This window comes from Amycolatopsis ultiminotia, assembly GCF_039536925.1.
Classification (GTDB): Bacteria; Actinomycetota; Actinomycetes; order Mycobacteriales; family Pseudonocardiaceae; genus Amycolatopsis; species Amycolatopsis ultiminotia.
In genome coordinates, this window is sequence record NZ_BAAAZN010000027.1 from 55725 (window position 1) to 107101 (window position 51377).

50 protein-coding genes (1 of these 50 only partly in view) are annotated in these 51377 nt (G+C 70.0%); 18 read left to right on the top strand and 32 right to left on the bottom strand.

Annotated elements, in window-relative coordinates; translation table 11 throughout:
• The 4 genes in view from ABD793_RS38840 to ABD793_RS38855 are tightly spaced (at most 3 nt apart) and all read right to left on the bottom strand, a layout consistent with a single transcriptional unit that may run on beyond the window.
• Window positions 1–986, bottom strand: partial view of an ABC transporter permease gene (locus tag ABD793_RS38840; protein WP_344868583.1) — the 5' portion only. It extends 13 nt beyond the left edge of the window; only the first 986 of its 999 coding nucleotides appear in the window; the start codon lies at window positions 984–986; the stop codon falls past the left edge of the window.
• Between the two features lie 3 nt (window positions 987–989).
• Window positions 990–1970 carry an ABC transporter permease gene (locus tag ABD793_RS38845; RefSeq protein ID WP_344868584.1) on the bottom strand — a complete coding sequence of 327 codons (981 nt, stop codon included), beginning with the start codon at window positions 1968–1970 and terminating at the stop codon, window positions 990–992.
• Window positions 1967–3046: an ABC transporter ATP-binding protein gene (locus ABD793_RS38850; RefSeq protein WP_344868585.1), complete on the bottom strand. Its 1080-nt coding sequence runs from the start codon at window positions 3044–3046 to the stop codon at window positions 1967–1969. Before ABD793_RS38850 ends, ABD793_RS38845 begins: the two co-directional genes overlap by 4 nt.
• Before the next feature lie 2 nt (window positions 3047–3048).
• The gene (locus tag ABD793_RS38855) at window positions 3049–4713 is read right to left on the bottom strand and encodes an ABC transporter substrate-binding protein (RefSeq protein WP_344868587.1); all 1665 of its coding nucleotides are present in this window, start codon (window positions 4711–4713) and stop codon (window positions 3049–3051) included.
• Window positions 4714–5238: 525 nt separating this feature from the next.
• Here ABD793_RS38855 and ABD793_RS38860 point away from each other — a divergent pair.
• On the top strand, window positions 5239–6705 hold the full coding sequence (locus ABD793_RS38860; RefSeq protein WP_344868588.1) for a hypothetical protein: 1467 nt from the start codon (window positions 5239–5241) through the stop codon (window positions 6703–6705).
• 42 nt (window positions 6706–6747) lie between these two features.
• On the opposite strand, the gene ABD793_RS38865 is transcribed toward ABD793_RS38860, so the two are convergent.
• Window positions 6748–7950: an ROK family transcriptional regulator gene (locus tag ABD793_RS38865; protein ID WP_344868589.1), complete on the bottom strand. Its 1203-nt coding sequence runs from the start codon at window positions 7948–7950 to the stop codon at window positions 6748–6750.
• 120 nt (window positions 7951–8070) lie between these two features.
• On the opposite strand from ABD793_RS38865, the gene ABD793_RS38870 reads away from it, so the two are divergent.
• The gene (locus tag ABD793_RS38870) at window positions 8071–9312 is read left to right on the top strand and encodes an ROK family transcriptional regulator (protein WP_344868590.1); all 1242 of its coding nucleotides are present in this window, start codon (window positions 8071–8073) and stop codon (window positions 9310–9312) included.
• A gap of 494 nt (window positions 9313–9806) precedes the next feature.
• Here ABD793_RS38870 and ABD793_RS38875 read toward each other — a convergent pair whose 3' ends face one another.
• Window positions 9807–10505, bottom strand: a complete 699-nt coding sequence (locus ABD793_RS38875) for a GntR family transcriptional regulator (RefSeq protein WP_344868591.1) — start codon at window positions 10503–10505, stop codon at window positions 9807–9809.
• 128 nt (window positions 10506–10633) lie between these two features.
• Between ABD793_RS38875 and ABD793_RS38880 the strand changes: the two genes are divergently transcribed.
• Genes ABD793_RS38880 through ABD793_RS38900 form a run of 5 tightly spaced genes read left to right on the top strand, consistent with a single transcriptional unit; the run spans window position 10634 to window position 14915 of the window.
• Window positions 10634–11899 carry an MFS transporter gene (locus ABD793_RS38880; RefSeq protein ID WP_344868592.1) on the top strand — a complete coding sequence of 422 codons (1266 nt, stop codon included), beginning with the start codon at window positions 10634–10636 and terminating at the stop codon, window positions 11897–11899.
• Window positions 11896–12690 carry a putative hydro-lyase gene (locus tag ABD793_RS38885; RefSeq protein WP_344868593.1) on the top strand — a complete coding sequence of 265 codons (795 nt, stop codon included), beginning with the start codon at window positions 11896–11898 and terminating at the stop codon, window positions 12688–12690. The genes ABD793_RS38880 and ABD793_RS38885 overlap by 4 nt, the downstream gene beginning before the upstream one ends.
• A gap of 1 nt (window position 12691) precedes the next feature.
• Entirely contained in the window at window positions 12692–13441 is a 750-nt protein-coding gene (locus ABD793_RS38890) for a LamB/YcsF family protein (protein ID WP_344868595.1), read from the top strand.
• Complete coding sequence (locus ABD793_RS38895; protein ID WP_344868644.1) at window positions 13441–14043, top strand: 5-oxoprolinase subunit B family protein; 603 nt, start codon at window positions 13441–13443, stop codon at window positions 14041–14043. Before ABD793_RS38890 ends, ABD793_RS38895 begins: the two co-directional genes overlap by 1 nt.
• Window positions 14040–14915, top strand: a complete 876-nt coding sequence (locus ABD793_RS38900; RefSeq protein ID WP_344868596.1) for a 5-oxoprolinase subunit C family protein — start codon at window positions 14040–14042, stop codon at window positions 14913–14915. Before ABD793_RS38895 ends, ABD793_RS38900 begins: the two co-directional genes overlap by 4 nt.
• Here the strand turns inward: ABD793_RS38900 and ABD793_RS38905 are convergent.
• The 5 genes from ABD793_RS38905 to ABD793_RS38925 form a co-directional block, all read right to left on the bottom strand.
• Window positions 14884–15513 carry an alpha-ketoglutarate-dependent dioxygenase AlkB family protein gene (locus tag ABD793_RS38905; protein WP_344868597.1) on the bottom strand — a complete coding sequence of 210 codons (630 nt, stop codon included), beginning with the start codon at window positions 15511–15513 and terminating at the stop codon, window positions 14884–14886. The two genes, ABD793_RS38900 and ABD793_RS38905, sit on opposite strands and share 32 nt — an antisense overlap.
• A 131-nt stretch (window positions 15514–15644) precedes the next feature.
• On the bottom strand, window positions 15645–16697 hold the full coding sequence (locus tag ABD793_RS38910; RefSeq protein ID WP_344868598.1) for an alcohol dehydrogenase catalytic domain-containing protein: 1053 nt from the start codon (window positions 16695–16697) through the stop codon (window positions 15645–15647).
• A gap of 23 nt (window positions 16698–16720) precedes the next feature.
• Window positions 16721–17047 carry a transcriptional regulator gene (locus ABD793_RS38915; RefSeq protein WP_344868600.1) on the bottom strand — a complete coding sequence of 109 codons (327 nt, stop codon included), beginning with the start codon at window positions 17045–17047 and terminating at the stop codon, window positions 16721–16723.
• Window positions 17048–17300: 253 nt separating this feature from the next.
• Window positions 17301–17984 carry a metal-dependent transcriptional regulator gene (locus tag ABD793_RS38920; protein WP_344868602.1) on the bottom strand — a complete coding sequence of 228 codons (684 nt, stop codon included), beginning with the start codon at window positions 17982–17984 and terminating at the stop codon, window positions 17301–17303.
• Between the two features lie 50 nt (window positions 17985–18034).
• Window positions 18035–18475 carry a GNAT family N-acetyltransferase gene (locus ABD793_RS38925; RefSeq protein ID WP_344868604.1) on the bottom strand — a complete coding sequence of 147 codons (441 nt, stop codon included), beginning with the start codon at window positions 18473–18475 and terminating at the stop codon, window positions 18035–18037.
• Between the two features lie 53 nt (window positions 18476–18528).
• On the opposite strand from ABD793_RS38925, the gene ABD793_RS38930 reads away from it, so the two are divergent.
• Window positions 18529–18879, top strand: coding sequence for a hypothetical protein (locus ABD793_RS38930; protein WP_344868606.1), 351 nt, complete (start codon window positions 18529–18531; stop codon window positions 18877–18879).
• Between the two features lie 951 nt (window positions 18880–19830).
• Here the strand turns inward: ABD793_RS38930 and ABD793_RS38935 are convergent.
• Window positions 19831–21408 carry an amidohydrolase gene (locus ABD793_RS38935; protein ID WP_344868608.1) on the bottom strand — a complete coding sequence of 526 codons (1578 nt, stop codon included), beginning with the start codon at window positions 21406–21408 and terminating at the stop codon, window positions 19831–19833.
• A 47-nt stretch (window positions 21409–21455) separates the two neighbouring features.
• Here ABD793_RS38935 and ABD793_RS38940 point away from each other — a divergent pair, with 47 nt between their 5' ends.
• From ABD793_RS38940 to ABD793_RS38960, 5 genes are all read left to right on the top strand, one after another.
• Window positions 21456–22199, top strand: a complete 744-nt coding sequence (locus ABD793_RS38940; protein ID WP_344868609.1) for an enoyl-CoA hydratase/isomerase family protein — start codon at window positions 21456–21458, stop codon at window positions 22197–22199.
• Window positions 22196–23725 (top strand): ATP-dependent acyl-CoA ligase, encoded by a 1530-nt coding sequence (locus tag ABD793_RS38945; RefSeq protein WP_344868610.1) that lies wholly within the window; start codon window positions 22196–22198, stop codon window positions 23723–23725. The genes ABD793_RS38940 and ABD793_RS38945 overlap by 4 nt, the downstream gene beginning before the upstream one ends.
• The gene (locus ABD793_RS38950; RefSeq protein WP_344868646.1) at window positions 23722–24369 is read left to right on the top strand and encodes a TetR/AcrR family transcriptional regulator; all 648 of its coding nucleotides are present in this window, start codon (window positions 23722–23724) and stop codon (window positions 24367–24369) included. The genes ABD793_RS38945 and ABD793_RS38950 overlap by 4 nt, the downstream gene beginning before the upstream one ends.
• A gap of 46 nt (window positions 24370–24415) precedes the next feature.
• Entirely contained in the window at window positions 24416–24739 is a 324-nt protein-coding gene (locus ABD793_RS38955) for a hypothetical protein (protein ID WP_344868612.1), read from the top strand.
• Between the two features lie 146 nt (window positions 24740–24885).
• Window positions 24886–25575 (top strand): 4'-phosphopantetheinyl transferase family protein, encoded by a 690-nt coding sequence (locus tag ABD793_RS38960; RefSeq protein WP_344868613.1) that lies wholly within the window; start codon window positions 24886–24888, stop codon window positions 25573–25575.
• Window positions 25576–25579: 4 nt separating this feature from the next.
• Here the strand turns inward: ABD793_RS38960 and ABD793_RS38965 are convergent, their stop codons facing one another.
• Both ABD793_RS38965 and mihF read right to left on the bottom strand, forming a co-directional pair.
• Complete coding sequence (locus ABD793_RS38965) at window positions 25580–26746, bottom strand: isochorismate synthase (protein WP_344868614.1); 1167 nt, start codon at window positions 26744–26746, stop codon at window positions 25580–25582.
• 112 nt (window positions 26747–26858) lie between these two features.
• Window positions 26859–27170 carry an integration host factor, actinobacterial type gene (gene mihF / locus ABD793_RS38970; RefSeq protein WP_170069819.1) on the bottom strand — a complete coding sequence of 104 codons (312 nt, stop codon included), beginning with the start codon at window positions 27168–27170 and terminating at the stop codon, window positions 26859–26861.
• A gap of 452 nt (window positions 27171–27622) precedes the next feature.
• Between mihF and ABD793_RS38975 the strand changes: the two genes are divergently transcribed.
• The gene (locus ABD793_RS38975; RefSeq protein ID WP_344868615.1) at window positions 27623–29263 is read left to right on the top strand and encodes a long-chain fatty acid--CoA ligase; all 1641 of its coding nucleotides are present in this window, start codon (window positions 27623–27625) and stop codon (window positions 29261–29263) included.
• Window positions 29264–30049: 786 nt separating this feature from the next.
• Here the strand turns inward: ABD793_RS38975 and glnT are convergent.
• The 11 genes from glnT to ABD793_RS39030 form a co-directional block, all read right to left on the bottom strand.
• Complete coding sequence (gene glnT, locus ABD793_RS38980; RefSeq protein ID WP_344868616.1) at window positions 30050–31378, bottom strand: type III glutamate--ammonia ligase; 1329 nt, start codon at window positions 31376–31378, stop codon at window positions 30050–30052.
• A gap of 31 nt (window positions 31379–31409) precedes the next feature.
• Window positions 31410–32465, bottom strand: coding sequence for a methyltransferase (locus tag ABD793_RS38985; RefSeq protein ID WP_344868617.1), 1056 nt, complete (start codon window positions 32463–32465; stop codon window positions 31410–31412).
• Between the two features lie 522 nt (window positions 32466–32987).
• A complete protein-coding gene (locus tag ABD793_RS38990) occupies window positions 32988–33956 on the bottom strand; it encodes an acyltransferase domain-containing protein (protein WP_344868618.1) in 969 nt (322 codons plus the stop codon).
• A 22-nt stretch (window positions 33957–33978) separates the two neighbouring features.
• Entirely contained in the window at window positions 33979–34440 is a 462-nt protein-coding gene (locus tag ABD793_RS38995; protein WP_344868619.1) for an anthrone oxygenase family protein, read from the bottom strand.
• Window positions 34441–34736: 296 nt separating this feature from the next.
• Entirely contained in the window at window positions 34737–35189 is a 453-nt protein-coding gene (locus ABD793_RS39000; protein ID WP_344868620.1) for an anthrone oxygenase family protein, read from the bottom strand.
• Window positions 35186–36031 (bottom strand): LLM class flavin-dependent oxidoreductase, encoded by an 846-nt coding sequence (locus ABD793_RS39005; RefSeq protein ID WP_344868621.1) that lies wholly within the window; start codon window positions 36029–36031, stop codon window positions 35186–35188. The genes ABD793_RS39000 and ABD793_RS39005 overlap by 4 nt, the downstream gene beginning before the upstream one ends.
• A gap of 17 nt (window positions 36032–36048) precedes the next feature.
• Window positions 36049–36906: an NAD(P)-dependent oxidoreductase gene (locus ABD793_RS39010; RefSeq protein WP_344868622.1), complete on the bottom strand. Its 858-nt coding sequence runs from the start codon at window positions 36904–36906 to the stop codon at window positions 36049–36051.
• The gene (locus ABD793_RS39015; RefSeq protein ID WP_344868623.1) at window positions 36903–37283 is read right to left on the bottom strand and encodes a SchA/CurD-like domain-containing protein; all 381 of its coding nucleotides are present in this window, start codon (window positions 37281–37283) and stop codon (window positions 36903–36905) included. Before ABD793_RS39015 ends, ABD793_RS39010 begins: the two co-directional genes overlap by 4 nt.
• A complete protein-coding gene (locus ABD793_RS39020; protein WP_344868624.1) occupies window positions 37283–38020 on the bottom strand; it encodes an SDR family oxidoreductase in 738 nt (245 codons plus the stop codon). Before ABD793_RS39020 ends, ABD793_RS39015 begins: the two co-directional genes overlap by 1 nt.
• A 6-nt stretch (window positions 38021–38026) precedes the next feature.
• Window positions 38027–39526 carry a peptide MFS transporter gene (locus ABD793_RS39025; protein WP_344868625.1) on the bottom strand — a complete coding sequence of 500 codons (1500 nt, stop codon included), beginning with the start codon at window positions 39524–39526 and terminating at the stop codon, window positions 38027–38029.
• A complete protein-coding gene (locus ABD793_RS39030; RefSeq protein WP_344868626.1) occupies window positions 39523–41133 on the bottom strand; it encodes an FAD-dependent monooxygenase in 1611 nt (536 codons plus the stop codon). The genes ABD793_RS39025 and ABD793_RS39030 overlap by 4 nt, the downstream gene beginning before the upstream one ends.
• Before the next feature lie 199 nt (window positions 41134–41332).
• Between ABD793_RS39030 and ABD793_RS39035 the strand changes: the two genes are divergently transcribed.
• Entirely contained in the window at window positions 41333–42349 is a 1017-nt protein-coding gene (locus ABD793_RS39035) for a methyltransferase (RefSeq protein ID WP_344868627.1), read from the top strand.
• A 61-nt stretch (window positions 42350–42410) separates the two neighbouring features.
• Here the strand turns inward: ABD793_RS39035 and ABD793_RS39040 are convergent, their stop codons facing one another.
• Window positions 42411–43175: an SDR family NAD(P)-dependent oxidoreductase gene (locus tag ABD793_RS39040; RefSeq protein WP_344868629.1), complete on the bottom strand. Its 765-nt coding sequence runs from the start codon at window positions 43173–43175 to the stop codon at window positions 42411–42413.
• Between the two features lie 13 nt (window positions 43176–43188).
• Entirely contained in the window at window positions 43189–44364 is a 1176-nt protein-coding gene (locus tag ABD793_RS39045) for a nucleotide disphospho-sugar-binding domain-containing protein (RefSeq protein WP_344868630.1), read from the bottom strand.
• 131 nt (window positions 44365–44495) lie between these two features.
• Between ABD793_RS39045 and ABD793_RS39050 the strand changes: the two genes are divergently transcribed.
• Window positions 44496–45179, top strand: a complete 684-nt coding sequence (locus ABD793_RS39050) for a TenA family protein (RefSeq protein ID WP_344868631.1) — start codon at window positions 44496–44498, stop codon at window positions 45177–45179.
• Between the two features lie 45 nt (window positions 45180–45224).
• Here the strand turns inward: ABD793_RS39050 and ABD793_RS39055 are convergent, their stop codons facing one another.
• Together ABD793_RS39055 and ABD793_RS39060 are read right to left on the bottom strand one after the other, a co-directional pair.
• Window positions 45225–45440: a ferredoxin gene (locus tag ABD793_RS39055; RefSeq protein ID WP_344868648.1), complete on the bottom strand. Its 216-nt coding sequence runs from the start codon at window positions 45438–45440 to the stop codon at window positions 45225–45227.
• Between the two features lie 5 nt (window positions 45441–45445).
• Window positions 45446–46663, bottom strand: a complete 1218-nt coding sequence (locus ABD793_RS39060; protein ID WP_344868632.1) for a cytochrome P450 — start codon at window positions 46661–46663, stop codon at window positions 45446–45448.
• 175 nt (window positions 46664–46838) lie between these two features.
• Here ABD793_RS39060 and ABD793_RS39065 point away from each other — a divergent pair, with 175 nt between their 5' ends.
• Window positions 46839–47867, top strand: a complete 1029-nt coding sequence (locus ABD793_RS39065; RefSeq protein ID WP_344868633.1) for a methyltransferase — start codon at window positions 46839–46841, stop codon at window positions 47865–47867.
• Between the two features lie 9 nt (window positions 47868–47876).
• Window positions 47877–48782, top strand: a complete 906-nt coding sequence (locus tag ABD793_RS39070) for an LLM class flavin-dependent oxidoreductase (RefSeq protein ID WP_344868635.1) — start codon at window positions 47877–47879, stop codon at window positions 48780–48782.
• A gap of 244 nt (window positions 48783–49026) precedes the next feature.
• Here ABD793_RS39070 and ABD793_RS39075 read toward each other — a convergent pair whose 3' ends face one another.
• The 3 genes from ABD793_RS39075 to ABD793_RS39085 are packed head-to-tail and all read right to left on the bottom strand — an operon-like array spanning window position 49027 to window position 51217.
• On the bottom strand, window positions 49027–49398 hold the full coding sequence (locus ABD793_RS39075; RefSeq protein WP_344868636.1) for a SchA/CurD-like domain-containing protein: 372 nt from the start codon (window positions 49396–49398) through the stop codon (window positions 49027–49029).
• A 32-nt stretch (window positions 49399–49430) separates the two neighbouring features.
• Window positions 49431–49940, bottom strand: coding sequence for a flavin reductase family protein (locus tag ABD793_RS39080; protein WP_344868638.1), 510 nt, complete (start codon window positions 49938–49940; stop codon window positions 49431–49433).
• Window positions 49937–51217: a cation:proton antiporter domain-containing protein gene (locus ABD793_RS39085; protein ID WP_344868640.1), complete on the bottom strand. Its 1281-nt coding sequence runs from the start codon at window positions 51215–51217 to the stop codon at window positions 49937–49939. The genes ABD793_RS39080 and ABD793_RS39085 overlap by 4 nt, the downstream gene beginning before the upstream one ends.
• Between the last annotated feature and the right edge of the window lie 160 nt (window positions 51218–51377).

A 51377-nucleotide genomic window follows, 5' to 3' on the forward strand; every position in this document is an offset into this window, starting at 1 on the left:
CGGCCGAGCACCGGCGTGAACCCGACACGCAGGCGAACGGTCTTGCCCTCGGCGTTGCTCGCCCTGGTCTTGCCTGCCGAGCGCAGCCGTGGGCTGACGAACTCGTCGATGCCGAAGTTCAGCAGGGACAACGCGGTGCCGAGGACCGCGATCGCGAGCCCGGCAGGCACGAACCACCACCACGCGCCCTGTGCCAGCGCCTGCTGGCTCTGCGCCCAGAACAGGATCGTGCCCCAGTTCCACTCGGAGAACGCGGACACCCCGACGAAGGCCAGCGTGATCTCCGACATCACCGCGAACACCACGGTGCCCACGAAACTCGACGCGATCACCGCGGTCAGGTTGGGCAGGATCTCGAAGAAGATGATCCGCCACGTCGGCTCGCCGCTGGCACGTGCGGCCTCCACGTAGTCCCGGCGGCGCAGCGAAAGCGTCTGCGCCCGCAGCACCCTGGCACCCCATGCCCACGAGGTGAACCCGATGACCACCGCCACCAGGTAGTCGCCGCCGCTGGGCAGCGCGGTGCCGATGATGATGATCAGCGGCAGTGCCGGGATCACCAGGAACACATTGGACAGTGCGGACAGGCCCTCGCTCGCGGTGCCACCGAGGTAGCCGGAGGTGACCCCGACCAGCACCGCGAGGATCGTCGCGACGACTCCCGCGGTGATCCCCACCAGCAGCACACTGCGGGTGCCGACCAGCACCTGGCTGAACACGTCCTGGCCGAGGTGCGTGGTGCCGAACCAGTGCCTGCCGGACGGGCCTTCGATCAGGTCGTTGCTGCGCGCGGACGGATCATAGGGCGCGATCCACGGCCCGATCACCGCCAGCACCACGAACAACGCCAGCACGACCAGGCCGGTGAGGGCCTTGCCGCCGGAGAGGAAGCGGAACCGGCGCCGCCGTGCCGCCGGTCCGACGATCGCATCGGCGGGCAGTGGTTCCGGGGCGGCTGCCTTGAGGTCGGCTGCGGGTACGGCCACGGCTCAGCCCTCCTTCCGGGTGCGCGGGTCGAGCAGCAGGTACGCCACGTCCGCGAACAGGTTGGCCACCAGCACCGACAGCGTGATGATCAGGAAGATCCCCTGCATCAGCGGGTAGTCCTGTGAGCCGACCGCCTGGAACAGCTCGTACCCCACGCCGGGATAGGAGAACACGATCTCCACCAGCAGCGTGCCGCCGACGATGAACCCCAGTGCCAGCGCGAATCCGGACACGCTCGGCAGCAGCGCGTTGCGCGCGGCGTAGCTGACCATCACGCGCCGTTCCTTGAGGCCCTTGGCGTGCGCGACGGTGATGTAGTCCTCCGCGGCAACGGTGACCATCATGTTGCGCATGCCGAGGATCCAGCTGCCCATCGAACTGATCAGGATGGTGATCGCGGGCAGCAGGCTGTGCTGGATCGCACTGCCGATGAACGTGCCGTCGAGGCCGGGGACCAGGCCGGGGTCGTAACCGCCGGAGGCGGGGAAGAAGCTGTCCGGTCCGGCCAGCAGGGTGATCGCGATCAGGCCGAGCCAGAAGTAGGGCACCGAGGACAGGAATGTGGTCACCGGCAGCAGACCGTCCACCCAGGACCCGCGCCGCCAGCCTGCCAGCACGCCGAGTGAGGTGCCGATCAGGAAACCGATGATCGTGGTGAGGCCGACCAGGATGATCGTCCACGGCAGGCTGTCGCCGATCACCTCGGACACCGGAGAGGGAAAGAACGTGAACGACAGCCCGAGATCGCCGTGCAGCAGCTGGCCCCAGTAGTGGAAGTACTGGGTCACCAGGCCCTGGTTCTTGTCGAGTCCGAAAAGGACGTACAGCGACTGGATCGCGTCCGCGCTCAGCGTGCCTTGCGCCTTGGTGACCAGGCTCTGCACCGGGTCGCCGGGGATGAGCCGCGGGATGAAGAAGTTGATGGTGACCGCGGCCCACGCGGTGAACACGTAGAACGCAATGCGCTGGAGCAGGTACCTCACGAGGTCACCGCCGCGTCGTAGAGCCAGCACGCGGCCCAGTGCCCCGGCCGGTCGGCCACCTCGAACCGCGGCGGCAGCTCGATGCGGCAGCGCGCCATGGCCACCGGACAGCGCGGATGGAACCGGCAACCGGACGGCGGGGCGATCAGGCTCGGCGGTTCGCCGGACCCCTTTTCCGCCGGAGCCGCGCTTTCCGCGTCCGGCGCGAGCCGGTCCGGATCGGGCGCGGACTCGATGAGCAGCCGGGTGTAGGGATGCGCGGGCTGCTGCGTGACGGTCTCCGAGTCGCCGCCCTCGACCATCCGCCCGGCGTACATCACCAGGGTCTCGTCCGCGAAGTAGCGCGCGGACGCGATGTCGTGCGTGATGTAGAGGATCGCGAGGTGCAGCCGTTCCTTCAGATCGCGCAACAGGTTCAGCACGCCGAGCCGGATGGAGACGTCCAGCATGGACACCGGCTCGTCGGCGAGCAGTGCCTCCGGATCGGCGCCGAGCGCCCGCGCGATCGCCACCCGCTGCCGCTGCCCGCCGGACAGTTCGTGCGGAAATTTGTCGACAAATCCCTCCGGTGGGGTGAGCTGCACCCGGGTGAGCAGTTCGTGCAGCGCCTGTTCCTGGTCCTGCGCGGTGCTCCCGGCACGGCCGTGGATCTTCAGCGCACGCGTGAGGTGATAGCGCACGGTGTGCACCGGGTTCAGCGACGCGAACGGGTCCTGGAAGATCATCTGCACCCGGCGGCAGTAGGCCCGGAAAGCCTTGCCGCCCTTGACCGTGACCGGTTCGCCGTGCAGCCGGATCTCCCCACCGGTGCGCGGGTGGAGCTGGGCCAGCAGGCGCGCGACGGTCGACTTGCCCGAACCGGACTCGCCGACCAGCGCGGTGACCCGGCCGCGGCGGAGCGTGAGGTCCACGTCGTCGACCGCGCGCACGGCACGCCTGCCCCTGGTGAGCATTTCCCTGCCCCGCTTGCGGACCGGGAAGTGCTTGGTCAGGCCCTCGGCCGAGAGCACCACCGCGGGTGGAGTGCAATCGCCTGTCACCGGCTCCCTGGTGGCCACCGCGTTGTCCTCGGTCATGCTCAGGCGGCGGGCTTGAGGTGCAGGACGATGTCGACCGCGTTGCGCAGCGTCGGCTGCACCGGTCCGTACTGGTCGGCCTCGTCCGGCCAGCCGGTCCAGTTGCGCGTGCTGTACTCGCCACCGGAGTTCGCCGCCATCAGCGGGATCATCGGCTGCTGCTCGATCATGATCTGCTGCAGCTTGGCCATCGCGGCGGAGCGGCTCGCGTCGTCCGGTGCGTTGGCATAGGTCTGCAGGGCCTGGGTGGCCTCGGCGTTCCGGTAACGGCCGTAGTTGCCGTTGATGCCACCGGTGCCGGTCGGCTTGTACCGCTCGCCGTCCATCACGTCGCGGTACATGTCGTACGGGCTTGCCCCGTCGTTGGTCCAGTGCAGCACACCCTGGTAGTCGCCGGTGTCCACGGACTTGGTCCAGGCGTCCTGGTTCACCTTGCTCACCGTGGCGGCGATCCCGATCTGCGCCAGGTTGTCCTTGATGATCTCCAGGTCGGTGATGTAGTCCGACCACCCGGACGGCACGCTCACGTTCAGCGTGACCGGCTTTCCGGACGGGTCCACGAGCTGGTTGCCGTTGAACGTGAAGCCCGCACCGGTGAGCAGTGCCTTCGCTCCGGGCACGTCCATCTTGACCGTCTTGCCCTTGTACTGCGGCGCAATCCAGGAATCGCCTGCCGGAGAAGGGATTCCGGTGACCTGATCGTCCTTCGGGTAGAAGTAGCCCGCCTCGCCCTGGTTGAAGATGTCGTCGCGGTTGATCACCTTGTTCACCGCCTGGCGCAGCTTTGCGTTGTCCCACGGCGCCTTCTCGGTGTTGAACCACAGGCCGTGCACCGCGAGCTGCGCCGGGAACCACAGCTTGTAGTGCTCCGGATCGCGGTTGACGTACACCGTCTTGTAGTTCGGGATGAACACGAAGCTCCACTCGGCCGCGCCACTGGTGAGCGCGGAGACCTGAGCGTTGTTGTCGTTGTAGGAGGTGTAGCGGATCTCCTTGACCTTCGGCGCTTCCTGCCAGTAACCACTGCGCCGGCTGATGGTGACCGTCTGCGGCGTGAAGGATTTCAGCGTGTAGGGACCGGTACCGACCGGTTTCTTCACGGTGTCCGTCGCCGGATCCTTGATCTGCGTCCAGAGGTGTTTCGGAACCACGATCGTCTGCAGGATCTTGACCTGGTTGACGTACTGTGAAGCGGCGAAGGACAGCGTGACCTGGTTCCCGCTCGCGCTGATGTCGCCGTAGGGCACGGAATCGATGTTCAGCGCCTTGTTGTCGCGCAGCAGCTGGAAGGTGTAGGCGACGTCCTGTGCGGTCATCGGGGTGCCGTCGGAGAACTTGACCCCGTCTCGCACGGTGACGACGAGCTTGCGGTAGTTGTCCGACCAGTCCCACTTCGTTGCCAGCCAGGGCTTGCCGTCCTCCTGCGGCTTGACCCGGTTGAACATCACCAGCGGCTCGTAGATCATGAACCGGTAGCCGAGCGAGGCGGCCGCGGACGTCTCCAGGAGCGGGTTGTTGTTCTCCGACTGCGGCCCGTTCGGCATCCCGACGTTGAGCACGCCGGCGGCGCTGCCCCCGGCACGCGAGGATCCCCCGCCGCAGGCGGCGAGCCCGGTCATGGCCACCACGGCGACGAGCGCTGCGACGATGGAGCGCCTGACTCGCATGCGTCCTCCTAGATCTCGGTACGACCGCCACCACCGGCCCGGCCGCGCGACAGGAGGAGTCAACCGGGGTGACTCGGGTCACGTCAATAACGTGCCGGTAACATTTTGTGCCTAAGTTTAAGTTCTGAAAGAAAGGGTCCGGACTGCTCGCTCCCTCGCCGGTGCGGATGAATCTACTGGTACTGCAAGGGTTTTCGCCTGCGACAGGACTGTCCGCGGTGCGCGTCCGGCCGGTTGCGGACGCGGTGTAGTGGTTCAGACCTATCGAATAATGTGCAGCCGGCCGGCCGGAGGTCCAGACCTGTGCCGTTACCGGCGAAGAGGAGCGGCCGGACGGCCCAGCCACGGCGGGGCCATTTGACGTAACCACTTCGGCGTTCCTCGCCCAGCCTGTCGTATCGGATGCGAGCGGGCGGGCAGCTTCAACGAGCGGCCGCTGCGTTCGACTTCCGCCGGCCGGCGAGGTCGCGGCACCGGGATTGGCGAATGGCGGAATCGGCACGAGTGCCCCGGCACTGTGGGATCGTGCCTTTCGTGGATGTCGAGCTTGCCCGACCGGCGCTGACCGAGGTGGAACGTGCGCTGGTCGACCACGTGGAGCGCGGTGCCGTGCTCGATCTTGCCGAGGACGAGACGATCGACCGGACCGAGATGCGGTCGTGGGACACGTCCCGGGCGGTACGGGCGGCGGTGGTGCGGGACATCCTGCGGGGTCGGCTGGCCCCCGAACCCGACCCCCACGGGCTGCGCCTGCGCGGAGCGCGCATCACGGGCCGGCTCGATCTGGAAAACCTCACCAGTACCGTCGCGCTGGAACTGCGCGACTGCCTGCTGTCGGACGGGCTGATTGCCCGCGACGCACACCTGCCGACGCTCGACCTGACCGGGAGCGTGCTGGAGCACCCGCATGCGGCCCCGATGGCCGCAACCCGGCTCACCACGACCGCCCTCTTTCTCGACCAGGTCGTCGTCGAAGGGCACAGCGCCAGTGGTGCGGTGGACATATCGGACGCCCGGCTCGGCGCACTGCAATGCTGCGGAGCGAAGCTGTGCAACGACTCCGGACCCGCCGTCGACGCGGAACGCATGCAGGCGGACCAGAGCGTGTTCCTGCGTGACGGGTTCGAAGCAGTCGGAACCGGCAAGCAGGGGACGGTCCGGCTGCACAGCGCCCGCATCGGCGGTCAGCTCAGCTGCCAGGGTGCCAAGCTGCGCAACGACTCCGGACCCGCACTCCATGCGGAACGCTTACAGGTCGGCGAGAACGTGTTCCTGCGTGACGGGTTCGAGGCGATCGGAGCCGGCGCGGTCACCGTCACTCTGTCCGGTGCCAGGATTGACGGACTCCTGGTGTTCCAGCCGGCACGGCTGGAACATCTCACCAACCCATCGGCGCGGTTGAACGTGGACGGCCTCGTCTACTCCGAGGTCCCGGCGGGCCTCACCACTGACGACTGGTTGCGGCTGCTACGCGGGGGAACGCCCTTCTACGCCGCTCAGCCCTACCAGCAATTGGCCGCCGCGCACCGCGCTGCCGGACACGACGACCAAGCCCGGCGGGTCCTGCTGGCCCAACGTCGCGACCAGGTTCTTCGGCGGGCGATCACGAGCCGTGCCGAACGCGCGTGGGTCCGCTTCACCGGGCTGACCCTCGGGTACGGCTACCAACCCTGGCGTGCCCTGATCGGCCTCGTCGCGGCCATCGCCGTCTCGGTCGTCCTCGCCTGCGCACTCGGCGGTCACGGCGGCCTCACCCAAGTCCGGAACCCGCCGGCACCGGGCCCCGCGCCCTGCACTCTTGTCGAACGCATCGGGATCGGCCTGGAAGTCGGCACTCCCCTGATCACCCCCGGCACCCGCACCCACTGCGACACCACCGACGGCGCCACCGGACAAATCCTCACCGCGACCGGATGGGCACTGCGATTCGGCGCCTGGGCGTTCGCCACCCTTTTCATCGCCGGATTTACCAGCGCCGTCCGGAAGACCTGACGTCCGCCCCGCATCGCCCGGCACACGGCGTGGCCGGGCGGCTCAGGCTGCGGTGCGGCCGCCCGAGGCGAGCAGGGCTTCGATCGGCAGGGTGGCCGCGCCGAGGGCTACCGCTTCCGGACCCAGGTGGCCGGGTTCGATGGCGGTGGATTCGGCCAGGTAGGCCAGTGCGTGCCGGGCCGAAGCGGTTCGGACGTGCGCCACGACGGCCCGGCCCAGTACCGCACCCGCCGAGCCCGCCAGCACGACCCGGTCGGGGGCCAGCAGGTTGATCAGGTTCGCGATCCCGATTCCCAGATACTCACCGGTCTCGGCGAGCGCTTCCGCGGCTGCGCCGGAGGTCCTCGCACGGGCGGCGACCTCCGCGAGCTGCGCCTCGGCCTGTCCGCCGTGCACCGGTTCCGAACCGGGCTTGTCCAGGTAACGGCGCACCACCGCCTCCGCGCCGACGTAGGCCTCCAGGCAACCCCGCGAGCCACACCGGCAGTCCGCACCACCGGACTGCACCACCGTGTGTCCCCATTCGGTGGTCGTGATCGCCGGGAACGAAGCACCGCCGGTCACGAACGCGGCGCCCACGCCGACGCCGAGCAACGCGATCACCGCACGTTCCGCGCCCCGGCCGGCGCCCCGCCACATCTCCGCCTGGCCGAGGGTGCGGGCGCGGTTGTCCAGGTGCACCGGCGCGGCGACGGGCAGATGTGCCCGCAGCAGGTCACCGAAACCGATCCCGGCCCAGCCGAGCGTCGGCGCGTGCACGACGCCACCATCACGCACCGCGCCGGGTACTCCGACGCCGACGCCGAGCACCCCGTCCGGTGCGACCCCGCATTCCCCGAGCACCCGCGTCACCTCGGCACGCACCTGCCGGGCCACCTCCACCGGCTCGAGATTCGTACCGCCGAGCGGCAGCTGCACGGTGGCGAGCGTCTCCAGCGCGCAGTCGAAAAGCCCCACGCACACATGCGTTTCGCCGACGTCGACGCCGACCACCCTGGCGAAGTCGGGACGCACGCGCAGCAACGTGCGGGGCCGCCCGCCGTCGGACTCCACGGACCCGGCCTCGGCGACCAGGCCGTCGGCGATCAGCTCGGCGACCACGTTCGTGACCGTCGCGGGACTCAACCCGGATTCCGCCACCAGTTCGAGCCTGCTCGCCGGGCCACGCAGGTAGAGCGAGCACAGCAGGGCCGCCCGGTTGTGCCGCCGCAAGTCGCGGGTCGTCTGCCGCAGCACCCTCGTCACCGGGGCGATTGTGCCAGACGCCCATCCGTTCGAGCCTTAGTTCACTAGTTGATACATGGCGGCAACTTATGGTGATCGGGCATTCTGGTACGGAGAAGTTCCAGGCCGGATGGGTGGCATATGGCGAGCAAGCGCACGACCGTCCGCGATCTGCGGCGGCACAACCGATCTCTGCTGCTGTCGAAACTGTACTTCGACGGCCCGCTGTCGCGGCACGAGCTCAGCCGGCTCACCGGGCTCTCCGCCGCGACGGTCAGCAACGTGACCGGCGAGCTCGCCGAGGAGCGGCTCATCACCGAGGCCGGGCTGGTGGAATCCGACGGCGGACGGCCGCGGGTGCTGCTGCGGGTGGATCCGGGCTACGGGCACGTGGCCGGGGTAGACATCGGCGAAACCGGCGTGCGCGTCGAGCTGTTCGACCTCGCGATGCGCCCGCTGGCCACGGTGGAGCACGAGCTCTCGCCTGCCCGTACCGAACCGGGTGCCGTCGTCGAGGCCGTGGTTTCCGGGCTGAACGAGGTGCTGGCCGGGACCGGCGCGGAAACCGTGCTCGGGGTCGGCGTCGGGGTACCGGGCACCGTCGAGCAGGGCGCACAGGTGCTGGTGCACGCGCCGACCATCGGCTGGGAGTCGGTGCCGCTCACCGCGGAACTGCGGGCGGCGGGGATCCAGCTCCCGCTGTTCGTGGACAACGGGGCGAAAACCCAGGGGCAGGCCGAAATGTGGTTCGGTGCCGGACGCGGGGCGCGGCATGCGGTGATAGTGCTGGTCGGTTCCGGGGTCGGCGCCGCGGTGATCGCCGACGGCGCCACCTACCGCGGTTCCACCAGCAGCGCCGGCGAATGGGGCCACACCACCATCGTCTACGGCGGCGCGCCCTGCCGGTGCGGTTCGCACGGCTGTCTGGAGGCCTACCTCGGCGCGGAAGCAGTACTGGCCCGTTACCGCCGTGCGCGGGGCAAAGCTGTGCCAGGCGATTCGGAACGGGAGCAGTTCGCCGCGTTGCTCGCGGCTGCGGACCGATCGAAGACGGCACAGCACGTGCTGGCGGAGACCGCCGGCTACCTCGGTGCGGGGATCGCGAACCTGATCAACCTGTTCAACCCGGAGCGGATCGTGGTCGGCGGCTGGGCCGGACTGGCGTTGGGCGAACGGTCGCTGCCGCTGATCCGCGACACCGCAGGCGCGCACGCACTGCGCCACCCCTTCGGCCAGACCTCCATCGAGCTGGCCCAGCTCGGCCTGGACGCGGTCGCCACCGGAGCCGGCACACTGCCCGTCGCCGCACTGCTGGACCAGGGCGCGGATCCACGGCTACCGGCAAAGGGCGGCGCACTCCGCTCGGGAGCGGGCGCGGCCTGAGCGACCGACGCCCCCGGTGGACCCGTTGATCCACGCAACGGATGCAGCGCGCACCTGGCGGGTCCCCACCACGGTCCAGCGATGCACCAGAACATGGGGCGGCACAACGATGACCGCGGCACCGAACCAAGCACCGTCCACAACGACGACCGCCCCCAACGGCACGTGCACCGGGTCCGGAACCGTCCACAACGGACACTCCGGACGGGCAGTGACGGCGGGCCGTGATCTCCCCCCGGGGACCACGGCCCGCCGCACTTCACCCCTCTTCACCATCTCCCACACCGCGTGCGGCCGGATCGGGGTCGGGGGCGGCCGTCCTCGATCCGGCTCCACGCCGCTTGCTCCGGCTGGGGGTCCCGGGGCCTGACGGCCTCACGCGGCTGATGCCGACGGTAGCCGCGGCAGCCGCGGCGCGGCAGGTCCCCGGCGGCCAATCAGCCCCAACGACCACGCTCGGCTGCCCGTCCGCGCCGCACCCCCTTGCCTTCGGGTCAGTTTTCCCCGGCGCGTTCCGCATACGCCTCGACCAGCTGCGTTTCCGCGTCGTCGAGGTAGGTCGCGAGCAGATCGGAAGTACGCATCCCGTCGCCTTCGCCCAGCATGTTCAGGATTTCGTGGTTGCGTGGCAGGTATCGCTCGTGGAAACGGCGCGGATCGGCCATCACGTGGAAGACCAGGCGCAGTTCGGCGGTGAGCCCCTTCATCAGTTCCGCCACGCGTTCACTGCCGGTCAGCGCGACCAGTTCGGTATGGAACCGGATGTTCGCGGTGCCCAGTTCCTGCCAGCGCCGCTGCTGCGCGGCCCGGTCGCCGTCCGCCACGGTGCTCGCGATCCGCCGGTAGGCCGCCGGTTTCGCGGTGACCCCGCGGACCGCCGCGCACTCCACGATCCGGCGCACGCGGTAGATGTCGCGGACGTCCTCGACGCTCGGCATGCGCACGAAAACCCCGCGGTTCAGCTCGTGCACGAGCAGCCGCTCGTGACCGAGCAGGCGGAACGCCTCGCGCAGCGTGTTGCGGGAAACGCCGAGCGCCTTGCCGATGTCCTGCTCGGAGAGCCGCCCGCCGGGCCGGAAGAACCCCTCCGCGATCCGGGTGCGGAGCACGCCGGCGACGCGCTCCGCGGTGCTCGTGCGACCCAGCAGGCCGCGGTCGGCTTCCAGCCCCGGTGGGGCTTCTTCGGTGACCACGTCGCCCAGCGTAACCAGAGAATGAAGGACAATCCAATGAGAGACTTGTGGGATCGTTCAACGATACGTACGGTGTTCCGCATGTGACTCGTGCCACCATGAGCTGTCCCCCTTGTGAGGTGCCCCCCATGAACGTCCACGTCACCGACGGCACCACGGACGCGGCCCGCCCGTTCGCCTGGTTCCGTTCGCTCGGCCGCAAGGGCCGGCACGCCTTCTTCGCCGCGTTCGGCGGATACGGTCTCGATTCGTTCGATTACCAGACCCTGCCGTTCGGACTCGCCGCGATCACCGCGTACTTCGGCATCAGTTCCGGCGAAGCCGGTCTGCTCAGCACCACGACGCTGGTGGTGTCCGCGATCGGCGGAGTGGGTGCGGGTGTGCTGGCCGACCGCATCGGCCGGGTCCGCACGCTGCAGCTGACCATCGCGATGTACACCGTGTTCACGGTGCTCTGCGGGTTCGCCCCCAATTTCGAATCACTGCTGGTGTTCCGCGGTCTGCAGGGTCTCGGGTTCGGCGGCGAATGGGCGGTCGGCGCCGCGCTGGTCGCGGAATACTGCACGGCCCGGTACCGCGGGCGCACGGTTGCGTTCGTGCAGAGCGCGTGGGCGGTAGGCTGGGGCCTGCTGGTGATCGTCTACACGGTGTTGTTCAGCGTGCTCGACGAGGCGGTCGCCTGGCGGGTGCTGTTCTGGGTCGGCGTGCTGCCCGCGCTGCTCGTGCTGTGGGTGCGGCGCAGGGTGGAGGACGCGCCGGAGGTCACCGCGCGCCGTGCCGCGGCCAAGAGCCGCGGGTCGCTCGCCGGACTCTTCCGGCACGGGCTGCTGCGCACCACCGTCTTCGCCGCGCTGCTCGCGACCGGCGTCCAGGGCGGCTACTACACGCTGTTCACCTGGATGCCGAACTACCTCAAGGACAGCCGCGGACTGTCCGTCGTCAACACCGGCGGATATTTCGCGCTGCTGATCCCCGGCGCGTTCGTCGGCTACGTCTGCGGCGGTTATCTCACCGACCTGCTCGGGCGCAAGAAGACCTTCCTGCTGTTCTCCGTGCTGTCGGCGATCCTGATCGTGCTGTTCGTGCAGCTACCCTACGGCGCGAACGGGTTGATGCTGCTGATCAGTTTCCCGCTCGGCTTCTCCACTTCGGCAATCTTCAGCGGCTTCGGCGCGTACCTCGCCGAGCTGTACCCGACCGAGGTGCGCGCCACCGGACAGGGCTTCACCTACAACTTCGGCCGTGCAGTCGGCGCCGCTTTCCCCGCTGTGGTCGGGTTCCTCGGCGCGGGCGGCGCGATCGTGCTCGGTGCCGTCGGCTACGCGATCGCCGCGCTGGCGTTGCTCGGCTTGCCAGAGACCCGCGGCAGGGACTTGGCGGCGGTGCCGTCATGACGACGTTCCAGGACCCGTCCACGCTCACCCCGGCGCAGGCCCGCGCGCTGTTCCGGGCCGGCACCGAGCGGCCGACCACCGGCTGGGCGGACGGCTACACCCAGACCAACCTGATCGCCGTTCCGCAGGACTGGGCCGAGGACGTGCACGAGTTCTGCCGACGCAACCCGCAGCCCTGCCCGGTGCTCGACGTGAGCGCACCGGGCGATCCGGCCACGCAGCTCGCACCCGATGCGGACCTGCGCACCGACCTGCCGCGTTACCGCGTATGGCACAACGGTGCGCTGACCGGTGAAGTCACCGACGCCACCGGCTTGTGGCGCAGCGACATGGTGGCGTTCTCGATCGGCTGCAGCTTCACTTTCGAAACCGGGCTGCGGGCCGCCGGCATCCCGCTGCGGCACGCGGAGCAGGGCCGCAACGTTTCCATGTACGTGACGAACGTCCAGTGCGAACCGGCAGGCAGACTGTACGGGCCGATGGTGGTTTCGATGCGGTACCTCCCGGCCGAACGGGTGGCCGAGGCGGTGCGCATCAGCGGTGCGATGCCTGCGGTGCACGGCGCGCCGGTGCACGTGGGCGATCCGGCCGAACTGGGCATCACCGACCTGGACCGGCCGGACTTCGGCGAACCGGTGGCCGCCGAGCCGGGCGACGTACCGGTGTTCTGGGCCTGCGGCGTCACCCCGCAGGCCGCGTTGATGGCGTCGCAGCCGCCGTTCGCCATCACACATGCCCCCGGGTACATGTTCTTGACCGACAAGCAAGACCGCGATTACCGGACGGACTGACATGGATCTCAACAGCGACCTCGGCGAAGGCTTCGGCGCCTGGAAGATGGGCGACGACGACGCGATGCTCGACATCGTGACCAGCGCCAACATCGCCTGCGGCTTCCACGCGGGCGAGGCGCGGGTGATGCGCCGGGTGTGCGACCGCGCAGCCGAGCGCGGGGTCACGATCGGCGCGCACGTCGGTTACCGCGACCTCGCCGGTTTCGGCCGGCGTGCGCTCGACATCGCACCGGAAGACCTCGCCGACGAAGTGCTGTACCAAATCGGCGCACTAGACGGTTTCGCGCGCGCCGCTGGCAGTCACGTGCGCTACGTGAAGGCGCACGGTGCGCTGTACAACACCGCAGCGGTCGATCAGGAGCAGGCTGCCGCACTGGTCGAGGGCGTACGGCGGCATCACGAGCAGTTGGCACTGCTGTGCCCACCGGATTCGGAGATGCTGCACGCGGCGATGGCGGCAGGCGTCCCGGCGTACGCCGAGGCGTTCGCGGACCGCGCGTACACGCCAGAAGGCCGTTTGGTGTCCCGAAAGAAGCCGGGCGCGGTGCTGCATGACGCGTCGGAGGTCGCCACGCGCGCCCTCACCATGGCGACCACTGGTGACGTCAGCGACGCGGAGGGCGGCCGGCTCACACTTCGCGCGGATTCCCTGTGTGTGCACGGAGATACGCCTGGCGCAGTCGAGTTGGCAGAGCGGATCCGTGCCGCACTCACCGAAGCGGGCGTGCCGTTGAGGTCGTTCGTGTGATCACGGTCTTGCGTTACGGCGGTTCAGCGGTGCTCGTCGAGGTCGACGACGTGCTGGGTTTCCAGGCCGCCTGCGAAGCCGATCCGCCCGATGGCGTGGTGGAGCTGGTCCCCGCGGCGCGGACACTGCTGGTGCAGTTCGATCCGGCACGCACCGACGCGGCCGCGATCAGCCGTTCGCTGGCCGAAATGTCCCTGGTGGACAGAAAGGTCACCGAGGCCGGTTCGGTCGTGCTGCCGGTGCGCTACGACGGTGAAGACCTGACCGACGTCGCGAAGGCCACCGGTTGTTCGGTCGAGGAAGTCGTGCGACGGCATTCCTCTGGCAGCTACGTCGCAGCGTTCTGCGGCTTCGCACCGGGGTTCGCGTACCTGACCGGCCTCGACCCCGTACTGCACCTGCCGCGCCGCAGCACACCTCGCACGCGGGTGCCTGCCGGTGCAGTGGCCATCGCCGGCGAGTACACCGCGGTCTACCCACATCCGTCGCCGGGCGGGTGGCAGCTGCTCGGGCACACCGACGTCACGGTGTGGGACGTCGAACGGCCGCAACCGAATCTGCTGTCCCCCGGCACCCGGGTGCGGTTCGAGGTGATCCGGTGACCGGCAAGGTGGAAATCCGCACGCCCGGACCGTTCGCGACCGTGCAGGACCTCGGCCGGAGCGGATATGCGGCGGTCGGCGTCGGCCGGTCCGGCGCGGCGGACCGCGGTGCGCTGAAACTGGCTAACCGGCTCGTGGGCAACCCGGAAACGCATGCGGCGCTCGAAGTCACGCTCGGCGGGCTGCGGATTCGGGTCTCCGAGCACGCCACCGTCGCGGTCACCGGTGCGGCCGTCCCGGTCCGGGCCGGCGGCCGGGAGGCTGGCACCTGCGTGCCGATCACGCTGCGCCCCGGAGAAGAACTGGTACTGGGCACGGCCGGGCGCGGCTTGCGCAGCTACGTCGCGGTGCGCGGCGGGTTCGACGTGCGACCGGTGCTCGGCTCCCGGGCCACCGACACGCTGGGCAAGCTGGGCCCGCCGCCGCTCGCGGCCGGGATGACCTTGCCGATCGGCGATCGGGTGACCGGCTGGCCCGCCGCCGACATCGCGCCGTGTCCGCTGCTGCCGGAAGAACCCTTGCTCCGGCTCGAACCCGGGCCGAGGCTGGACTGGTTCACCGGCTCTGCACTGTCCACTTTGACTGGTGCCGGATACACCGTGACCAGTGACCTCGACCGGGTCGGCATACGGCTCGAGGGCGCAGCGCTGACCCGTGCCCGCGCCGGGGAGCTGGCCCCGGAAGCAGCGGTGCCGGGCGCGTTGCAGGTGCCGCCGTCGGGCGTGCCGATCCTGTTCCTCGCCGACCATCCGGTGACCGGCGGCTACCCGGTCGCCGCCGTGGTCGCCGAGCCGGACCTGGACCTCGCCGCGCAACTGCGGCCGGGGCAGCGGGTGCGGTTCACCGTGCCAGGCCGGACACCCGCAGCGTGAGGTTGAGCCGTCCGGTCAGCCCGAGCGCCGGATCCGCCGTGCCCGGCAAGGTCTTCTGCACCCCGTGGAAGGCCAGCCGAGCCGGACCGCCGAAGACGAAGAGGTCACCGGACTGCAGTTCGACATCGGTGTACGGGCGGTTGCGGTGCTCGGTGTTGCCGAACCGGAACACGCAGCTGTCGCCGAGGCTGAGCGACACCACCGGATCCGGCGAGCGCTCGTCCTTGTCTTGGTGCATCCCCATTTTCGCGGTGGCGTCGTAGTAGTTCACGAGCGCGACATCGGGGTGGTAGTCGTCGGCGGGACGGCCGTTGGCTTCGGCGAGCGCACGACGGCCGAGGTCGGCCAGCCACTCCGGGAACGGCTGCACCGGCGAACCGTCCTCCCGGGTGCGCGAGTACCGATACGGCAGCCACTGCCAGCCGAGACACACCGTGCGCACGGACATCACGCCGCCACCCGGCAACCGGGTCGCGCGGTACCCCCGCCAGCCACGACAGGCCTCGACAAGCGCGCGCTGCTCCTCGGGACCGAGCCAGTCCGGGACGTGCACCGCCCCCGGCGTGATCTCCCTACGGGGTCGCGGTAGCAGCTCCACCGGGCCGATTGTGCCGGGCGGACGGCCGCAGGAGCCACCCGGGCGGGCGCCCCTGCGGCGGGTTCCCCTCGCCACTTGCCGCCACTTCCGCAGAATTCCACACCGGCGCCGCGGGCACCAGGCCTGATCAGCTACAACTCGGCCACGGTGACCCCGGCCCGCGCCGGTACCGGATCGCTCATCGCGGCAAGCGCGCCGGGGAGGCCGTCGAGCCCGATCCGGTGCCCGATCAGCCCGGCCAGGTCGATCCCGGACCGCTCGACCACGCCGAGCAGCTCCGGGTACTCGTACGCGGGCAGGCCGTGGATACCGACGATCTCCAGTTCGCCCCCGATCACCCGGTGCATCGGGATCGGCGCCACGCCCTGCGCGGGCGGCATCAGCCCGGCCTGTACGTGCCGGCCTCGTTTGCGCAGACTGCCGACGGACGCGGCACAGGTGGCCGGCGACCCGAGGCAGTCCAGCGACACGTGGGTACCGCCGTCGGTGCGGTCGCGGACGTACGCAGCCAGCTTCTCGGGACCGTCGAACGCACCGGCGTCCACGCTCAGTACCGCACCGGAGCGTTCGGCCAGGGCACGAGCGTGCGCCGAGACGTCCACCGCTACCACCTTCGCGCCCGCTGCGGCAGCCAGCAGCACCGCGGAGATGCCAACGCCACCACAGCCGTACACCGACACCCACTGCCCCGCGCGTACGCCGCCCTGTCGCAACACTGCGCGGAAGGCGGTGCCGAAGCGGCAGCCGAGCGCTGCTGCCTCGGCGGAGGTCATCGCGTCCGGCAGTGCGACCAGGTTCGCCTGGGCGTGCTCGATCGCGACGAACTCGGCGAACGACCCCCAGTGCGTGGCGCCGGGCTGGCACTCGTCATCGCAGATCTGCTGGTCACCTCGGGCGCACTGGGCGCAGACGCCGCACGCGCAGACGAACGGGACCGTCACGCGCGTGCCTTCCGGCCAGCCCCGCACCCCCTTGCCGACCGCCACGATCCGCCCGGCCAGCTCGTGGCCGGCGACGTGCGGCAGCCGCACCGCGTCGTCGTGCCCCTGCCAGGTGTGCCAGTCGCTGCGGCACAGCCCGGTGGCCTCGACCGCGAGCACAACCCCACCGTCGGAGACCTCCGGATCCGGCACGTCCTGCACCCGGGGCACGACCCCGAACTCCTCGATCACGACCGCACGCATGCGCCCGATCGTAAGCCCGACGTTCAGCCGGAGTGCCGGCCGCGGGGACGCGGCGACCCCAGCAGACGCCGGAGCACACCGCCGGGCAGGCCGAGGATGTCTTCCAGGTTCTCCAGCGCCTGCAGCGATTCCGGGCGCTCCGGACGGCACCGGCCGGACTGCCAGTGGCTCAGCGTCGCGAGACTCACCGCGGTACCGCGGCTGCGCAGGCGGTACCTGATCCGTTCCAGCCCGAGCCCGCGGGCCCGGATCGCCACCCGCAGCGCCTCGTCGAACGGGCCGGTCTCGAGCAGCCGCCCGAGTTCCCTGGCGTTCACTTCCTTTTGCCCGACCGTCCGCTGACCGGTCATCGCACACGCTCCGAACCACTTCTCCGGGGAATCTCGCAGCGTAGGCCGGACACCGGCTTGATCGGAAGAGCTCTCACCCTTGTGAGGGCACCGCGCGGCAGCCCGACACAGCCGGAATTGACCGTGCCGTAAGAAATTCCCCACCGCTGCCTGCTGATCGCCCGCCTCGGCAGGCTCGCCCGCATGCCGTTATTGTCCACAATAGACACTGCGGCGAGCTGCCCGGTCCGGGAACGCGCGCCCGTCCGGCAGCTCAGCGCACCGCGACCGACAGGGCCTGCGCGATCTCCTTGCCGATCGCATGGGTGGCCACGTCCGGCGGCTGGCCGACCTTGACCACCATCGGGCCGCCGAACGGCTGGCGTTCCACCACCTCGATCCGCTCGCCGAGACCGATCGCGTGTTCGGTGAGGTAGCGCAGCAGTTCCGGATCGGTGTCCCACACCCGCACGATCTCGCCGACCGCACCGGGGGCCAGCTCGTCCAGTATCCGCGTGGGCAGTTCCTCGACACTGCCGTCGACGGCCGGGATGGGATCGCCGTGCGGATCGCGGGCCGGGTTGCCGAGCTTGCCCGCGATGCGCTCCACGAGCAGATCGGACACGGCGTGCTCGAGCGCGTCCGCCTCGGCGTGCACCTCGTCCCAGGTGTAGCCGAGCTCGGAGACCAGGTACGTCTCGATCAGCCGGTGCCTGCGCAGCACCGAACGGGCGAGCAACCGGCCCTCCGCGGTCAGCTCGATACCGTGGTAGGGCACGTGCTCGACGAGGCCGAGCTGCGCGAGCTTGGTGACCATGCCGGACGCCGACGACGGGCTGACCTCCAGCCGCCCGGCCAGCGACGCGTTGGTGACCGACTCACCGCGTTCGACGAGCCCATAGATCACCCGCACGTAGTCCTCGACCGAGGACGACTTCCGGACGGAACCATCTCCCATGCCGCATACGATACGGGCCGGTACTTCGGCGACGACCCTGGCGCGGGCGCTCACGGCTGCCAGCGGTAGCGGGTCCAGCCCGGCACCGGCTGCGCGCCGAGCCGGGCGTAGAACGCCTCGGCCTTGGCGTTGCCCTGCTGCATGTCCCATTCGACGCGGCCGGTGGTGCGCGCGCGCAGTGCGTCGAGCAGCTCGCGGCCGAGCCCGTGCCTGCGGTGCTCCGGGCGGACGAACAGATCGTCGAGCCAGATCCCCGGCTTGGCCTCCCAGGTGGAGAAGTTCCAGCTGCAGAAGGCGAACCCGGCCACAAGGTCCGGACGTGCCGGCGGGGTGCAGATCAGCACCCAGGCTTTCGGCTCGGGCCCGAACAGGTGCCCGCTCATCTCGGCGCGGTCGAGTGCGAGGTCGTGCTTGCCCTCGTAGACCGCGTGCTCCTCGATCAGCGCGCAGATCTCCTCGACGTCCTCGAAGACGGCCTCACGGACGGGCATCGGGCGCCCCTTTCTGTTCGGTTTCGGTCGGTGGTGGTGGGTACGGTGCGGGCATGACCGAGGAGGAACGGTTCGAAGACCTGGTCGACGAGTTCCAGCACGTCACGGGCGTCACTCCACCGGGTGCGAGCCGCGGTTTCGGCTCGCACGCACTGCGGGTGCACAACCGGATCTTCGCCATGTTCGTACGCGGACGGCTCGTGGTGAAACTGCCGAAGCCGCGGGTGGACACCCTGGTAGCCGACGGCCACGGCGTGCGCTTCGACGCCAACAAGGGCACGCCGATGAAGGAGTGGTTCGCGGTGGCCCCGGAATCCCCACTGGAGTGGGCAGAACTGGCGAGCGAGGCGATGGCGTTCGTCGAAAACGCCAAGCCCCGAACCCCGACACGCCGAAAACGCTGAACCACGCCCTCGCACGCCGACGACTCTGAACCACGAGCCCCCGCTCGCCGACAACCCTGAGCCACGAACCCTCGTACGCCGACGAAAACGCTGAACCACGAGCCCCCCGCACGCCGACGACGGTGAGCCACGAGCCCGACCGGCTTGCGATGTCGAGGCCTCGCCGACCGCTGAGCGACCCGAAGGCACCCTGGCTCAAGCACGTGGAGCGTGCACCAGCCCGACCGCGCTTCCACCGACCGTCCGCCCGCGCCGACCACCCGGTGCCAACGACGCGCGCGGGCCCGCACCGTCGGACGGATGCAGCCCGCCGACCCGCACCCCTGGACACTCCACACCCCAACGGGCGGGCAACCAACATGCCCCGCACAGCCCGCACGACCCACACGGCCTGCACAACCCGCACGACCCACACGGCCTGCACAACCCGCACGACCCACATGGCCTGCACAACCCGCAACGCCCGCAACGCCCGCCTGGCCTGCAACGCCCGCATGGACCGCATGGACCGCATGGACCGCATGGACCGCATGGACCGCATGGACGAGGCAAGCCAACCCGCGGCGACGCCGCGCAGCGGCAACCGGCGAAGGCCGTGCCGCCAACCCGAGCCGCGCGGCGCCGCGGCCGGGCCGCGGTCGGTGATAGCCGCATGCCCTGCCGGCACCACGGCCTCGGCGACCGCCCTGCGGCGGCCGGCGACTCCCGCGTGACCCAGGCCCGACTCCGGCCGGCCGCACCAACGGCAACCGGCGAAGGCCGGACAGTCCTGCCCCCGCCTGCCCAGCGCCGCCGTCCAGACCCCCACCGGCGGCCGGCCACCTTCCCCCGGCCCGAGCCCGGCTCCGCCCCAAGCTGCCCACCGCTCGCCCGGAATGGCCACCCCGGCCGTCGCCGAAGCGCCGGACGGCCGGGCTCCGGCGTGTCGGTCCGGGGTCATGACCATCCGGCTCATCCCGCCTCGTAGCGGAATTCGCCGGACAGTGCGGTCGCCAGCACCGCCGGTTTCTCCACTGTGGACAGTGGATCCGCGGACAGTACGACGAAGTCCGCCAGTTTCCCCGGTTCCAGCGTGCCGAGGTACGACTCGGCGAAAGTCGCGTAGGCCGAGCCGTAGGTGTAGGCGCGCAGTGCTTCCGCCGGGGTCAGTGCCTCCTCGACGGCGAACGGGGCGCCCGTGGACGTGCGGCGGGCCACCATGTCCGCCATGGCGGGCAGCGGCGCACCCTCGACCACCGGGCGGTCCGAGCTGGCCGGCAGCACACAGCCGGCGTCCAGCAGGCTCCGCAGCCGGTAGCACCACGGCACCCGTGCTTCGCCCAGCGCAGCCCGCATGCCGTCGCCGAGCTCGTTCACGAACCGGCCCTGCGGCGACGGGATCAGGCGCAGCCGGGCGAGCCGGGTCAATTCCGCCGGCGGCAGTACCCCGCAGTGCTCGATCCGGTGCCGGTGGTCCGCGCGCGGAGTCGCGGTCAGCGCTGCCTGGTACGCGTCCAGTACCGCGGTGATCGCCCGGTCGCCGATCGCGTGCGTCGCGATCTGCCAGCCCGCGTCGTGCGCCCGGCGGATGGTCCGCGCCAGTTCCTCCTCCGGTACCTGGAAGTACCCCCGGTTGCCCGGTTCGCCCTCGAACGGCTCGTGCATCGCGCAGGTGCGGCCCACCAGCGAACCGTCCGCGAACAGTTTCACCGGGCCGATCCGCAGCCACTCGTCGCCCAGTCCGGTGCGCAGGCCGAGGTCGAGGCCGAAACCGGCGCCGTCGGGCAGGTCGTGCAGCACACTCGCGGCCACCATCACCGTGCTCCGCACCCTCAGCACGCCCCGTTCGCGGGCCAGCTGGTACGCGGCGAGTTCGGCGGGCGTCTCGCCGACCAGCCCACCGCCGATCCCCGCCTCCTGCACACTCGTGATGCCCTCGGACAGGTACCGCGCACTCGCCCGGTCGAGGCCGCGCACCACCGACTCGATCGGCGTCGGATACGTCAGCGGCCGCAGCAGCAGCTGCGCCTGCTCGCGCAGCAACCCGGTGGGCGAGCCGTCGGCGTCGAGCACCACGTCCCCGCCGACCGGCACGTTCGCCAGATCGAGCTGGTCCAGTACGGCGGAGTTGACCACCGTCATGTGTCCCGACGTGTGTTTGAGCCGTACCGACAGGCCCGGTGCCGCGCGATCCAGCCCATGGCGGTCCGGATGCTGCCCGCCCGCCAGCTTGTTCTGGTCGTACCCGCTGCCGACAAGCCAGCTGCCCGCGGGCAGCCCGGCAGCCCGCCGGGCGACCGCGTCGTACACCTCCTCGACACTGCGGCAGTCGCTCAGCGCCACGTCGTCGAGGGCCATGCCGAACCAGGCCATGTGGTTGTGCGCGTCGTGGAACCCCGGCGCCACGAACGCACCGCCGAGGTCCACCCGGCGCCGGGTGGACAGCGCTTCCGCGTCCTCCCCCAGCGCCACGATCCGGCCGTGCAACACGGCCAGCGCACTCTCCCCGGTGACCAGCCTGGCGTTCTCGTACACCGCGTCGACCTGCATGAGATCGACACTATCGATCGATCGATCGAACGTCTAGGCTCAGCGGTATGAGCACCGTGGACCTGACCGTCGATGGCGGTATCGCACAGATCCGGCTGAACCGGCCCGAGCGGCTGAACGCAGTCGCCCCGGTACTGGTGGACGACTTCCTCACCGCGCTGGACGGGGCCGCAGCCAGCGAGGCCCGTGCGGTACTGCTCGCGGGCAACGGGCGGGCCTTCTGCGCCGGGCACGACCTCAAGGAACCCACTCCCGAAGGCGACTCCCGGGTACGGCTCGACCGGCTGCAGGAGGTCACCCGGCGGCTGCGCGCACTGCCGCAACCGGTGGTCGCCGCGGTGCACGGGTACGCGATCGGCGCGGGTGCGGAGTTCGCGCTGGGCGCCGACCTGGTGCTGGCCGCCGAGGACGCGGTGTTCGGTTTCCCGGAGGTGTCGCTGGGATTGAGCGTGACCGGCGCCGCGTCGCGGCTGTTGCCGTTGCTCGTCGGACCGCTCAGGGCGAAAGAACTGCTGCTGCTCGGTGAGCGTTTCGACGGCCGCCGAGCGCACGACCTCGGCCTGGTCAACGCCGCGGTGCCCGCCGCCGAGCTGATGCCGCTCGCGCTGGGCTGGGCGGAGAAGATCGCACACCATCCGCCGGAGGCCGCCACGATGGCCAAACGCGCCCTCGACGCCGGCATCGACCACGGTCTCGAATCGGCGCTGGAGCTCGAGGTCAGCCACGCATTGATCACCGAGCACTCGGCCGCGGTCCGTGCGTCGACCGAAGCGTTCCGGAGCCGGCCGTGACGCCGCAGCCCGACACGCTCGTCGCGCTGCTCAACCGGGCTGCCCAGCGCTGGCCGGAGCGCACCGCATGGCTCTTCGACGCCACTGGCGACCGGTTCAGTTTCGCCGACGTCGACGAGCGCAGCGGGCAGTTCGCCGCGGCGTTGCACGAGCTGGGCGTGCGGGCCGGTGACCGGGTGGCGGTGATGTTGCGCAACCAACCCGAGTTTCCGCTGCTGTGGCTCGCGCTCGCGAAACTCGGCGCGGTGCTGGTACCGGTGAACATCAACTACCGCGAGTTCGACGGTGCGCACGTGCTGCGCCACTCCGGCGCCCGCTTCGCCGTGGCCGCCGAGGAATTCGTGGAGCTGCTGGAGAAGGTCGCCCCGGACACCGCAGTCGAACGGGTCCTGACTCCGGACGCACTGCACTCGGACACCCGGCGGGAGGCCGACCCGGTCGTCGCCGAACAGCCGATGAACATCCAGTACACATCCGGCACCACCGGCGCGCCGAAGGGCTGTGTGCTGCCGCACCGCTACTGGACCACCCTCGCGGTCGGACTGGCCACCGACTTCCCAGCCGTGGGAGAAGACGACGTACTGCTCACCGCGCAGCCGTTCCACTACATCGATCCACAGTGGAACGTCGCACTCGGGCTTGCCGGTGGTGCCACGCTCGTGGTGCTCGACCGGTTCCACCCGTCGTCGTTCTGGGCGAAGGTGCGGGAACACCGCGTCACCTGGTTCTACTGCCTCGGCATGATGCCCACGCTGCTGCTGCGCCAGCCGCCCCATCCGGACGACCGCAACCACCGTGTACGGGCGATCTACGCGTCGGCGATCCCGCCGGAACTGCACGCCGAGCTGGAACAGCGCTGGGGCGTGCCGTGGTACGAGGCGTTCGGCATGACCGAGACGGGCGGCGACCTCCGGGTGCCCGAGGAAGACCACGACGTCACCGTCGGCACCGGTTGCATTGGACGCCCGTCTCGCGACCGCGAGGTGCTGATCGCCGGAGAGGACGGAAAACCGTTGCCCCGCGGGAAAACCGGCGAGCTGCTGATCCGCGGGATCGGCCTGATGCACGGCTACCACGACGATCCCGAGGCCACCGCGCGTGCGTTCACCGGCGGGTGGTTCCACACCGGCGACCTCGCGCGGATGGACCCCGAAGGCCGCGTCTACTACGTCGGCCGCACCAAGGACATGATCCGGCGCAGCGGCGAAAACGTGTCGGCCGACGAGGTGGAACGCGCGCTGTTGCAGCATCCGGCGGTCCGGCTCGCGGCCGTGCTCGCGGTGCCCGACGAGCTGCGCGGCGAGGAGGTGAAGGCGTACGTGGTCTGCGAGGGCGAACACCCCGTGCCGGAGGCGCTCGCGGAATTCTGCGCCGGGCAGCTGGCCTATTTCAAAGTGCCGCGGTTCTGGGCGTTTGCCGACGACCTCCCGCTCACGCCGTCGGAACGCGTCGCCAAGGGCGAGCTGCGCAAGGTGGCGGATCCGCGCGCCGGCTCGTGGGACCGGGTGCTCGGACGGTGGCTGTGAACAGTGCCGAACGAGTGCGTGCGGCCGCGGTGAAACTGTTCGCCGCCAAGGGTTTTCACGGCACCGGGATTCGCGATCTCGCCCAGGAGGCGGAGCTTTCGTCCGCGACGCTCTACCACTACATGGGCACCAAGGAGGACCTGCTCGTCGAGATCATGACGACCGCCCTGCGCCGGTTGCTCGACGCCGCGGGGAAAGCCACCCCGGAGCACGGCGATCCGATGGTCCGGCTGCGCACACTGGTCGCGCTGCACGTGCTCGCACACGCCGTGCAGCCCGGCGAAACCCGCGTGGTGGACAACGAAGTCGACGCGCTTTCGGCTCCCGCACGTGCCCGTGTGGTCGCGCTGCGGGACGAATACGAGCAGCGGTGGGCGCAGATCATCGAAGACGGCGTCGAGAGCGGGGCGTTCCACACCGACCGTCCCGCGGTGACCAGGCTGGCGCTGCTGGAAATGTGCAGTGGCGTGGCCCGATGGTACTCACCGCGTGGACCGGTGCGGCTGGACGAGCTGGCCACGCACTACGCGGAACTCGCGTTGCGCGCACTCGGGCACCCCGCCACGGTGCGCGCCGAAGACCTTCGGCACTGCATGGATGTGGTCGCCCAGGTGTGGGATCTGCCTGTTCAGCCCGGCAATTAGCGCGGTACGCCTTGCCCCGGCGGCGAACGTGGGGGACGCTCGAAGGGTGACTGAGGAAACGATCCAACTCGAACTGGACGACTCGGGTCTCGCACCTGGCCTGCCTGCTCCCTCACACCCCCGTGACCAGGTCCAGGACGTGCCGTATCGCCCGGTCGAGTTCCGCGACGACGATCTGCCTGCCGCACTGGACCGCTGTGCCGTGTGGCTACGTCAGGCGCAGGAGTGGCTCGGTGAACCGCTCGACGTGCTCGCGATCCACTTGGACTACGACGAACGCAAGGGTTCGCCCTATTACGACCTGAAGGTGCTCTGTAACGAGGAGGATCTCGCCGGAGTCCCGATCGCTCTTCGCAACACCAGCAAGTAACCCCCAGGACATTGCCGCGGAGGCCCCCTCGAGTTCCGAGGGGGCCTCCGTCGCGTTGTGTGCCACCGAACCCCAGTTTTCGTCCCGATCTCGTGACAACCGCGGCGCGCACCGGGAAGATCGGAGGCGAACGAGGAGGGTGCCTGGTGACGGAGATCGTGGTCCGCTGGTCGGAGCCGCTGCCCGTGGCGGACCGCTACCTGCGGCTGCTCGACGAGCTCGAACGAGGCCGGTTCGAGGCCTACCGGCAGGAGATCGACCAACGGCGGTTCCTGACCGGGCGGGTGCTCGCGAAGACGCTCACCGCGCAGCGGCTCGGCGGCGAACCGGAGTCCGTGCGCTTCGATTCGACCTGTGCGGACTGCGGTAAACCGCACGGCCGCCCGCAGGTGCCGGGTTCGGATCTGGTGCTGTCCATCTCGCACTCGGGGAACCTGATCGGGCTCGCGGCCACCGACGGCGTGCCGGTGGGCCTCGACGTGGAGACCTCGAACCGCACGGCGGACCCGTCGCTGGTCGAGTACGCGCTCAGCCCGGAGGAACAGCAGGCCGTCGCCGGACTGTCGGACGAGGAGCGTTCCGCGGCGTTCTTCGTGTACTGGACGCGCAAGGAAGCCGTGATGAAGGCGACCGGCAAGGGGCTGAAGATCCCGCTGCAGAGCATCACGTTCTCGCGCTACGACGCGCCGGCCGAACTGGTCTCCGCTCAGGACGCGGCGCTGGATCCGGCACGCACCCGGCTGGCCGATCTGAAAGCTGCCGAAGGCCACCGCGCCGCGGTCGCCGCACTGACGACCGGGGCGCTGAACGTCACCGAGGAGCGCTGGCTCCCCTGAATGTTCACGAGGAGCGGTCGTCGAGGCCCATCGCGGCCAGCAGCGTGCGGAACTTGGCGACCGTCTCCTGGTACTCCGCGTCCGCGTCGGACGCCGGCACGATGCCGCCGCCTGCGTAGAGGCGCATCGTTTTGTCGGCGACCTCGGCGCAGCGGACGACCACTGCCCATTCCCCGTCGCCTGCCGCGTCGACCCAGCCGACGGTGCCCGCGTAGTAACCGCGGTCGAACGGCTCCAGTTCCTGCTCCAGTGCGCGCGCCTCGGCCGTGGGGGTGCCGCAGATGGCCGGCGTCGGGTGCAGTGCGGCGGCGAGGTCCAGTGCGGTTACCGAACGGTCGACCAGTTCGCCGGTGATCGCGGTGCGCAGGTGCCAGATCGCGGGGGTGGACACCAGGTCCGGACCGTCCGGCACGTCGAGCCGCCGGCAGAACGGCCGCAGCGCCTCGACCACGTAATCGATCACCACCGCGTGCTCTTCCTGGTCCTTCGCGGACGACAGGAGGGCCTCGCCGTTCGCCCGGTCCTCGACCGGATCGGCGGAACGCGGCATGGACCCGGCGTGCGGAGTGGTGAACACAGAGTCACCGGCGCGGGACAACAGCAGTTCCGGGGTGGCACCCACCAGGGTGCGGCCTCCGGGCAGCTCGGCGGCGTAAGTGTGGTGCCGCGGGTTGCCGCGGGCCAGGTTGCGCACGATCCGTTCGGCCGGGATCGGCGTTTCGAACTCGAGCTCCAGGGCACGCGCCAGCACGGCCTTGCGCAGGCCTCGCTGCTCGAGCGCGGCGACGGCGGCACGCACGTTCGCGCGGTGCCCGTCCGGCGAGGGCAGCCGCCTCGTGGCCACCGGCGCGGGGAGCACCTCGGCAGGCGGTGCTTCGGCGGCCCCGGCCTCGGCCTGGGCACGATGCAGCGTGCGGGGCAGCACCAGGTGTCCGGGCACAGCGGTGTCCGGGCCGGTGTCGAACGGCAGCACTCCGACCGCCAGCGGCACACCGGAGCTGTCCAGCTCAGCGGCCACTTTCCGAGCCAGCCGGCGCGGATCGAGGTCGGTCACGGAGGCAAGCACGCCCTGCGCGAGCAGAGCCCGCCGGGCCGTTGCGAACAGGAAGTCGCCCCGCTGGTAGCGGAGGGTGGTCTCGACCGGGGTCGCCGGTGCTGTACTGGTCGGCACCCTCCCAGCGTCCCAGGATCCGGGAGCCCCGCGGGGAAAGTGTTGCCGGAAGAACACCTCCGGCACACCTTCCCCGCGGCCGCTCTGGTCCGGACCGGACGCCGGCCAAGCGCTACTTGAGTGCGTCGATCAGCGCTTCGCGCTGCCGTTCGCCCAGGCCGGCGGCCCGGCGGTCGGGATCGATCCCGGCCTGCTCGAGCAGCGCGGCGACCTTGACCGCACCAAGGCCTGGCACGGCCTTGAGGAGCTGAGTGACCTTCGTCTTACCGATGGTCTTGTTCTCCTTGGCCTGCTTGAGCACCGATTCGATGGTCTCCTTGCCGGCCTTGATCGAAGCGAGTAGCTCCGAACGCGCCTTACGAGCCTCTGCCGCCTTGGCGAGGGCCTCAGCGCGCTGCTCCGGAGTCAACGTGGGCAGAGCCAACGTAATGTCCTTTCCTCTCAGGTCTCCGCTTCCGCGGCCGACGGCCAATACCGTGTGCTTGCAGGAGCAAGCGCTGGCCAGCCGTCACTTACCACGGCCCCAGTAAACGCCACGTGCCCGCGGAGTGCGCAACCGACACGCACTTATCACCCTCCGGCGGTCTGTCGACGAAGGCGTGAAGGGACCCCTCACGACCTGTGGAAACGGTCGCGAACGGCGGTTTCCGACCGCCATTACCTCACCCGAACGAGACTCCTTTTCCATGCAGTTACCACACGCATTTTCTTGCCCTGCAACGAAAAGCGCGGATAAAGTTGATCATGCACATTGGTCGGCACCACCCGTTACGGGGGCACCGGCGGCGGGAAGTTGACCGTGCTCGGAGCGGCCGATCCGGATTAGAGTCGGCGGCACCCCAGTTCACCGGCGAACCAGCACCACGGGAGTCACCCATGTTGAGCACGATGCAGGACGGGCCGCTATCGCTGGCGAAGCTGCTGCGGCACGGCACGAAAGTGCACGCGGCGAGCGAAGTCATCACCTGGACCGGTTCAGAAGCCCGCCGGGAGACCTATGCGGACCTCGGCAAGCACGCTGCGCGGCTGGCGCACGCGCTGCGCAGCCTCGGCGTGACCGGGGATCAGCGGGTCGGCACGTTCATGTGGAACAACGCAGAGCACCTGGCCGCTTACCTGGCGGTACCGGCGATGGGCGCGGTGCTGCACACCCTCAACATCCGGCTGTTCCCCGAGCAGCTCACCTTCGTGGCGAACCACGCCGAGGACCACGTCGTCATCGTCGACGGCACGCTGGTCCCGCTGCTGGCGAAGAACCTGTCCGGGATGAAGACGGTCAAGCACGTGATCGTGGCCAATGGCGACGCCTCCGCGCTGGCCGCGCCCGAGGGCGTCACCGTGCACTCCTACGACGAGCTGCTGGCCGGACAGCCCGACGAGTTCGAGTGGCCGGAGATCGACGAGCGGTCCGCAGCGGCGATGTGTTACACCTCGGGCACCACGGGTGACCCGAAGGGTGTCGTCTACTCGCACCGCTCGATCTGGCTGCACTCGATGCAGGTGTGCATGAGCGACAGCATGCGGCTGGCGCAGGAGGACACCGCACTGGCGATCGTGCCGATGTTCCACGCCATGTCGTGGGGCCTGCCGTACGCGGCGCTGATGGTGGGTGCGTCACTGCTCATGCCGGACCGGTTCCTGCAGCCGGCTCCGATCGCCGCGCTGCTGGCCGCGGAGAAGCCGACGTTCGCCGCAGCCGTGCCCACGATCTGGCAGGGCCTGCTGGCACACCTCGACACGAATCCGCAGGACATCAGCCACCTGCGGGAGGTCGTGGTCGGCGGATCGGCGGCACCGCCGGCGCTGATGCACGCCTTCGAGGAGCGCTACGGCGTGCCGATCCTGCACGCATGGGGCATGACCGAGACGTCGCCGCTCGGCAGCGTCGCCCGCCCGCCGGCCAGCGCGACCGGCGAACAGCGCTGGGGTTACCGCTACACCCAGGGCCGCTTCCCTGCGTCGGTGTCCGCCCGGCTGATCGACGACGACGGGCAGGAGCGGGACTGGGACAACGAAGCCGTTGGCGAGCTGGAGGTGTCCGGCCCGTGGATCGCCGGGGGGTACTACGGCGGCAGCGACGGTGCTCCCTCGCCGGACCCGGAGAAGTTCCACGGCGGCTGGCTCCGCACCGGCGACGTCGGCAAGATCAGCCAGGACGGCTTCCTCACCCTCACCGACCGCGCCAAGGACGTGATCAAGTCCGGTGGCGAGTGGATCTCGTCGGTCGACCTGGAGAACCAGGTGATGGGCCACCCGGCCGTCGCGGAGGCCGCAGTGGTCGGCATCCCGGACGAGAAGTGGGACGAACGCCCCCTGGTCGCCGTAGTGGTCAGGGAGGGCGAGAGCGTCACCGCCGAACAGCTGCGTGACTACCTTGCCGACAAGGTCGCGAAGTGGCAGCTACCGGAGAACTGGACCTTCGTCCCGGAAGTCCCGAAAACCAGCGTCGGCAAGTTCGACAAGAAACGCATCCGCGCGTCGTACTCGGAGGGCAAGCTGGACATCTCACAGTTCTGACCGCCCCCCCCGGCCCGAGCCGCAGACCCCCGCCCGGTCCGGCTCGGGCCGAGGCCTGCGGCTCGGTCCGGCTCGGGCCGGCCTTGAGCACCTCCATCCCGAGCCGGAACCCCAGGCACAGCCACGCCGGGGGCAGGTCCGGGCGCCTGCCCCGGGTGGCCCGGCTGCTCACACCAGTCCGGACCCGGCCCCGGCCTCCCCCGGACCAGAACGCACCTGAGCGGAACCGCGCTGTGCGTGCCCGTCCGGCAAAGCCAGGCGCCGCCTGCACGCTGGTCAGGCGCGCCCGGAGTGAGGCAGCTCCCTCCGGGCCAGGAACGGGGAAAGGGCGGCTCGCGCACTTGATCAGGCAAGTCCCGGCCGGACGCCGCCTAGCCAGGACCGAGACAGACCGGACCGCCAGTGCCCGGCCGGACACTGGCGGAAGCGGCCGTCCCCGCTGACGGGGGAGCCTCGGGTACCTCGCCGGGTGAGCCATCGGGGGTGCCGGGCGAGCGACGGGGTACATCGCAGCCGGGCGGTCCCGCCGGTGGCCCGCAGCGTGGGTTGCCGGGTGAGCCGTCAGGTACCTCGCCGGGGAGCCATCGGGTGAGTCACGGGGTAGGTCGCCGGGTGGATCGCGGGGTGCACCGCCGGGGGGTGGGTCGTCGGGTGGGTTGCGGCCGGGAGGTGGGTCGTCGGGTGGGTTGCGGCCGGGGCGTGGGTCGTCGGGTGGGTTGCGGCCGGGGGGTGGGTCGTCGGGCGGGTTGCGGCCGGGCGGTCCCGTCGGCGGTCTGTGGGGGTGGGTCAGAATGCGGTCAGGTAGTGGTCACGCTCCCAGTCGTTGACTGTGGTGTGCCATGCGAAGAACTCGTCGCTTTTCCGGGTCGCGTAGTAGTCGGCGACGCCGGGGCCGACGGTGTCCAGCGCGGCCGTCAGGACCGCGTCCGTGGTGAGGGCGTCGACCGCGTGCAGCAGGGTCGGCGGGAGCTCCGGGTGGCAGGGGTCGGCCAGGTCCAGTTCGCGGTCCACGCCGTCCAGGCCGGCGGACAGTGCGACCGCCAGTGCCAGGTACGGGTTGGCCGCGCTGTCGCCGGCGCGGAGTTCGACGCGGTGTTCGTCCGGGATGCGCAGGTAGTGGGTGCGGTCGTTGCCACCGTAGGTGATCTGGCGAGGGGACCACGTGGCGCCGGAGCGGGTCGAAATGGCGCCGGTGCGTTTGTAGGAGTTGACCGTCGGACCGAGCACCGCCTGCATGCCAGGTGCATGTTCCAGCAGCCCGGCCAGGAAGCGCAACGCCAGGTCGGACAGGCCGTGTGTGCCGGTGCCGGGGAAGAGCGCCGAACCCTCCCGCCACAGCGACAAGTGCAGGTGCAGCCCCGAACCCGTCTGGTCGGCGAACGGTTTCGGCATGAAGGTGGCTGTCATGCCCTGCTGCTCGGCCAGCATCGAGATCACGTACCGCGCGGTGATCACGCGGTCGGCGGTGGTCAGCGCGTCGGCGTAGGCGAAGTTCTGTTCGAACTGGCCGTTGGCGTCCTCGTGGTCGTTCGAGTAGTTGCCCCAGCCCAGCGAGTTCATCGTGGTGGACACCCGGGTCAGGTGGTCGTACATCCGCGTCGCACTGCGGGCGTCGTAACACGGGTGCGGTGCGGTGTCGCGACCGTCCGCCGGCACCAGCCTGCCCTCGGCGTCGCGGGTCACCAGGAAGTACTCGATCTCCGCGCCCGCCTTCAGTTCCAGCTGCCGCTGCCGCGCCTGCGCCAGCAGCGACTTGAGGATCACGCGCGGCGCATACCGCCACGGTTCGCCTTCCACATGGGGATCGCAGTGCACCAGCGCCAGTCCCTCGCGCACCGACGGCAACGGCGTGTAGCTCGCCGGGTCGGGCATCGCGACCACGTCGGGATCACCCGGCTGCTGGCCGATCGCGCCGATCGCGAAGCCCGCGAACCCCAGTCCCTCGCGCTCGAACGAGTCCACGGCCTCCACCGGTACCAGCTTCGCGCACTGCTTTCCCTCCAGGTTGACGAAAAGTGCCAGCAGGAAGCGGACGCCGTCGGCCCGCGCCCTGGCCGCCAGTGACCGCTCGCCCGCCGCGACCTCATCCGGCCGGGTGCTCGTGTCCATCGTCATGTCGAACCTCCGAAGTCCAGTGCCGCCCGGCTCAGCCAGCGCGTTCGGCCTCGATCGCGTGCAGGGAAAACGGGCACGGGATGTCCAGCACCGAGGTGATCGACAGCCCGGCCCGGCCGAACAGCTCGGTGTACTCGCTCAGCGTCCGCATCTCGCCGCGGGTGACGACCATCAGCTCGATGTCCTGGACCGCCATCGCCAGCCGCTCCGCCGGATCCCCGCCGGCGTCGCCCTTTTCCGGCATCAGCCAGGTGAACACGACCAGCTTGCTGTCCGGCTCCATGGCCGCCCGCACGGTCGAAAGCAGCTTTTCCGCGGCTTCGTCGTTCCAGTCGTGCACCACGCTCTTCAGTACGTACAAATCGCTCCCGGCAGGCACCGTGTCGAAGAAGTCGCCGGCCACCGTCTCGCACCGATCGGCCACCCCGGCTTTCTCCAGCACCGCGGGCGCGTCCTGCAACGCATTCGCCCGGTCGAACACCACGCCGGACACCCCGGGATTGGCGTTCAAGATCGCGGAGAGGTTGGTGCCGTCGCCGCCGCCGACGTCGGTCACCCGCCGGTACGGGCTGAAGTCGTAACCGTCGACGATCGCGGACACCTGCAACGCGGTACCGGTGGACATGGTCAGGTGGAACATCGAGGACAACTCGGGATCGCCGGCAAGGTGGTCGAACAATCCCTTACCGTGCACCAGATCGAACGCCGGGATCCCGGTGCGCACCGCGTTCTCCAGCGCACCCCACGCCTCCCAGAACATCGGATGCGCGTGCGTTGCGTCGTGCGCGTAACCGAGCCACGGCGCGTCCTTGCGAAACATCCGGCCGAGCTCGGTGAGCGCGAATCGCCCGTCCGTGGAGGTGGTGAGCAGACCGGCCGCCGCGCCGGCCCGCAACAACCGCTGCAGGAACCGAAGATCAGCGCCGACCTCGGCAGCGAGCTCCTCGGCCGTCCCGCTACCGTCGCCGAGCGCGTCGGGGATGCCGAGCCGGGAGATCGAACCGGTGATCTGGAATATGGCGTAGCCGAAAACCGGCGGAATGAGCTCGGCCATTCCGGGCAGTTTCGGCACTGCCGCTGTGGACATCCCGGTACTCCTGTCGGCATCGTGAGCGAGCAACATGAATTTCCCGCCGAGTCTCGGCACGGCAACTCAACGACACCTCAACGGAGTCCCGAAACCGACCGCCGATGTCCGGAGCAGCCGGCGAGCATGCGGCAAGGCACGACCGGAGCGAGCAGACCTGCGGCTCCCGGCCGATCGAACAGACAGTGACGGTGAGCAGTGACCACCGGTGCGAGATCGCCCGATCGCGGCACAGAATGCAAGGGTTGGCAACGCAGCTGCCGACCACAGCGCGAAAACGGTTGCCAGCAGCGCAAAAGCGGTCGATATCGGAGTGAAATTGTTTACAGGCGAGGAAAGCAGCCGTTCTCGGAGCGAAGAGCGGTCGGCCTCGGGACCGATGCAGTTGAGCACGGGGCGGTGACGCCGACGACGATCAGCCAAGCGCCAGAACCAGCCAACCCGACGCCAAGCGGCCAGGCACCGGAAACAGCCAGCCAGAAGTCGAGCGGTCGGGAGCGGTTGGTCGGCCGGGTGTGGTGGTTATACGCCCAGGGTGCGGGCCAGTTTGCGGAGGGCTACGCGTTCTGCGCGTTCGCCGGAGGGGTGGGCGGGGGATGCGGCGTGGGCGTGGCTGCGGCCGCCTTGTACTGCTGGGTGGCGGCGGGCGATGGTGGTCAGGACCTGTCCGGGGCCGGCCTCCACCAGGTGGAAATCGCCGTCGGTGAGGAGGGTTTTCAGGGCGGGCCAGAACTGTACCGGGGATATCGGGTGGCTTGCCCAGAAGCGGGGGTCGCCCGCTTCGTCGCCGGTCAGGCGGGTGGCGGTGTATCCGGAGTACAACGCGATACCGGGGGCGGCCGGGCCGATCTTGTCCACCAGTGGCACCGTTTCCTCGACCAGGGGCTCCAGCGCCGGGTTGTGGTAACCCAGGGTGGCGGGTACCGGACGGCAGGCGAAACCGTCCGCGTGCAGGCGGGTGGCCACCGAGTCCAGGGCCCGGCGCGGGCCGGACAGGACGAGCTGGCTCGGTGAGTTCAGCACGCCGATCACCACGTCCTCGTCGAGGTAGCGGCGGATCTGCTCGGCGGTCGCGGCCACTCCGAGCAGCCCGCCGGGCGGGGCGACGGCCAGCCGGCGCACCCGGTCCCAGAGCAGGCCGACCGCGTCGGCCACCCCGAACACGCCGGCCAAGGTTGCCGCGACCAGTTCGCCGGCGCTGTGCCCGAGTATCGCGGCCGGGGTCACGCCCCAGCTCATGACCTGCCGGCTGAACGCGTAGTCGAGCACGAACAGCAGCACGTGCGAGCGGGTGACGTGTTCCATCGGCACGACCGGATCGTCGCTCAGCCAGTCCGCGCGCACGCCGTTGCCTGCCGGGCCGAGCAGGTCGAAGACCTCCTCGGCGGCCGCGGTGAAAACCGGCTCTCGCCGGTACAGCCCGGCGCCCATCCGCGCGTAGTGCGAGCCCAGTCCCGGCAGCAGCAGTGCGACCGGCGCTTCCGTCGTCACGGTTACCTCCCGACCCGCCCGGTCACAGCACCAGGCCGAGCGCGACACAATTGGCAAGGAACGCCGCGATCACCAGCAGGCTGCGCTGACGGTTCCACCAGCCCCAGCCCATCCGCGGGTCCCGCTCGGGGAAGTCCGCGGGCAGGTTCTCCGGATCCAGCGAGAGCACCCACTTGTTCACCGGCACGTTCTTCACCAGCGATACGACGATCCCGCACCCGGTCAGCGCCGCCGCGGCCACCACCAGCACCACGCTCGCGCCACCCGGCAGCCGCCACCCGAGCAGCGCATCCCCGGCAATGGTCACCAGCATGCAGGCAGGCATGAACGGGTCGTACCGGGTGGCGAAGAACGCGTGCAGCTGCACGTAACGCTCGTTGGACAGGCTCCGCATCAACGGCCAGCCGCCGAGCAGCCCCCAGATCAGCACCCCGGACGCCAGCCCGTTGGCGAGCAACACCAGGGGGAACACGAATCCGGTCACCACGTACCTCCCGGCCGGCCACCGCACCACCGAGCCACGCGGACAACGTCCACTTCGGACTCGGCGGCCGGCCGGCTTCGTCTCGGTCGCCTACAAGCAACAGCATCGACGACCGGGCTAGGGAAGGGATCGAAGTGCGCTCAACGGTCGTCGAGTACGGAGTCCAACCAGAGAAAGCCAGACCAGGCACGAGGCACGACAGCCGGCGCGGCACCCAAGGTCGGGTGCGAAGCGCGGCAATTGTGTTGACCAGCAAAGCCAGTCACCGAGCGCCGAACCAAACGCGGCACACCGCATCAGGTGCAAAGCGCGGCAATTGTGTTGACCAGCAACGCCAGTATCGACAGGGCGGTGCGGAGCAGGTGCCATCGGCGCCAGACCGGGCGTGGGTCCTTCCAGCCGTCCGGGATGCGGGTCGGGTCGAGGGTCTTGACCGTGCGGTTCAGTGGGACGTTGCAGAAGTGCGACACCACCGACACGCACAGCAGCAGCACCGCGCCCGCGATGTACCAGCCCGACGCGGCGGTCGGGGTCAGTACGGCCAGCGCGATCGCCACCGCGGTCGTGCTGAGCACGGTGATCGGCATGACCGGGTCCCAGTGCCGCCCGATCAGTTGATGGGTGTACACGTACCGCTCGGCGGGCATTACCCACAGTGCCGGGACGACGCTCAACGCCACCGCGAACAGCACGCCCGCGGTCAGTCCGCTGCCCAGCAGCAGCACCACGCCCAGAACTGCCTCGGTCATGCCAGTGCAGCCTCCGCGAGCAGGTCGACCTGGGCGGGGTCGGCCGTGCACGGGATGAACAACAGCTCGTCGCAGCCGGCCTCGGCGAAGCCTGCCACAGTCTCGTGGATCTGCTCCTTCGTGCTGAGCAGTCCGCGCGCGAGCATGTCCGCCTTCTGGCCGATGTAGCTGTAGTAATCGCGCAGGTAATCGCCGCCACGGGCCTGCTCGCCGAGTGCGAAGTACGCCAGGCTGACCATGTGCGGGCGCTCGGTGCGGCCCGCCTCGGCGAACGCGGCTTCCGCACGGGCGACCAGATCCGGGTAGCGCGCGGCCGTTCCGCCGGGGGAGATCCAGGCGCTGCCGGAGCGCGCGGCCCGGCGCAGCGCGGCCTCCGAGTGGCCGCCGACCCACAGCGGGATCTCACCGCGCTCCGGACGGGGCCCGGTGCCGCCGTCCGCACCGGACCAGATGTGCGTGAGCTCCTCGAGCAGCGCATCCAGCCGGCGGCCACGGTTCGAGTAGCGGGTTCCGTTGACCTTGAAGTCGTCCTCCCGGCCACCGGCCGAGACACCGACCGCCAGCCTGCCGCCGGAAAGCCGGTCCACGCTGGCCAGTTGCTTGGCCAGTTCCGCGATGCCCGGACGGTACGCGGCCAGCAGCACCGTCGCGGCGATCCGGATCCGCTTCGTCGCAGTGGCCGCGGCGGCCAGTGCGACGATCGAGTCGTAGCTGTCGTACACGAACCGGTCCAGCACGGCCAGTGTGCTGAACCCGCGCTCGTCGGCCCGTCGCGCGAACTCCACCAGATCTGCCCCGGGGGTACCGGGAACGGTGGTGGGCAAGCCGATTCCGATGTCCATTGTGTCCTCCGGAGTCCTCAGGCATCCACGACGACGGCGGCGTCGTCGTCCCCGTGCCCGGTTTCGATCGCCGCGCGGAACCGGTCCGCCGCGCATTCGGTCACCGGCAGCGCCGTGTCGTGCGCCGCCGCCTCCTGCTGGGCAAGCAGCAGGTCCTTGTGCATCAACGTGCTGCGGAACCCGGCAGGCCGGTAGCTGCGCTCCCGCATGAACCGGCTGCGGAAGCTCAGCACCGGCGAACGCCATCCGCTGGTGTCCAGCGCCTCCAGCAACACGTTCCGGTCGATCCCGGAAGCCTCGGCGAGCAGCACGGCCTCCGCCAGTCCCGCCGTCTGAACGCCGAGCAGCAGGTTGAAGGCGAGCTTCAGCGAACTGGCCCGCCCGGCCGAGCCGAGGTGCACGATCGACTGCGACAACGTGTCCAGTACCTCGTGCGCCGGTTCGCTGCTGTGCAGTTCCCCGGCGATGAACACCCGCAACGCGCCACCGGCGGCCATCTGCGGATTGCCGACCACACACGCTTCGACCCGGCGAAGTCCCTGTGCGGCAAGCCGTTCGGCGGCCTCGCGGGCGAACTCCGGCGACACGGTGGAGGTGTCCACGATCGCCTGCTCGGGCGCAAGGCAGCCGACCAACTGTCCGAAAAGGACTTCCTCGACCGCGGCTTCGTCCGCGAGGCTGAGCAATACGACCTCCGCTCCGGACACCGCCTTTGCCGGGGAATCCGCTGCCACCGCACCGAATTCGCTCAGCGCCTCGGCCTTGGCCCTGGTCCGGTTGTACACCGTGACCGGATGCCCGGCGGCGCACAGCGCACGCACCATGCCCGCGCCCATGATGCCGAGGCCGAGCACCGCCACCCGGGTCGCGGTCACCGGCCGGTTCCTGCGGTCAGCGGCGGCAGGTGGGAAATGCACCGCATGACTGCGTTCCGGAAGTACGCCCGGAACCCTTCCGGGGTCGTGGTGTCCCGCTGTTCGGCGAGGTAGGGGGCGAGCTCCTCTTCGACCAGGTGGGTCCCGGCCTGCGCACCCACTTTCTTGCCCACTTCGGCGAAGTCGCCCTCGTAGTGGATGACGCGGACCACGAACTCGTCCTTGATGAACACCGCGGTGCCGAGCAGCTTGCCTGCCGTGCTGCCGTCGTCCCGGCTGAGCGTGGGGTCCGGCATCTGCCGGAACCGGCCGAAGATCTCCGCGATCTCCTCCTCGTAACCGGTCTTCACACGATAGGTGATTGCCGCGTAGGGCATCACACACCTCCGTCTACATTGATCGTCGTACCTGTGATGTAACGAGAGGAATCGCCGGCCAGGAAGACGACCGCACCGGCGACGTCCTCCGGCTGCGCGAGCCGCTTCAACGCGGTCGCGGTGACGATCCGCTCGACCATGTGCGCGGGCAGTCCCGCGCCCGGTTCGGTCTCGGTGAGCCCGGGAGCGACCACGTTGACCCGGATCCCCCGCGCGCCGAGGTCTTTCGCCAGCGCCCGGCTGAACCCGATCAGCGCGGCCTTGGCTGCGGTGTAGTGCACACCGCGGGACCGGCCGCGCAACGCGACCGACGAACCGACGTTGATCACCGACGCACCGTCCGCGAGCAGGCCCAGTGCCGCGTGCGTGGTCACGAAGGCCGCATCCACGTTGTGTGACATCACCCTGGACCACTCGTCCCGGTCCAGGTCCTCGAAGGTCACCACGCCGTCCACCCCGACGTTGTTGACCAGGATGTCCAGGCCCCCGAACGCTTCGCGCACCAGATCGGTCAGATGGGCCACGTCGGCCCGGTCGGTCACGTCGGCGCGTACCACCCGGTGCCGGTCGCCGTATTCCTTGAGTTTGACTTCGGTGCTCGTCGCGGCGGCGATGTCATTCGCATAGCACGCGCAGACCAGCGCACCCTCCCGCGCCAGTTCCAGCGCGGTGGCCAGCCCGATGCCCTTGGTCCCGCCGGTCACCAGTGCACGTTTCCCCTTCAGTGAAGCTGGCATCCGGCTTCACTCCTTCCGGTCGGGATAGTCGGGGCCTTCGGCCGGGGCGAGGGAGCGGGTGAGCCGAGTGCGGAACACCGCGAAGGCCGCGCCCGCCACCAGCGCCACCCCGCCGAGCGTCAGGTAGTAGACGGCGGGTGCAATCACCTCGGACAGCCGGACGAGGCCGCTGCCGGCCGCCGCTCCGAGCGCGGAGAACAGCCAGAACAGGCCGAGCATCCGGCCGAGGTACGCCCGCGGCAGCACGTCCACCGTCGCCGCGATGGCCACCGCCGCGATCACGACCTCGCCGCAGGCCGCGGTCAAGTACACCGCGACCAGCCACAGTGGCGAGACCGGTCCGGTGGCGGCGACCGAGACGGCCAGCGCCATCACCATGAACCCGCCGCCCACCAGCAGCAGCGCGATGGAGAACTTGACCGCGACCCGGTTGCGGCCACCGATCCTCGGCAGCGCGACCGCGAGCACCGGGGCAAGCAGCAGGATCAGCAACGGCGTGACCGACTGCAGCCAGCTGGCCGGGAAGACGAACCCCGCCACCGAACGGTCCACGTGGTCCCTGGCGAAGAGGTTGAGCAGCGAACCGGCGTGCGCCACGACCGCCCAGAACGCCGCCGTGCCAAGCAATACCGCGAGGAAGGCCCGCAACCGGCGCCGGTCCGCGGCGGTCAGCTCGTTGATCCGGTACGTGCTGACGTAGCCGCCGATCGAAACGCCGAGGCACAGCAACCCGGCCAGCGAGACCAGCGTGGTGGCCCCGATCACGCCGGTCGCCATGAGCAGTACGACCACGAGCACCGGCACCCCCACGTACAGCGTGGTACGGCGCGCGAGCCGGCGCCGCCCTTCCGCGGCCAGCGGCAAGCCGGGCGCGGCACCGACCTCGCCGAAATGCCGGACCGCGAAGGCGACCCGGACGCCGGCGAGCAGGACCGCAAGCGCACACGTCAGGAAGGCCACCGACCAGTTCACGCGTTCGCCGAGCAGTCCGATCAGCACCGGTGCCCCCAGCGCGCTGATCTGGGTCGCCACGTACATCAGCGAGATCCCGGACTCCCGTTCGCGTGCTCCGGCGAACATCAGGTTGACCACGGCTTCCTGATTCGGCTTGAACAACCCGCCGCCGACGGCGAGCACGCACAGCCCGACCGCGCCGGTCACCCCGGCAGGCACGGCCAGCAGGGCGAGACCGGCCGCGCTCACCACGCAGCCGAGCAGCATCGCCCGGCGCGCGCCGAGAAGCCGGTCGCCGATCCAGCCACCGGGAAGCGACAACGTGAACGTCACCGCGATCCACGCGCCGAACAACGCCGCCGCGTCGCCCATGTCCAGGCCCAGCCCGCCGGAGGCGCGCGGAGCCGCCGCGTACAGCACCAGCACCGCTTGCAGGCCGTAGAAGCTGAAGCGCTCCGCCAGATCGGCGGAGAACATCGCGCGGTACCACGCCGGCAGCCGGCGCAGCGAAAGCGCGGTGTCCGGCGCAGCATGTTCGGTCGAGGTCGTCACGACTGACCCCGGCCGGTCGCGCGGGTGAAGACCTCGGTGAGCACCGCGTCCTGGTCACCGGGCTCGCCGGAGCTGCGCCACGCGACGAAAGCGTCCGGCCGCACGAGGACCGCGCCGTCGCCGGACACCCCGTACCTGGCCGCCCAGTCGGACTCCGGCACCAGGTCGCCGCCCGGACCGACGACGTAACAGCGAAGCGGCACGGAAAGCTGTTTCGCCACGCGCTCGGCCGCTTCCAGCCACCCGCTGTCGCGGGTTCCGGTGAGCAGCACGAAATCGTCCCAGAACAGGTCGATGGTGGAGATCCGCTCGCCGCCGCGATCGACCCAGACGTGCGGCGCGCGGGTGCCCGGTTCGCCGACCAGCATCGGCCCGGTGGAGAGCACCGGCGCGGCCGGGTCGTACCCGGTGATGGCCGCCGAACGGTATCGGTAGCCCAGCGTCACGACGATGTCGTCCACCATGGACTCCCGGGTCGCTTCGTCCGCGTAGCCGTGCCGGATCCGGTTGCGCACCATGGCCTGTTCCGCCATCGCCTCGCCGACCAGCCTGCGCTCGGGGTCGTAGCTCTCCAGCAGTGCGGGGCCCGCCTTGTCCTGCAGCACCGCGGCGAGCTTCCACGCCAGGTTGTGCGAATCGTGGATCCCGGTGTTGGCGCCGAAACCGCCGGCAGGCGGGTGCACGTGCGCGGCGTCGCCGGCGAGGAAGACCCGGCCCTTCTTGAACGTCTCCGCCACCAGCTGGGTGCCGCGCCACGGCACCTTCGCCCGGACCTCCACGGCCATGTCCGGCTTCCCCGATGCGGCGCGGACGATCTCGATGCAGCGTTCGTCGGTGAAGTCCTCCGGAGTCTCGCCGCGCTCCGGGTAGTAGATCGGCGTGGCCAGCCAGGGGTCGCAGCCGTGCAGCCGGGACAGCCCGATCATGCCTGCCCGCGCGTTCGTCGCGTAGCAGAGGATGAACTTCCGGTCTTTCAACAGCTTCTCCAGCTCCGGCGCGCTGAAGTACACGCTGAGCGCGTTGAACACCGTGCCGCGGCCCGCGCGTTCGACGCCGACCAGCTGCCGCACCGTGCTGGCCGCCCCGTCCGCGCCGACGACGTAGTCCGCGCGGACGTTCAGCCGGGTGCCGTCCTTGTCCTCGATCACCGCGTCGACGCCGTCGGCGTCCTGGTCGAGCGAGACGAGCCGGTGTTCGAAGCGCACCTGTCCGCCGTCGCCCTCGATCAGCTCGGCGAGCACCTTCTCGTACCGGTCCTGGCCACAGCCCATGACCCGCTCCGGGCTGATCGTCGGCCCGTCCAGCGACGGTGCTTCGAGCGTGATCGCGTCGTCGATCTCGGCGAACGTGCGGACCTGGATGATGCCGCCCTCGAAGTACGGGTGGGAGTCGCCGAACTCCAGTGCACGGATCCGCGGTCCGAAGCCGGCCGCCCGGAACAGCTCCAGTGTGCGTGCCTGCAACCCGGGCGCCCGCGGCAGGAACGAGGTGCTCGACCGCTTTTCCACCACCAGGGTGTCCACCCCGTGCCGGCGCAGGAACACCCCCATCGACAGGCCGACCGGCCCGCCGCCGACAACCAGGACCTCGACTTTCAAGTCGGACATGACAGCTTCCCTCTGTTCGCGACGGAATCGGTTGGGACCATGGATAGGGCGGTCGGCTCGAAGAGTTCTCGGGAGGACAGCAGAGCGTTCGCCCGGTTCGAACCGCTCTCGACCGGCTTTTCAGGTCGACTGGTGACAGTGCGGTCGCCGATACGCAGGCATGAGTCGATGCCGACCGCGCAGAGATGAGGATCCATCGATGACGACCACCGCACCCGATATCTCCACCCCGGCCGGAATCCTTCGGCTCGGCAATGCCTTTTGCGATGCGAAGGCGCTGCTCACCGCCGTGGAGCTCGACCTGTTCGGGCTCCTCCACGAGGGCCCCGCCGACGAGGAGACCATCCGTACGAAGCTGGACCTGCACGGCCGGGGACTGCGTGACTTCCTCACGCTGCTGGTGCAGCTCGGACTGCTGAGCGAGCAGGACGGCCGTTACGCCAACGCCGAGGGCGCCGACAAGTACCTGGTCCGCTCGGTTCCCACCTTCATCGGTGGGTTCCTGCTTCGCAGCAACCGCAACCTGTACCCGGCGTGGGGCAGGCTGTCCGAGGCGCTGCGCACCGGGCAGCAGCAGTCCGGCAGCGAGTTCCTGACCATGGTCCAGTCGCCGCAGGTGCTGCGTCAGTTCGTCGGGATGATGGACGCGCTCACCCAGCAGCTGGCCCCCAAGCTGGCCGAGGCGATCGACTGGTCGCGCTACGCCTCGGTGCTCGACGTCGGAGGCTGCCGCGGCAACCTCGTCGGGCAGCTGGTGAAGGCGCATCCGCAGCTGCACGGCAAGGTGCTCGACCTGCCCGCGATGCAGCAGGTGTTCACCGAGCACATGGAGTCCATGGGGCTGGGTGCCGCGGTGAGCTTCCACCCCGGCAGCTTCTTCGAGGTACCGCTGCCGGAGGCGGACGTGGTGATCCTCGGCCACGTGCTGCACGACTGGGACGAGAGCCAGCGGGAGTTCCTGGTCCGCAAGGCCTACGACGCGGTGCGTCCCGGTGGCGTGCTGCTGGTCTACGACCGGATGCTCGCCGAGGGGCCCGCGCTGATCGAGAACCTGGTGATCAGCCTCGACATGCTCCTGGTGACCGACGGTGGTTCCGAGTACCCGGCCGAGGAGATCCACCGGCACGCGGCGGCCGCCGGTTTCGCCTCCACCGAGGAAAAGCTCCTCGACGCCTACGACACCCTCGTGGTGTGCCACAAGGCCGCGGACAAGTGACCGAACGGGGGCCTTCGGCACGCTCTGCGCCGAAGGCCCCCGTGGTCGTCGCGGTTGCCGGTCAGACCGACTTGACCGTGCCACCGTCGAGCAGCCAGTCGGCGCCGACCGCATTCGGCACCCGGTCCGACGCGAGCAGCAGCACCACCGAAGCGACCTCTTCCGGGTGGATGACCTTGCCCGTGCTCATGCCCATCCACTTCGGCACGGCGGCCACGACCTGCTCGACGGTCATGCCCATCTTTTCCGCGCGCAGCGGGTTGGTCCACGTGTCGGTCAGCACCGCGCTCGGCGCGACACTCGCGACCCGCAGGCCCTGCGAGGCGTACTCCTCCGAAAGCGCCTTGGTGAGGCTCGTCAGTGCGGCCTTCGCCGCGGAGTACTCGACCAGCCGGGGTACCGGCAGGTGCGCGTTCACCGAGCTGATGTTGACGATCGTGCCCTTGTTCTCGAGCAGCTCGGGCAACGCGGCGCGGATCGCGCGGACCGCGCTGAAGAAGTTCAGGTCGAACCCCTTGCGCCAGCCCTCGTCGTCCAGGTCGAGGAAGCCGCCGGCCGAGACGCTGCGGCCACCCACGTTGTTCACCAGCAGGTCCACCCCGCCGAGTTCGGACAGCGCGTGTTCGACGAGCTTGCCCGGACCGTCCGCAGTGCTCAGATCAACCTCGAGCGGGTGCGTCGCGGCGTCGGCGAGCTCCGGGCTGATCGTGCGGGCACCGCCGACGACCTGCACGCCTTCGGCGGCAAGCGCCTGCACGATCGCCAGGCCGATACCCCGGCTGGCGCCGGTGACCACCGCACGGCGGCCCTTGAGATCCAGTTCCATTTCTCTCTCCTCATCAGGATTGCCGGTCATCCACTTTCGACATGGCGAGTTCTTCCAGCCGTGCCACGACGGCCGCCGGCGCCGGTGCCTGGCGCATTTCCCCGGCAAGCGCGGCAACCGCGGTCCGCGGCCCGTCACCGGAGATCAGCCGAAGCGCCTCCTCGCGAATCCGCTCACCGCTCGCCTCGTCCGCGGCCAGCACCTCACCGGCCCCGGTCGCGAGAACGCGCCCGGCGTGCCCGGTGTGGTCGGGCAGCTGCGGGATCAGCAGCATCGGAACGGCGTTGCGGACGGCGGTGAGCACGGTGCCCGCGCCGCCGTGCGCGACCACGAGATCGCAACCGGGCAGCACGTCGTCGATCGCGGTGTCGACCACGACTTCGACGCCTTCGTCCACGTCGCCGAGCAGCGCACGCTGCCGCGTGGACACCGCGGCCACCACGGAAAGTCCGCTTCCGGCCAGTGCGGACAGCACCCGCGGCAGCAGGAATCGCTCCGGCGCGACCTCCGAGATGGTGTGCCCCCAGGTGAGGCACACCCGTCCGGCTGTTCGCCTGGCGGTCGCCGGGCGGGCCTGCGCGCCACCGTAGGCCAGGTACCGCACCGGGATGCGCTGGTAGTCCACCGGCACCTGCAGGCTCGCCGGAGTCGGATCGATCGTGGCGACCCCGAACGGGTCCACATCGGACACTCCGTGTGCGGCGGCCAGCGGTGCGAGCGCGTCGGGCAGCAGCGGGCGGGCACGCAGCATCAGGTCGGTGCCGTACAGGTGACGCACTGCGGGTACGCCGGCCGCGGCCGCGGCGATCGGGCCGGCCAGCGCGGTCGGTTCGGAGACCACGAGGTCGGCACCCCAGCCGCGGGCCAGCTCGACCAGATCGGCAGTCATCGATTCGGCGTTCGCGAGGACCATCTGCAGTGCTCGCGGTCCTTTTCCGTTGCGCGGCGCCGGTTTCGCGGCACCGGGCCCGGCTGCACCGGAGGGCAGCAGGTAACCGCGGACCATCCCGGCCGCGTCGACGTCGGTGCCGACCGCGACCCCCGGCAGGCCGGTGCGCTCGATCTCGGGCAGCAACGCCGGCTGGCTCGCGACCAGCACGTCGTGTCCGGCGGCACGCATCGCCCACGCCAGCGGCACCATGGCGTAGAGGTGGGAGCGCCACGCCCACGTGACGAACAAGACCCGCATCTGGCTCCTGCCTTCCTTCACCGGGGCCACTCGACGCTCCACGCTCGGGCCCGGTCCTCGGCGGAACCTCGAAGCTCGCTCGGTCATCCCGGCTCGACTCGGCTTCGAGAACCACCCGCCACCGTGCCGGCATGGCAACCAGCGCACACGCATCCAGTCCGTTGCGGGCCGAGCTGACCGCCCTCATCACCGCGGGGGCGAAGGATCTGCTCGAGCACCCGTACTACCGGGGCCTGCTCGATGGCACCCTGCCCGCCGAGTCGCTCTCGCACCTGTGCCGGCAGGACGCACACCACCTCCTGCCGACCTACGCCCGCGCGCTTTCCCGCTGTGCAGCCACCGCGCAGCGCAACGAGCACGCCCGGCTGCTGTGCCGGATGGCGCACATCTCGTTCGACAGCTCGGCCGGCTCGGCCGCCGGTTTCCCGGCCATGGCAGAGAAATTCGGGCTGCCGGACGGTGCCGCCGGCGCTCCGGCGATCGCCGGAGCGACCCTGGGCTACGTGCACTTCCTGACTGCCGCCACGACCGGCCCGCTCGCCGCCGGACTCGGTGCGACGCTGCCGTCCGCATGGCTGTACCAGCTGGTCACCGACGAGCTGATCCAGCTGCGGAAGCCGGAAACGCGCTACCACGAGCTGATCGAAATCATGTACCCGGGCAAGGAGTACGTGGCGCTGATCGAGGAATTCCTGACCCTGATCGACGAGCACGAAGCCGATTCCGGATCCGCCGAGGTGCTGCTGGAACAGCTCGGCCGCGCGATCGCCTACGAGTACGACTTCGTCGAGGCGGCGTGGCGCGCCGCCGCGTAGTGCGCGCAGAAGAACACCCGGGCGGCTGAGCCACCCGGGTGTTCTTCAGTCCGCTTCTTCTGGCTCCTCCGGCTCCTCGATCGAGATCGCGCCGACCGGGCACCCGCGGACCGCCCGGCGGATGTCCTCGCCCAGTTCGGCGGGTGGATGCTCGTCGAGGATCACCACCCGGCCCTCGTCGTCCTGGTCGAACACGGCAGGCACCCGGTACACGCACATCGAACTGACCACGCACAGCTCGTTTTCGGCCCGGATGCGCATCTCGCTCACCAGCGCACCGGGATCTCGGAGAACCCGCCGAGGAAGCTGCCGACGTCGCGCTGCAGCTGCTCACCCGGCAGATCCAGCTTCAGCTGCGGGAACTTCCGGAGCAGCCCTTCGGTGGCGACCTGCAGCTCCATCCGCGCCAGCGGCGCGCCTGCGCAGTAGTGGATGCCGGAGCCGAAGGACAGGTGGTAATTGGGGTTACGGCGGATGTCCAGGTCCATCGGGCACTTGAACTGCTGCTCGTCGAGGTTCGCCTCGACCGACAGCAGCACCGTGGCGCCCTTGGGCACGATCGAACCGTCGGACAGCTCGATGTCCTCCAGGCAGTAGCGCAGTGAACCGAGCGAAGCACCCATGATCTGGTAGCGCAGCAGTTCCTCGACCGCGGAAGGCACCAGCGAGTAGTCGTTGCGGATCTGGTCGGTGACCTCACTGCGGTGCAGCAGGTAGGCCAGGCTGCAGCCGATCTGCGTCGCGGTGGTCACGTAGCCCGCGATCAGCAGCGACTGCAGCCAGTGCACCATCTGGTGGTCCGAAAGCCGCTCCGGGTCCGCGTCGCTGATCTGCACCAGCTCGCTGGTCAGGTCGTCGGTCGGGGTGGCGCGCTTGGCCTCGACGAGCTCGCCGAGGTAGCTCCACAGTCCGGTGCGGCAGCGCTCGACCTCGTCGGCGGGGAGACTGGTGACCGAGAGGAAGCCGTCCACCATCCGGCGGAACTTCGCCTGGTCCTCGGCAGGCACGCCGAGCAGCTTGCAGATCACCCGGATCGGCAGCGGGAAGGCGAAGGACTCCATCAGGTCGGCAGGCTGCGGACCCTCCTGCATCGCGGTCATCAGCTCACGGGCCACCTCCCACACGAACGGCCGCAGGCTCTCCATCCGGCGGGCGCTGAACGCCTTCGCGACCAGCCGGCGCTCGGCGAGGTAGCGCGGCGGGTCGCTGTCCACCTCCGGGTCGTCGAAGATCACGTTGTTCGGCGAGATCCGGGAAGTCGGGTGCCGGCCGGTGTTGCGGCTGAGGCGGTGGTCGGAGTACAGCGCCTTGACGTCGTGGTAGCGGGTCACCAGCACCGCCGGATCGCCGCTCGGCAGCCGGATCGGCTGGACGGCCTGCTCGCGCAGGGTCTTCCAGCCGTCGGGGATGGCCATCGGCGGCGTCCACGGGAACGGGTAGTCGACCACGGAGGGCGAAGTGTCGGTCGAAGGTGTCGTGGTCACGGTGTCCTCTCCCAGCTTCTCAAGCGAGCAGGTGCTGGCCCGAACTTGGGCCGCGGGGCTGAGCGCAGGCTCAAGGCGGCGTCAAGCCGGGGTACTGCGGGCAAATCGAGGCCCCTTCCAGCGCGGGTGGAAAAGCTCCGCGCACAACCCGTGGCGCAGAGAGGGTGCACCCGCTATGTCGACCTCGTCAGCTTCCGAGACTTCCGTGGCACCGGACGTGCAGACCGCAGCCGGACTGCTCCGGTTCGGCAATCTCTTCTGCGACGCCAAGGTGCTGCTGACCGCGGTCGAACTGGGCCTGTTCGCCGAACTCGAGGACGGGCCCGCGACCACTGCGGAGATCCGCGACCGGCTGGACCTGCACGGTCGCGGTCTCGCCCACTTCCTCGCCACACTGGTTTCGATCGGGGTGCTCGTGGAGGAGGACGGCGTCTTCCGCAACGCCGATGGCGCGCAGCGGCACCTGGTACCGGGTGCGGACGAGTTCGTCGGCGGCTTCCTGATCGGCGCGGGCCGGACGCTGTATCCGGCGTACGGGAATCTCGGCGAAACCCTGCGCACCGGTGCCGCACAAGCCGGTGGCGATTTCGCGAAGATGATCGAGGACCCGGGCGCGCTCGCCCAGTTCGCCCAGATGATGGACGGGCTCAACGAGACCCTCGGCCCGCTGCTGGCCGGCGCGTTCGACTGGTCGGGGCACCGCCGGGTACTGGATGTCGGTGGCTGCCGGGGAAATCTGCTCTCGCACGTGCTGCGTGCCGGGCCGGGGCTGACCGGGCAGGTTTTCGACCTGCCGCCGATGGGCCCGCTGTTCGAGCGGCACATGGCCGAACAGGACCTGAGCGAGCGCGCCTCGTTCCACGGCGGCGATTTCTTCACCGACCGGCTGCCGGCGGCGGACGTGGTGATCTGCGGCCACGTGCTCAGCGACTGGAATGCCGACGAGCGGCTCACCTTGCTGCGCAAGGCAGCCGACGCGCTCGAACCCGGTGGCGAGCTGCTGGTGTACGACCGGATGCTGGTCGCGGGCACGGACAACCGGGAGAACCTGGTGGCCAGCCTGAGCCTGATGCTGATGACCGACGGCGGTGGCGCCTACTCCGTGGCAGAGCTGCAGGAGCAGGCCCGTACGGCCGGATTCGGCCGGTTCACGCACCGGCCGCTCGGTGCCTACGACACGCTCGTGACCGCGGTCCGGAACTGAAGGAGCACCATGTCTTTCGACGTCGGGATCCTGCTGCCCACCATCGGGCACCTCGGCAACGACCTGCCCGACCTGCGGGTGGTGAGCCGGCACGCCGAGGAGGTGGGGCTCGGCTCGCTGTGGGCGGGTGACCACCTGACCATGGGCGGCGCACCACTGCTGGAAAGCATGGTCGCGCTCGGCGTGGCCGCCGCGGTGACCGAGCGGGTCCGGCTGGGCTGTTCGGTCCTGCTGGCCGCGACGCGTCCGCTGGCATGGGTCGCCAAGCAGGTCGGGACGCTGCAGTACGTGTCGGGCAACCGGTTCGAGTTCGGCGTCGGCGTCGGCGCGAAGTGGCCGGAGGAGTGGTCCGCCTCGGCCGTGCCGCTGGCCGAACGCGGACGGCGGACCGACGACCTGCTCGCCGCACTGCCCGCGCTGTTGTCCGGCACGCCGACGAAGCTGTCGTCACTGCCCGGCGAGCCGGAGGTGACGATGCGCCCGGCGGTACCGATGCCCCCGATCTGGGTGGGCGGCCGTTCGGAACGCGCGCTGCGCCGCGCCGCGACATACTGCACGGGATGGCTGACCACGATCAGCACCCCGGACCAGATCCGGACCGGCGCCGCCCGGCTGCGCGAACTGGCGGACGAAGTGGCCCGCCCGGTCCCGTCGATCGGCACGATGATCTACGCGAGCATCACCCGGACCCCTTCCGCGGACGCAGTCGAAGTGATGGCGGCAAGCCTGGCTGGCGCGTACTCGCTCCCGCTGGAGCACACGCGCCAGGTCGTGGTGGGCGGAAGCCCGGAGCAAACCGCGGAGGGCCTGGCAAAGCACCGGGACGCCGGGGTGGAACAGGTCGTGGTCGCCATCGAGGGAACCGGATGGCAGGAACAGTACGAGTTGCTGGCGGAGGCCGCCCGGCTGCTTTGACGCAGCCGGGCCCCGGCAGACCGTGACGCGGAGGCGGCCGCACGACCGCTCGGACGTGACCGAGCCCGCTGACGTACCACGGAAGCGGGCTCGGCTGCTGCGGCAGCTCCCCGATTCCGCAGCCGCAACCGGGCTCGCTGCTGCGGGTGGCGACGGCGGTCCGTCCTGTTTTGCGGGGCGGGCTTCCCGCCACGAATGAAGGCCCTTGCCCCGGGCGGGCAAGGGCCTTCTCGGGTGAGCGGGCTCAGCTTCGGGAGGTTGCGGACAGCTGGCTGACCGAGCGCAGCAAGCTGCTCTTGAACGTCTTCAGGAATCCCTCCACAGTGGACGTGTCGCGGGGATTTCGGAGGTAGGGCGCCAGTTTCTCCTCGACCACCTGCACCCCCGGCTGGGCGGCCATGAAACGGGCCACCGCTTCCAGGTCACCTTCGTATTCGATGAAACGGACCAGCAGGCTGTCGCGGATGAAGACCGCAGTCGCGATGATCCGGGTTTCCGACGCGTCGCCGGTTTCCGGGACGACCGCGGAGGTCGGGCGGCGGAAGTTCGCGAACACCTCGGCGACCTCGTCCTCGTGGCCGCCCACGATGTCGTAGGTGATGGCAGCGTAGGGCATGGGTTCCTCTCCTGTTTTCCGTGCACAAGCCGCTATTGGTGCGGCCACGTCGCATATCGGCGCAGGCCGTAGAGCAACGGCCGGGCCGGTGGTCCTTGGGTCACGTCCAGTACCTCGCCGTAGACCACGGTGTGGTCGCCGACGTCGTGGTACGAGGTCACCACGCAGTCGGCCACCGCGTGTGTGTCGTCCGGCAGGTGCGGGGCGCGGAGTTCGTCCGCACGCCAGTGCACCCGTTCGAAACGGGCCGGGTCGCCGGAGGCGAACAGTTCCGCGATCGGCTGGGAATCCTGATGCAACAGGTTGACCGCGAACCGGCCGCGGCCGAGTACCGCGGCACAGGTCGGGCTCACCGAGCGCAGGCACACCAGCAGGGTCGGCGGTTCGAGGGTGACGCTGCAGATGGACGAGCACGTCATACCGCGGGGTTCGCCTTGTTCGTCCAACGCGGTCACCACGCCGACGCCACTCGGGAAAGCCGCCATCATGCCGCGGAACCCGCCGGCGGAAAGGGTTGCGGGCGGGGCACCGGACTCGCTCACGCTGGGTCCTCCCTTGCGCTTGGGGCCTTCCGTCGCCGGACGGCGTCGACCCGGTCCAGCAGGCCGAGCAACGGACCGGTCAGCGCGGTCGTGGCCAGCGCCATCACCAAACCCGTGAGGTACAACGCCGGCGGCAGCACGCCCGCGGCAAAGCCGGCCTGCAGCACGATGATCTCGGTCAGTCCGCGGGTGTTGAGCAGAACCCCGATCCGGCGCGCGATCGCGGGAGGCTGACCACCGAGCCGGGCACCGAGGTAGCCACCGCCGAGTTTGCCTGCGACGGCGAGCACGAGCGCGGCCACGATGGTCACCCAGGACAGCGACCCCAACGGGCCGGTGAACACGGTCACGCCGGCCACCACGAAGAACAACGGCACCAGTTTCGAACTCGCCTTGGCCATCCCGCCGACCACCCGGGCCCACGGTCCGGCAGTGCGTTCCGGCGGCACCGCGAGCCCGACCAGGAACGCGCCGAGGATCGTGGTGAGCCCGAACTCGTCGGTGACCTCGGCCGCCGCGCAGGCGAGCACCGCGAGCAGCACCGCCACGATCCACGGCCGGCGCAGGCAGAAGCCGGACACCACGCCGGTGGACAGCACCCGGCTCAGTCCCGCGGCCACGACCAGCCCGCCGCCGAGCACCGCGAGCGCCATCAGCGCACCGGACATCCGGCCGCTTGCCAGTCCCAGCCCGATCGCCAGGATCGGCCAGTTCACCGCGTCGTTCAGCACCGCGGCGGCCATCGAAAGCGAGCCCTCGGCCGAACCGAGCAGATTGCGGTCGGCCAGTATCCGCGCCAGCACCGGAACCGCCGTGGTGGTCAGGCAGATCACCACCACGAGCACGAACGCCGGCGTCGGTGCGGTGCCGCGCAGTGCTGGATCCCCTTGCGCCACCAGGTATCCGGCGAATGCGAGTCCGGCGGCGACGGCAGGGACGAACGCGCCACCGGCAATCAGGCCGACCGTCCGGCCGGTCGAATTCTCCGCCCTGCTCGCGAATGCCACGCGCAGTTCCTGCGCCACCCGCACCAGGAACAGCACCAGACCCAGTTCACCCAGGATCTTCAGCACGGCCAGCGCCTCGTGCGGGAAAACCGCCGCGAGGCCGGAACGGCCTGCCACGGCAAGCACCACCGGCCCGATGATCAGGCCGCCGGTGATCTCGCCGATCACCTCCGGCTGGCGCGCGACCCGTGCGACCCACCGGCCGCCTGCGCCGAGCAACAGAGCCAATACCAGAGCCCCGCAGGTCCGCAGGACCAGTTCACCAGTCATCGCTTCAGCCCTCGCTCGGCGCGGATCAGAGCACCAGTTCGATGCCGTACTTGCGCATCCAGGTGTCGAACCCGAGCGCCATCTCGATGTTCATCCGGCTGTGCCACTCATGCGCCACCCCACCCGAATCCTGCACCGCACGCTTCACCGCAGCCACATC

Coding starts and splice junctions, on each gene's coding strand:
- ABD793_RS38850 (WP_344868585.1), bottom strand. CDS start 3,046: ATGACCGAGGACAACGCGGTGGCCACCAGGGAGCCGGTGACAGGCGAT.
- ABD793_RS38855 (WP_344868587.1), bottom strand. CDS start 4,713: ATGCGAGTCAGGCGCTCCATCGTCGCAGCGCTCGTCGCCGTGGTGGCC.
- ABD793_RS38870 (WP_344868590.1), top strand. CDS start 8,071: ATGGCGAGCAAGCGCACGACCGTCCGCGATCTGCGGCGGCACAACCGA.
- ABD793_RS38880 (WP_344868592.1), top strand. CDS start 10,634: ATGAACGTCCACGTCACCGACGGCACCACGGACGCGGCCCGCCCGTTC.
- ABD793_RS38885 (WP_344868593.1), top strand. CDS start 11,896: ATGACGACGTTCCAGGACCCGTCCACGCTCACCCCGGCGCAGGCCCGC.
- ABD793_RS38890 (WP_344868595.1), top strand. CDS start 12,692: ATGGATCTCAACAGCGACCTCGGCGAAGGCTTCGGCGCCTGGAAGATG.
- ABD793_RS38910 (WP_344868598.1), bottom strand. CDS start 16,697: ATGCGTGCGGTCGTGATCGAGGAGTTCGGGGTCGTGCCCCGGGTGCAG.
- ABD793_RS38915 (WP_344868600.1), bottom strand. CDS start 17,047: ATGACCGGTCAGCGGACGGTCGGGCAAAAGGAAGTGAACGCCAGGGAA.
- ABD793_RS38920 (WP_344868602.1), bottom strand. CDS start 17,984: ATGGGAGATGGTTCCGTCCGGAAGTCGTCCTCGGTCGAGGACTACGTG.
- ABD793_RS38925 (WP_344868604.1), bottom strand. CDS start 18,475: ATGCCCGTCCGTGAGGCCGTCTTCGAGGACGTCGAGGAGATCTGCGCG.
- ABD793_RS38930 (WP_344868606.1), top strand. CDS start 18,529: ATGACCGAGGAGGAACGGTTCGAAGACCTGGTCGACGAGTTCCAGCAC.
- ABD793_RS38935 (WP_344868608.1), bottom strand. CDS start 21,408: ATGCAGGTCGACGCGGTGTACGAGAACGCCAGGCTGGTCACCGGGGAG.
- ABD793_RS38940 (WP_344868609.1), top strand. CDS start 21,456: ATGAGCACCGTGGACCTGACCGTCGATGGCGGTATCGCACAGATCCGG.
- ABD793_RS38975 (WP_344868615.1), top strand. CDS start 27,623: ATGTTGAGCACGATGCAGGACGGGCCGCTATCGCTGGCGAAGCTGCTG.
- glnT (WP_344868616.1), bottom strand. CDS start 31,378: ATGACGATGGACACGAGCACCCGGCCGGATGAGGTCGCGGCGGGCGAG.
- ABD793_RS38985 (WP_344868617.1), bottom strand. CDS start 32,465: ATGTCCACAGCGGCAGTGCCGAAACTGCCCGGAATGGCCGAGCTCATT.
- ABD793_RS39000 (WP_344868620.1), bottom strand. CDS start 35,189: ATGACCGAGGCAGTTCTGGGCGTGGTGCTGCTGCTGGGCAGCGGACTG.
- ABD793_RS39005 (WP_344868621.1), bottom strand. CDS start 36,031: ATGGACATCGGAATCGGCTTGCCCACCACCGTTCCCGGTACCCCCGGG.
- ABD793_RS39015 (WP_344868623.1), bottom strand. CDS start 37,283: ATGCCCTACGCGGCAATCACCTATCGTGTGAAGACCGGTTACGAGGAG.
- ABD793_RS39020 (WP_344868624.1), bottom strand. CDS start 38,020: ATGCCAGCTTCACTGAAGGGGAAACGTGCACTGGTGACCGGCGGGACC.
- ABD793_RS39030 (WP_344868626.1), bottom strand. CDS start 41,133: ATGTCCGACTTGAAAGTCGAGGTCCTGGTTGTCGGCGGCGGGCCGGTC.
- ABD793_RS39035 (WP_344868627.1), top strand. CDS start 41,333: ATGACGACCACCGCACCCGATATCTCCACCCCGGCCGGAATCCTTCGG.
- ABD793_RS39040 (WP_344868629.1), bottom strand. CDS start 43,175: ATGGAACTGGATCTCAAGGGCCGCCGTGCGGTGGTCACCGGCGCCAGC.
- ABD793_RS39045 (WP_344868630.1), bottom strand. CDS start 44,364: ATGCGGGTCTTGTTCGTCACGTGGGCGTGGCGCTCCCACCTCTACGCC.
- ABD793_RS39050 (WP_344868631.1), top strand. CDS start 44,496: ATGGCAACCAGCGCACACGCATCCAGTCCGTTGCGGGCCGAGCTGACC.
- ABD793_RS39055 (WP_344868648.1), bottom strand. CDS start 45,440: ATGCGCATCCGGGCCGAAAACGAGCTGTGCGTGGTCAGTTCGATGTGC.
- ABD793_RS39065 (WP_344868633.1), top strand. CDS start 46,839: ATGTCGACCTCGTCAGCTTCCGAGACTTCCGTGGCACCGGACGTGCAG.
- ABD793_RS39070 (WP_344868635.1), top strand. CDS start 47,877: ATGTCTTTCGACGTCGGGATCCTGCTGCCCACCATCGGGCACCTCGGC.
- ABD793_RS39075 (WP_344868636.1), bottom strand. CDS start 49,398: ATGCCCTACGCTGCCATCACCTACGACATCGTGGGCGGCCACGAGGAC.
- ABD793_RS39085 (WP_344868640.1), bottom strand. CDS start 51,217: ATGACTGGTGAACTGGTCCTGCGGACCTGCGGGGCTCTGGTATTGGCT.